This is a genomic window from Paenisporosarcina sp. (assembly GCF_057785155.1).
The window spans coordinates 57,672-100,433 of record NZ_JBYNRN010000013.1; the positions used below are offsets into that span (position 1 = coordinate 57,672).

Genomic DNA, 42,762 nt, shown 5'->3' on the forward strand with positions numbered 1-42,762 from the left:
TGTTCCAAATGGGGGAAATATTTTAAGACTATATGGTGCAGGTAAAGGCTTTCCGTCAGCCGCAAAAAGTAACGAAGTTGTAGGAATATGATCCTTAAAAACGATAAAGTAAAAAATACTAACAAGGAATAAGCCATTAATTATGACAAAGCCGGTTAGAAATAATTTATTTAATAGAAGTTTTTTCATTAAATTCATCTAACTCACCACTCCAATCTTTTGCCGGTCTGTTTTTCTATTAAGTTCGTGATTATGGCATATAATACGAAAACAGGCACAAAGAACATGATTAATGTAAAGGCAATCACATTTGGATTGGGATAAGTAATGACGAATGTAAAGATTCCATAAATGTTGAAAAGTTTTTCGAAAATCACCATTGAAGATAATAAATACAAAACAATCATTTTACTATGACTAAATAGGCTAGGTGTTATATTTCTCAATACATGATTGAAGAAAATAAACGTTTTGTTGTGTCCTTTACTTCTAGCTAATTCCACATAAGATTTTTCCAATTCTTCATTTACTAAATGGAGATTGATGCGATAAATCATAAATGCAGGAATTAATGATAAAGCAATTATGGGTAAGAAATAAGTTTTCGTTTGAGAAGAACCGGCAACTGGGAAAAGCAAATCCCCTGTTACATTCAAATAATAAATAACAGTAAATTGGATAATCATGATTATGAATAAATCAGGTAATGATTCTAATAATGAAACAATTTTGGATATATGATTAATAAGTTTTTTGGGCAATAGAATTGTGAAATAGGTAATGAATAAACCAATAACAAAGGAAATGAAGAGTGCTGACAGAAAAATCGTAAGAGAGTATAAATAATACTCCCAAAAGTTCAGAAAAATGGAATACTCAAATTGAGTAGGACCTAAAATGATCAATCTTTCGGGGAAGATTAAAGACATCACGATATCCATTATATTTTGAATAAATACGTTCCACTCCAAATGAATACCATTAATGGTGAACATCCCTACAAATGCGCTTAATAAGATAATACCTATCACCACAAATAAAAAACGACTCAATACAGATAAAGTTGTCCTCATAAAAACCCCCATTTTCCATCGTTCAAAGAAATATGACTCATCATCCAACATTACCATATAATAACAAAAAGAAAAAACACATTTTTTTAAATGCGTTTTTACTATTTCTATAAAGTTACTGGAACCGAAAGTCATTATGGAACATTACTTGATATTGGGGATAAGCTATTAATAATTTTTCATGAGAGAATAGTTTTTTCGTGTAATTCCCCACAAATAAGGATTGTGTATAAATATACTCACTACCTTTTCAGAAATACAGCATTTCAATCAGTTGAATTAAATCTTAGATGAGGAGAGAATTTAGCAATTTAGATATGAGGTATTTGAGGGGTTAAGAAGTTTTTGACATCGAAAATAAACTGAGTTGAGATTTACAACACTCAATCAGCAGGGTTGAAAGTTTTCTTCTATTATTAAAGTTTTTGGATGGTTCCATAATTCTTGAAATACTTGAGTAATGACCTGCTCACAGATGCCTGGTTCCGTATTTGTTTTAGATACAATATTCCATAGTAGTTTCTCATAGCGGTTATAGATATCTTCTAAAGACTGACGGTCTTGATTACAAAGACGGATGATTAATTGTTCATCTGTGGTCACACGATCACACTCCTTCTAATAATTTGTACCCATATATCTCGAAGGCAAACTGTTCGATGTGCTAAATGATTTTTTCGGTATTAAAAAGCACTTGGATTTCTCCAAGTGCTTCACTATTACTCAACTAGTTCATATGTGAGAGATTTTCTCTTCAACAATGCAAAAACTCCAGCTCCTATGGAGATGAATGCTGATAGATAGAAAGTAACTTCAATGCCTTGGTATTCGGCTAACCAACCAAAAAGAAATGTAGCAATACCGAAAGCACCTGTAGTTAATACGGTTTGAACAGAAAAAACATGACCGAGTTCATCAATTTCCGTTTGAGTCTGCAACACCATCAACTGGGCAAGCATTTGTAACTGTCCAACCACTCCCAGAAGTAAGGATAAAATCAATGCGACCACCGCAAATACGGGATAGATAAACCATATCGTTAGTACTCCTGTTACAAGACATCCAATTAGAATGAGCCAATGAGCGGACACTCGAGAGAGCTTAGCGAAAAAATAACCACCAATGATAAAACCCCCTGAGTAAAACGCATTAATATATCCCCACCAGGCTTCACTTTTGCCTAAAACGCTGTCGACATAAACATATAAAATAGAAGAAATCCACACCGCTCCCGCAAAAGCGACTACCGTATCAAGAATGAGAATATGGCGAATGGATTTGTTTGAGAAACTATATGTCCATCCTCCAGACAATTGTTCCCGAGTGGAATGAACAGCTTTCTTTACCTGTTGAATTGGTTTTATTCCAAAAGTTAAGATCCACCCGATTAAATAGAGAAGAATTGTTATGACAATAAGCGGACCTCCGCCATAATAAGTGACAAAAAACGCTCCAAGTGGCCAACTCACCAAATTAACCGTGTTATCTGAAATTGCCACTAGGCTATTGGCGTTAGGTAACTCGACTTTCCCAACAAATTCAGGAAGCATAGCTTGACGAACAGGAGCTGCCCATCCATCAAGAAAGGCGATGATACTAACTAAGAGTAAAATCCATAACAAAGCTTCGTCTTTCAATAAAAAGACAGCACTTAACACCACGATTTTCCCCATCATTGAAGCATGCAATATACGATGTAAAGCAAATCGATGCAATAATAGAGGTGTTAAAAAACTACCGATTAACCGAGAGAAGGTAATCGTTAACGGAATATACGTTAAAGCTAAAATAGAGCCAGTTGATGCATATACAACTTGAATTAACCCCACGATATATAAGACATCACCCGAGTTAGCGAGTATTTGACTCGCCCATAAAAATAAAAAAGAACGACGATCATTCATGTAGATCACTCCCTAAATCTATTCAATTTTCATTTAGAAAGAAAAAATTCTACACTCGTCGCAACCTTTCCCCAGTAATAGGCATAATGTTTTCATTATAAGCCACATCAAATTCACCTTCAATAAATGATTTGACCGCCGTTTCCAAATCTTCTTATCTCGCATTTATTAAGAGAGATAGATTGGAGGTGAAATCTTTATGTATCGACCTATGAATCAGTCACACCATTGCAGACAACATGGAGTTCAACCGATTGTTTGCCCACCTTTGTGTCGCTATACAGATTCTTTTGTACAACGGGAGGTTCCTTATATCCAACCTCTGATTAATGTAAATCGTCAACATATTGTTGATGTTCCTAGAACTTACTACGAACAAATCAATCAAACTGTTATCGTTCCTCCAAACCAAATGCGTCCAAGTCGTTTCCGTCGTTATTAAAAACCCCCTATATTAGAAAGAAAGACATCCTCTTCCACATTTGTTGTGAAAGAGGATGTCTTTATCTTAACAATGGATAATTTGGCGATTCTCTTGAATAATATGGCTTTTCAAATGAATAATATGGCGTTACAGTTTGATAATTTAGCGCAACAGTCCAGCAATATGGCGTTACTCATTGATTTATTGGCGTTAGACGAAATTTTGTGATTTTTAAGTGGCAGAAGATGCGGAATCTATAAATTTTTTTTAAAAAAGCTGGGACATAAGTAGAAATTTCTTTAAATGAGGCAAAAATCTATATTAAGAAATTGAAACTTTATGAATTGATTGAAGTGGAGGGGCGACTCCTGGGGGAACAGCACGAGGGAGAGACTACAGGCTAGAGCCGTGCCCCCGGAAAGCGTCCCCGCAATGGAAATCAATTTAGCATATGCAAAAAAACATCAAAATTTCTCAGTGAGAAATTTTGATGTTTTTTGTTTTGTCCAAGCCGCTTTTTCAGTCTACCAATTGAATAAATTGTTTCGTACGATCATGACTTGGATTCTCAAAGAATGTCGCCGGATCAGCTGATTCAATGATACGTCCTTCGTCTAACATGATGACACGGTCCGCTACTTCTTTTGCGAACTTCATTTCATGTGTCACAACAACCATTGTCATACCTTCTTGTGCTAATTGTTGCATAACAGCTAGAACTTCCCCAACCAATTCAGGATCGAGTGCAGAAGTTGGTTCATCAAACAATAACACTTTAGGTTCCATTGCTAGGGAACGAGCAATCGCAACACGTTGCTTTTGTCCACCTGACAATTTACTTGGATAGACATCCGCTTTATCAGAAAGACCTACTTTTTCAAGTAGTTGTTTTCCTAATACAATCGCATCCGCCTTCTTCATTTTTTTCACAATAATCGGTGCTTCAATGACATTTTCCAATACCGTCATATGCGGAAACAAGTTAAAGTGTTGGAACACCATGCCTACTTCAGCACGAATTTCTGAAAGCTTATGTTTCTTAGGATCGATTACTTGACCATCAATTTCAATCGTCCCCTTATTGATATGCTCCAAGAAATTGAAACATCTTAAAAGTGTACTTTTACCTGAACCACTGACACCGACAAGAACAACCACTTCAGAAGGAGCGACTTCGAGATCAATGCCTTTTAATACTTCTAAATCGCCGAACGATTTATGAATATTTGATCCTTTTAACATGAGCGTCCCTCCCTATTTGTCAACATTCAATTTATTTTCATACAGTTTCAATAGATACGTGAAGATCATAACAAGCACTAAATAATATGCCCCAACCACTAAATACGTTTCGAGTGACTGCCAATTTTGTGCTGCTTCTCTATTAGCCATCGCAAACAATTCAGGAACACTTATAATATAGACAAGTGAAGAGTCTTTTAGCGTGATAATGAATTGATTGCCAAGTGGTGGAATTGACCGTTTTAAAGCTTGCGGGAATACAATTCGACGCATACTTTGCGAACGAGTCATCCCAAGTGAACTACTCGCTTCACGTTGACCTTTATCAATACCTTGAATGGCACCACGGAAAATTTCCGCAATATAGGCACCATTATGAATACCTAAAGCAATCGCACCTGCCCAAAATCCAGACAGAACGACTAAAGAAGTAATACCGAAATATAAAAACATAATTTGAACAATTAACGGCGTTCCTCGAATAATCGTAATATAGAAATTAGCAATTCCTTGTAATATTTTAGAGCGTGAAATTTTCATTAAAGCGAAAACCAAGCCCAGAACGGTTCCTAAAACCAGTGCCACTGCAGTAATCTGCAAAGTGATCAAAGTTGCTTTTAGGAAACCTGGATAAGTCTGTAAAAATACCTCAAAAACCGTTTTCAATAATTCCATAGCGTACTCCTTTCCTGAATGTGATTAGTTCAGAATTTCGATTCCTTCTAAATCAACATCAAGAAGATTACGTTCAAACCATTTGTTTGAAATTTCATCGTATGTGCCATCTTCAACAATTTCTTGAATCGCTTTATTAATCTCTTCTAGTAATTTTTCGTCTTCTTTACGCACAGCTACAGCCGCTTGCTCAATCCAAAGTGGATCTCCGACTTCTTTGATTTTCATTCCGTTTGCAATGGCTTCAAAACCAACAACGTCAGCCGTAATAACTGCATCTAAGCGTCCTTCAACTGTTAAATCTTTTAATGCCACAACATCTGAATTGTAGTATTTAATATCATCTGTATATTCTTGAGCAGCTGTGTCATACGTACTTTGTGCCACTACCCCAATTGTTTTGCCTTCTAAATCATCAGCTGATGCAATATCGCTACCTTCTGGAGCAAAAATCATTCCACCTGAATAGTAGTAAGGATCTGAGAAGTTTACGCGTTCAGAACGTTCCGCTGTAATCGCCATCGATCCAATAATGACATCGAATTTATTACCAAGTAGTGATTGTGTAATCGTTTCCCATGGAGTTGTTACTGGGTTTGGCTCTAATCCCATTTTTTCTGCAATAGCAGCTCCAATTTCTACATCAAAACCAGTTAATTCACCAGCTTCTGTAAAGTTAAACGGCTTGTAAAGACCACTTGAAGCATACGTCAATTTACCGTCTTCTAATAAGTTCATGTCAGATCCTGAACCTGATGATGTACCTTTCGTTTCTTCGTCACTACCACACCCTGTAATTAGCATAGCTGTTGCTGCAATTGCTGTTAAAAATGATAATTTTTTCTTCAAAATAATCTCCCCTTTTGTGTGTTTAGTCATCAATTGGTTTATTGGATTCGGCTGAATAAAAAATACCTTTTCTGTCGTACATACTATCTATACGTGCAAGATTCACTTTCACTTTTTCATGCTCTTTCACATAAATGAAGCGCATTATGGAGGTTAATAAAGCATGAACCGCAGTATAGGAGTCTATGCTTAAATTGGTAGAGACCGGAACAAACAGAACTTCATCTGCAAAATGTGTTACAGGTGAATCTGATGATTCGGTAATGACAATAATCGTTGTGCCTTGTTCTTTGGCTGTTCGCAAGGTGTTCATAACGTTTTTCGTATATCGCGGAAATGCAAAAGCAATGAGTACATCCTCAGAAGTCATTTTAGACAGCTGGTGATAATACTGAACATCTCCTTGCATTAATAATTCCGTGCTATCGAGTACCATGTTCATCCAATGCGTAAAGGAATGTGCGAGACCGTAATCGAAAAAATTGCTTGTCACATATATCTTCTTAGCTGAGCCTATTAAATCTACAACTTGAAGAAGTTGCTCTTCTTGGAGTGATTCTTTTAAATTTGTAATGCTCTTTATATCTGCATCAAGCAAATTTTTCAAAATTGAAGGAGAAGAGTAAATCGTGGTTTCCTCATTTTCGACTTGTTCAATTCGTTGTTCAGCAAGTTTTTGTTGTACAACATGCTGAAACTCCGCATAACCCTTAAAGCCAAGTTTTTGTGCCCAACGTATTACTGTAGATTCACTAACCTCTACTTTTTTACCGACTTCTAAAGCTGAAGAAAAAGCGAGCACAATTTGATTGTCTTTGAACAAATCGGCTATTCTCTTTTGCCCTGCTGAAAATTCCTTATAGGAACTTTCTATTTTATGCAGTAAATCCTTCATGACTATTCCCCCGAAAACAATAATTTAAACCTACCAATGTAATAATTGTATCATTATGCAGGTTTTCCTGCAATTAAGATGTCACACGTTTGTAATATATGGATATTTGGTGACTAACGGTCTCACATTTGTTGCTTTATCCTGGTTTTGCTTAATATGGCGCAACCCCTGAATAATATGGCGTTGGGTGCGATGAATATGGCGTTTCAAACCGATAATATGGCGCAACTATCTAGTAATATGGCGGTAGCCAGTGATTTTTTGGCGTTAGACCTAATTTTGATGCTTCTGCAGGGGCAGAAGCTTCCTTCTTGAATCGCCATGGATCTTACTTAATTTGGCGATACCCATGAATAATATGGCGTCGGGTACTTAGAATTTGGCGTTTCAAACAGATAATATGGCGCAACTACTCAATAATTTGGCGTTAGCCAGTGATTTTTTGGCGTTAAATCTTATTTGATGCTGTTGCCGACGCAGAAGCTTCCTGCTTTTTTTTCACACAAATATGGCAGAACAACGATTTCTAGCCAACAAAAAAGCCTGCCCGCCTTATCGGCAAGCAAGCTTTAATCATGATTTTATTTGAATACTTTAATTTTCACAGTTTTGCGTCCCCATTTAAGTGCAGCTGACTTAGTTGGGATGAAGACGTCGATTTTGTTTCCTTTGATAGCTCCGCCAGTATCACCAGCAATTGCATATCCGTAACCTTCAACATATACTTTTGAACCTAACGGAATGACACGTGGATCGACCGCGATTACTTTTAAGCCTGGATTTTTCTTCAAATTAATTCCTGTTGAAGTAATTCCTGAACAACCATTGCAACCAGCTGTATAAGCAGATGCTGAAACTGTAATTTCTTTTAAGACTGTATCGTTATCAGAACGTGATGGTGCTTTTTTAGCAGCCTTGGCCTTTGGTTTTGCTTTTGCCTTAGCTACCGCTTTTTTTGTAACTTTTAGTTTTTGGTTCGGTTTGATTAAATTCGATTTTAAATTGTTAGCTGACTTAATTGAAGCCACTGAGATATTGTATTGTCTTGCAATTTTATAAAGGGTATCCCCTTTTTTCACGGTGTGTACAGAAGACGCTGCTTCTGAATCATTGGCAAATGCGACGAGGAACATTAGTACAAAACTTAGTACGAAACTGAATTTTTTCAAGTTGTGTCTCCTTTTATTTCTCGTTGATAGAAATAAAATAACACTTAAACATTACAGTTTCATGACAGTATGACTGAAATTTGGTTACATTTTAGGTAAGTTTATATTACTAGTTGTAAATAATGGAAGAATTTTTACCAATATTCTACCTGTCATAATACCTAATTCCATCTAAATTTTTATTAAAATTAGTCGTTTTCTTTACACTTTCTCTATTGGTTTACTACCTAATATTCCATCATGAGTTAATTCCACATTAACTGCCATTGCAGCTTGAACACCACTCGCAGCCGCTATTATCAATTGGGACGGATATATTTTAGATGCTTCTCCTGCTACAAACAAATGAGGAATGTCAGTATGTCCGACTTCATCCGATTTATAGCCTCCCATATCATCTATCACAAGTCCAATCTGTTGACCAAGGTCGGATGCTTGAATCAATTCTGGGGTTATAAATCCGCCGACTCTTTCAATATGCTGTCCAGATTCTAGTTCTACGCTCGTTAATTGCCCAGCTTCGCCGTGTAATCGTTTGATTGTTTCTGTTTCAACTTGGATATTTAACGTTTGAATTTCCTTCTTTTGGGAGCGAGTTAATTCTTCTCCATTTGTAAAAATGATTAAATCTTGAGACCAGTTTTTCAAGATTCCCGCCATATGTATCGTGTAATCTACTTTACCAAACACCGCTAAAGGCTGGTCATTATATTCCCATCCATCACAATATGGGCAATTAAAAATACTCGTTCCGTAAAAGTCTTGTAGTGTTGGAATATTGGGGAACTTCTCCTTTACGCCTGTTGCTAATATGACTTTCCGGCACTCCCATTCATATCCTCTATCAGTTGTTACCTTAAATCCGTCTTTTACTGTTTCCAATTTCACTACTTGCTCAGAAACAATTTCAACAGATGGATAAGCTTTTAATTCTTGATGTGCAATTTCGCGAAATTCGGACGGTTTGATTCCTTCTCTTGTAATAAAACCGTGTGCTGCTTGCGTGACTTTATTTCGAGCATTGTTATGATCGACAACTAAAATATCTCGCCTTGCTCTGCCAAGTACTAAAGCAGCGTTCAATCCTGCTGGTCCCCCACCGATAATGATGCAATCCTTCATCCATTCTCCTCCTTAGTTAACCTTTTCCTTATAAACGACAAACCATTCGTCTTGTATACACTGTATTCCCACCCCTCGCCATCCTAAATCCAAAACGGCTTGTTGTTTTTCGATATTTTCCATGGGAATAAGCTGTTCTCTTTTAGCAAAGTCAGAATTTAGCTTCAAATCTTTAACAAATATATAACGAAGCATTCCTCCATATTTGAACTTTAAAGCAGCTATTTCTAAGCCATGTGAGAATTTATCTTTAAGGCTGGGAATATTAAATGGAGCAACAGTTGCCAAAACATATCGATAATTCTTTTCTTTGACTTCTTGCATTAATATTTGACCCATCAGTTGTTGAAGTCCCATTCCTCGAAAATGTGGATGTACGATAGAGATCTCTTGATAAATAGATTCACTTAATTGTTTATTCTTTAAACCGATGTCTAAACCTAAATGTTCATCATCCAATGGTGGTTCCAGTAAGACTCTAAACGCAATCAGCGTTTCATTTGAATAAACACCTACCACTAGACCTTTCCCCGATAAAATTACGTCTACTTCACCCTCTGATAAAGGTTGAAGAGAATCGGGCATATCGATCGAAGCTATCGTATCAACTTGTAAAGAAAATATTTCAGATTTATTTGCAAAGGACAAAGTCTTTAGTTGATAGACTTCCCCATTGTCCATCTTTCCTTCAAAAAGGATAGTCATTTTGACTCCCTCCTATTCGTTTAGCTTATTTAATCATGAGGTTGGGTAAATGTCTTCTAACATGTATTTTAAAAAGGAGTTGATGTCGATGAGTACTCTTGTGTTAAATTTCACAGATGACGGATTCATTCCCAATAACCCGACCTTGCCTGTCCTTATAATTCAAGGAGCTTTTCAAGGTAGAACCACAGACATTGAGGATACTTTTAACAAACATAATTGGAAGAACAGCTGGGTGAATGGTGTATTTCCGTACCATCATTATCACAGTAACGCTCATGAAGTTTTAGGCGTGAAAGCTGGAACTGCTCGGTTAATCATAGGTGGCGAAAATGGTGAGGAACTAACCGTTCAAACTGGAGACGTGCTTCTATTACCTGCTGGCACAGGACACAAAAAATTGGAATGCAGTGATGATTTCAAAATCGTAGGTGCTTACCCTGAAGGAACGTCTTACAATGTCAAGACCGGCGAAGAAAGCGACCGACCTCAAGTTTTGCGTGATATTGAGCAAGTCCCGCTCCCAATGACCGATCCGATTTTTGGCAATAAAGGCCCCATATTCGACTATTGGCATACAAACGAAAACCCGCGAATCAGTGAAGACTGATCGCGGGTTTATCTTTATACTTTGAATTTATTAATCATCACTTGCAAATCTTCTGCCATTTGAGAAAGAGCAGATGAAGAAGAAGCGATTTCTTCCATACTTGCTAATTGCTCTTCTGAAGCTGCGGATACATTTTGAGTACCTGCTGATACCGTTTCAGATACTTCAGCAATCACATCTACATTAGAAACGATTTGATCCGTACTCTTAGAAATTTGTTCAATCGCTACAGACACTTCTTGTATTTCATTTGCCACTTGTGAAACAGATTGCTGAATTTGTTGGAAGGACTCGCCGGCTTTATTCACTACAGTAATTCCAGTATCAACTTCCTCTGTTGCTTGGTCCATTGACTGAACTGCTTCATGTGTCTGACCTTGAATAGACGATATTAAACTAGCAATTTGTTGAGCAGATTTAGCCGATTCTTCAGCCAACTTACGAACTTCATCAGCTACTACGGCAAACCCTCTGCCTTGCTCTCCAGCACGTGCAGCTTCAATCGCTGCATTTAATGCCAATAAATTTGTTTGTGAAGCTATATTCGTAATGGATTCAATGATTTGGCCAATTTCGTTTGACTTCTCACCTAAACCTCTTACAACACCTGACAACCCATTCACTGTATTGTTAATCGATTTCATTTGTGAAATGGCTTGACCAATTGCTTCATTTCCGAGAACTGCTTTTTCAGAAGCTTCATTTGCTGTAATTTCAACTTGTCTAGCATTTGAGGCAATTTGGGTTACACCTGTAGAAACTTCTTTAACAATGACAACCGTTTCTTCAACACTTTGAATCTGTTGTGTTGAACCATTCGCCATTTCTTCCATCGTATGTGCAATCATTTCAGTTGCTTTCGTTGTTTCTTCTGAGTTCGCTGTTAACTCTTCAGAAGAAGCAGCAACTAGTTCAGAAGTGTTTGTAACTTGTTGTAAGATCGTTCTTAATGTTGATGTCATGTCATTAAATGATACGTTTAACTGTCCTACTTCGTCTTTCGAACGATAATCCCCTTGAACGGTTAAATCACCATCTCCAGCTTGCTTCATTAAAGCTTGTAATTTCTTGATTGGACTGACAATCATTCGAGAAATATACCATCCCAATATCCCAAACAACACGAGGGCTAAAAGAATGACTAAGTTTGAAATCAGGGAAGCTTGTGCCACAAATGATTTATTACTCTCACTTAATTTTTCTGAAGAGGCAATAATATTCGCCCCAATTTGGTCACCAATTTCATTCAATGCTCGACGAGTTTCCTTAATCTCTGTTGTATAAACTTCATATGCGTCTTCTTTATCGAGACTGACACCTCTGCTTTGAAGAGAGTATACTTTTACGATGTATGTATCAAATAATTCTTCAAACTGAGTGATTAGATCTTGATTGGCTTGCGTATTGGAAGCCGCTCGAAAAGATGCGATTAACTCTCTAGTATGTGCTTCTTTTTCTTGAGTACTAGTTAATAATTCTTTCGTTACACTCGAATCTTCGTTAAGTATGTATTCTAATGTGTAGGAATCTAATGATCGGTTGTTCGTTTTAATCTGATCCACATATTGCAAAGGTAACAATCGATGATCATACATATCTTCCGAATTTTGCGCCATTTGATTCATATAAAGAAAGCCAGTTGCACCTACCGCTAAAATACTAACAACTGCAATCGCCAGTAGTAACAAGATTTTTTTACCTATTTTTAAATTCTTCAAGAGTTTTATTCCATCCTTTTGATTAAATTTTCTGTAAAATTATTACTGATTTATCTAACTATTTTATTATACAGGAAATCCATTCAAATGTAATAGACATTATGTATCTAAAGTGCCAATTCATATAGTATTAATTGAATTTTTATAGGTCTTAATACTTATCAAATCGCTTGCATTACAGTAAAAAACCTTCTACACATATATGCAGAAGGTTTCGTAATTGGTTTATTGTGTCATGCCATTAGGTTGGATATGAGAAGGTGCGAATGCATTTGTAATTTGTTGCATATCTTGCTGAGCTAATTGCGGCATTTGATAGTAATGATGTTTATTTTGATAAATAGACATCTCATAGGCCATCTCGATACAGTTTGGAACGGAATCCGCTAGGACGCGACGAACCACTGGGTTTGTTGTTTCAAGGGCAGACATTGCTTTTAATGAAGCACCAGACTTATGAACACCTAGTAAATAACCCGAAATCACTTCATCGTTAATTTCATTAGCCGTTTGCATCGGTTTCTTTGGCGGAGATGGTTTCATTCCGAAGATAAAATCGTTGTTCTCTTTCATCATATATCTTTGAGTACGCTTCGAAGGATCTTGTCCTGTTCGGAAACACTCCGTTGTGATGTTGTATTCTTCTTGCATGAAATGGAATTGTCTGTCCAAAATAGTAAGAAGTTCTTGATCCTGTACATGTGGACGTAAAATCGTGAACAAGTTTAAACCAGCAATAGCAGCTCCCAAAACTTCATGTACATCGAACATTTCATGGCCGCCGTGATTCATTTCTGGTGTAACTGGACCGGTATGCATATTTTCATGCATTTGACCTTGTGGGTTTTGCGTCATTTACTAATTCCTCCTATTTTCAATGTAATGTGCATCGAAAATAGTTTGTGTTAAAGCATCCATGTTATGCATTTCATTTTACTAAAGCTTGCTACCACTTATTTAGACTGATGACAGCTGTCAATAAATCGTTGTTTTACAGGATTAGCACCATTTTTACTAAATTAACGTTCAAATTTACGGGATTATCACATAAAATTACGGGATTTGATGAATCATTTACGGGATTATCTTTAAATCAATCTCTATAAAAAACGTGCAGAAGGATACTTTCCACCCTCTACACGCTTCGATTTTACTCTATATCTTTAGAAAACTTTTTCTTGCGGAATTTACTTAAGAATTCATAAACCACTGGAACAATGATGAGCGTTAACAAAGTTGAACTTGTTAGACCACCAATAACCGTTACACCTAGCCCTTTTGAAATCAATCCACTACCTTCAGCTCCGATAGCCAATGGAATTAAAGCACCAATGGTAGCAATTGCCGTCATCAGAATCGGACGAAGTCTTGTAACACCCGCTTCTAGAATGGCTTCACGAGTCGTTGTTCCTTCTTTTTCTTTATGAATCACTCGGTCAATCAAAACAATCGCATTTGTTACAACGATTCCAATCAACATCAGTGCTCCAATCATTGTTGAAATACTGATTGTTTCACCAGCAATTAATAATGCAAGGAGTGCACCACTAATTGTAAATGGTAATGAGAATAGAATTGCAAGTGGAGCTATTGCACCACCAAACGTTATAACTAAAATGAGATAAACGATGGCGATTGCTGCTAACATTGCTAAGCCCAACTGAGTAAAGGACTCTTGCATATCAGCTGTTACACCAGCAGTTTCAATATCCACATTTTGTGGAAGGTCAATTTCATCTACTTTTTCTTGAATCGCAGTAGAATCTTTCGATATATCTTCAGCAGTTAATGTTCCCGTAACACTCGCATAAATTTGACCATCTCTTCTTAATACCGTATCTGAAGTTTCTCCTTCAACTACCGTTACGACGTCTTCTACCGAAACTTCCATACCTATTGGTGAAGCAATGGTTTTCTTCAATAACTCATCTAGTGTTTCAGGCTTTTCTGTATTCGATTCAATATACACATCAAAAGTATCGCCATCTTGTTCAACGGTCGTTAACATTTCACGCTGTCCATTTGGATTTAATGCCATTCCAACTTGGGCAGTCGTTAAGCCATATTGAATAAGTTTTGATTGATCCACCACTAATGTATGTTCTTGATATGAATCTGAAATACTTGAACTTACATTCTTGATATTTTTTGTTTCATTAAAAATCGAATCAATCTCTTTAATAATTGGTTCAATTGTCTCCAGGTCTTTACCATATACATAATAATTCAAGTCATTACTTCCACCACTTGTACTGAAATCTTGAGATTTCCATTCACCAGTAGCCTCGAATTTTTGAACATCACTCATCACGTTTTCTTTTTCAGCAGCAAATTCTGGTGTTTCATCTTCATAAATAACGTACAATAACGCGCCGTTATTCTGTCCCGGCATCATTGGATTTTCTCCACCAATGGAAACTTGAACACTATCAACATTTTCTCTTTCCATAAAGAAGGTTTCAATATCTGAAACGGTTTCTTCCACGTCTTCTCTCGTCTCGCCCGCTTCAGGCGTATACGTGATGTACATCATTTTTTCTTCTTCTTCAGGTAAGAAGCTCGTTCCTACAAACGGAACTAATGCTAAACTTCCGACGAAAAGTGCAATAGCAAGAATTGTTGTAACTAACTTATGATTCAAAGTCCATTTTAGGATTTTCAAATAAGCTCCAGCTAGTTTCCCAGGTTTCTCATGATCATGCGTATGTTTTGCACTTAATCCTTTTTTAAATAAAGAATGAGATAACATTGGCACTAGCGTAATGGCTACTAACAATGAAGCTAATAATGCAAACACAATCGTTAAGGCAAACGGTAAGAATAATTCACCCACCATGCCTCCTACTAAACCGATAGGTAAGAATACGGCAATGGTTACTAAAGTAGAAGAAAGAATCGGTACAAACATTTCTTTCGTTGCTTCTCGAATTAACGCTCTTCCTTTTAACTTTTCAGTTGGAGATGCCATTCGTCGGTAAATATTTTCAACAACTACGATTGAGTCATCAATAACCCGGCCAATCGCGACTGTCATCGCACCGAGTGTCATCATATTTAACGTGATGTCTAACTGTTTAATAAGCAATACAGCGATTAACAATGACAATGGAATCGAAATGATGGCAATCAATGTAGATCGAATATTTCGTAAGAATAATAAAATAATCAATACCGCAAATCCTGCACCAAACAAGGCTTTGCTCATCATCGTCTCGACTGATTTCTCAATTGGTTCGCCTTGATCTAATGTAAAAATGATTTCGAAGTCTGTATGATTATCTCCAAACTCCTTCATTTCTTCTTTAACCAGATTCACGACGTCAACCGTATTAGCCCCTTGAGACTTCACGACTTGAACAGCAATCGCTTCCTTACCATTTGTACGTGAAATGGATTCCGCTTTTCCAACGAGTTTAATGTCTGCAACCTCGCCAAGTGCAACGGTTGTAGGCTGAGTAGGAACTCCGTTCGTAGCTGGAGGAACGACTGGAAGTTCTAAAGTTTTCAAATCGTCGATTGATGCTAGTTTCCCATCTAGAACCACAGATTGTTCTTCTCCCTCAAATGGGAATAAACCTAATGGGAAAATAATATCTGAACCTTTAATAATACCTTTAACTGTTTCTTCAGTTAGCCCGAATTCAGCGAGTTTGTCTTGATTAAACCTAAAACTCACTTCATTTAATTGTTGTCCTGAAACAGCAACAGATGAAACACCTTCTAATCCTTCAAGTGTTGGCACCAAGTTTGTTTCTACTGTTTCCGTTAATTCAGCAAGAGTTTCTTTGTCACTCGAGACACTTAATGCGACGACAGGAAATGCATTAATGCTAATTCTAGCAACCGATGGCTCTTGTGCACCTTCTGGTAATGGAAGACTATTAAGTGCAGCCGCTACTTCAGTCTCAGCTTCTTTCATGTCGGTCCCAAATTCAAATTCAATTTGGAGTGATGATGCATTTTGATAGGAAGATGAAGTGACTAATTTAACTCCCTCTAAATTACGCACCGCTTTTTCATGTGGTTCCGAAAGATCTTTGACTACCTGGTCAGGTGTTGCACCCGGATACACCGTAGTAGCTGTTATAACAGGAATTGTGATATCGGGAATCGTCTCTAATTTCATTTGCGTACCGGCAGCTATACCAGCAACAGTTATAACAATCGTTAATAACCATACGGCAAATTTATTCTTCAAAACAAAATTAATAATGGAATTCATTCTAATTATTCACTTCCAAGCTACATTATTTGACCAACGGGTCATATTAATTCATAATATAACTGACCGGTCATTCATAGGTCAATCTTAAACTATCTATTTAATTCGCATTTTATAAATAAGGGGTATGAATATGTCTAAAAAGAAAACTTTAATCATTGAGAAGGCGATGCATTTATTTGCCACCAAAGGTTTTGAATCAACCTCTATTCAAGAAATCACAGACGCATGCGGGATTTCCAAAGGTTCCTTTTATTTATCTTTTAAATCAAAAGAAGAATTGCATATCTCCATTTTTGAATATTTTTTCGAAAAGCTTTCTCACCGATTAAACAATCTAGACCAATTAAAACACGACACGCCACGAGAAAAATTCCTTTCATTATTGATGATTCAATTTGAGGAAATCGACAGTCACGCAGATTTCATATTGATGCAAATTCGAGAACAGACGAATCCATTGAATTCAAATATGATTGAGCTTCTTGGCAAGGTGCAGGAGCAGCATCACACACTTTTACACCACATGTTCATAGATGTATACGGAGAAAAGGTTCAACCTTATGTAACCGATTTAATCGTGATGACCAAAGGGCTTCTTCATGGATATATTGAAGTGATCCTCTTACATCGCAAACAACTCGATTATCAATTAATGGCAACATTTATCTTGGACCGATTGGATGACATTGTAGATGGTCTTATATCCAAACAACCTACACCCTTTTTAAACAAACAGATGCTCAACAATCATTTATTACAACCAGCGAACTTAAGTTCTCCAAAGCAATCTTTACTACAATATGTAAACCTATGTATTTCCGAAACGGATGATGAAGATTTACTGGTTACGTTAGAAGTTATTGCAGATGAGTTGAAAAGAGAGCAACCGAGAGTTCCGGTATTAAAAGGAATGATCGCTAATTTAGAAACCATCGATTCGATGATTGAACTGCACTCAAAAGTATCGAACTATCTCAACACTTACAAATAGGCAAAGAAAAAAGACTTGTCATTGGACAAGTCTTTTCAAATTACATCAAACCATGAAGAGATCCTAAAAGTGTGAAAATGACTAAATGATCACCGATTGCAATTAGGAAAGATCGATGAGTCATTAATCCAAACAAACGATTTTTTAAATAAACAAGCGTGATAATAACACCAATCATCAATCCGACAAGTAATCCCTCAGTGATACTCTCTGCACCAGTCGCTTGAACCAAAACTGCAACTACAAACGAACTAATGAACGCCACTATAACTGAAACGATATATTTCATTGGCCCTGCCATTTCCAACTGTTTCTTTTCAGGATATTTATCTCCGCCAAGTCTTACTGAATAATAAATCCCACCGTACACCATGTACAACAACGTTCCAAGAATAATAGCTATACCATTTAACTCGTCCCATTCTACGAACACACGAACACCCCATTGCTATTCAGTACCTATTGTTGCCAAGTAAAACCTAGCTTCTCATAAAGCTTTAAAGCGCTAGTGTTGGCCTTGGTTACATATAGGTCAATTTCATCATAGCCCATACGATACAAGCAATCCATACTTGCTTTTAAGAATTTTTTGCTACTTCGTCATCTATAAAGTTTTAATCGATAGGTTTGGTGTTGAAGGATTGAAAAAAAGGATTTGAGGATTTGTTAGAGAATAAGGTTAAAAAAAGATGGAGGATTGTAGATGCTTAATTTTGAGAAGATAAAGGTTGTAAGTTTAGTTGTTATTGTAATTTGTTTAGTACTCATCTTTTGGAGATTAGGTGAAATTTCAAATTATTTATCACAAATTTACCAGCGCGGTTGAAGTCAAAAAAAAAGAGAAAGAATCCATTTTGTTCGTTTTTAAAAATGGATTCTTTTTGTTTTACAGATTGTATTATCACTCTTGATTCTATTTACAAACAAGTATCTCTCTCGAAAATATTCCTTTTTTTGCGACACATCGATCGATAATATCAAATCCAGCGTCTTTGATCATATGGTCAATATTTTCTATCGTGACGACTACTAGTTTTTTAGAAAAAGGACGTGCGCTTTTTAAAATGGACAGTTGTTCTTCTGGAGTCGCATGCGTGTACAGATTGTAGGGCATATCAATAATGGTGACATCATATGTCTCTTTTACTTCTGCGATAGGTCCTAAATCGACATCTCCTGTTAAACCAAAATGAGCAATATTTTCCCTAGATCCAAGAACCACAAGCGGATTAATATCTCGACCCACAATATTAATTCCCATCGATAAGGCTTCAACTAATACTGTCCCGATCCCACAACAAGGATCAATTGCTTTAACGCCATGAGGATTCGGGACGGCAATATTAGCTACAGCTCTAGCCACTCGTGTGCTCAAAGCAGTTGAATATTCCCTAGGTTTCTTCTGATGATGCAGCCAAACAGCTTCGTTCTTTTCGTACAAACCAAAGTACCATTTCCCTTTAAACGGCACCAAACCGAATGTAACGTTCGGATGGTGAACATCCGCTTCACCCTCAATAATTAGGCCGATTTCCCGTTCGATTTCGCGTTTTTGTTTGTACTCAACTTTTTCAGTGGAAGCTAAATCATTTATTTTCACAAAAAGGACTTTGAATGTTAACTCTCCCATATCTACTACTTCAACTTGCTTAAGGATGTCGGAGAGTTCATTTCCTTCAAATAAAACCTCGATTCGTTCTTTAATAAAAGGACTTCGACTCGGATTTATGTCATATGTACTTTTGATAACTTTCGTTTGTGTGTCTTCTCCAAATAACGAACGCATTTCTAAATAACACAGTGATTCTTCGTCCGGTTTATACGCGTATGTATAAATATAGTCACCGGTTCTAGGGTATTGGTTCAATTCATTCTCATCCTTTAGTCTAACGTGATTCCACTAAGTATATCACTGAGTTGAAAATCGGATACAGGTTTGGAACCCTTTGCAGTAATGAAACAGCCATCCTGGCACTTGGCGAAGGGTGGCTGATTTATAAGTGTATGAGGTTTTATTCCACGGAAATCAACCAAGGGCTTTTTGGACAGATTTGATATGAGAAATGTTCAAATACAGTCTTTTACCATTCCCAATAGTGAGTTCTGCTAAGTCATTTTCTACATGTGTAAGGATACCCATTTTGTATGCATTTTTCCCTCCATCAAACTGAACCATTTCTCCTTGAAATTGTTTGACTTGCTTCGTAAAACTATCTGCGAGCAATTGATTTACCGGAAAAATCATGGACGTTAATGGAAGGTCATACGGGGTTTTATTCAAATAAGGGGTGATTGATTTTAGATGATGGATAGGAATGAATAGTTGGTTCAGTGCAGGGGAATAAAAAACGAAATAGTCGCTCATAACGTTCGTGACGTAGCCAAAAACCGCTCCAATCCCACTAATGTCTACTTCAACGAATATCCCTTTCGCGTTGTTTAGGACGGCCATTAAAGTTAATCCATCACTCGTTTGCTTAATGGGCGACGGCTCAGATTGAATAATGTCATATTCATTTTCTTCACATCTTTTGATGACATGAATATGTTTTTGCGGCAAATAGGCATAATATTGACCAGTAAGAACAACGAGAATATCCGAACCACATTCAATTAATTTTCCAGAGATCTGTTTTTTTGAAGAAAGTTCGACTTCAATCATTTTCCCTTCATATTGATCGAAAATCCTCATAGTAAGCGTCTCCTTTCATCATAATATCAACCAGAGCCATATATTTAATGCAATAAGCGTGACTACAAGAGTAATAGGAATGACCATCAATGCCACTCTAAAATAAGCACTCCAGGTGATCGCAACGCCGTTTTTTTTCAAGACAAACATCCACAGCAAAGTGGCAAGTGTCCCAAGAGGCGTTAACAATGCACCAATATCACTTCCGATGATCATTGAGATATAGGCAACTTGTAACGTTTGCGTGTCGAGTCCGATTTCAGTAATTAATAAAGTACCAAGCATAACAGAAGGTAAGTTGTTCATGAGATTGGAAAGAACACTAATTAGTATGCCTGATGCAAAGCTTGCTGACATAAGACTTTGTGTCATAACTCCATCTAATATGGACATCATATAACTGGTTACACCTGTATTTTTCAGTGCGTAAACGGTCACATACATCCCGAAAGCAAAGACCAAAATATGCCAAGGGGCTTTCCATAAAACATCAACGGGACTTATTTTTAAACTTATCCAGCGAATTCCGATGAGTAATAAAGCACCGGTAATAGCGATCCATTCGATTGAAAAACCGTATGCCGGCAAGATAAAGTAGCTCCCTCGAATGAGTACAACTAGAAAAATACACGTTCGGAATAGGGGCCAGTTCATCGATTCAACTGATTTTTTCACACCTGATAGAGGATGAGTTTTAAAAGTAGGATCTGAAATCGAATCTTGGATGTCTGGTATTTTACGAGGAATTTCATTTCTAAATAACAAATACAGAAGCAAACTTAACGTTGCAATACCAATCATCGAAGGAACAAAAGCTAAATTCGTATAGGACACTAAATTCAAACCAACCATCTGCAAGCCGATTAAGTTAGCGATGTTACTGACACCTATCGGCAAACTTGCAGACGTTGCAATAAACACACCTGCAAATAAGTAAGGTAGTTTTTGCTGTGGTTTAATACGAATGATTTGAACAATGTGTAAAATGATTGGCGTGGTGATGAGGATACTCCCGTCATTGTTAAAAAAAACGGTCATTAAAAAACACAACAGCATAATCGACCAAAACAGACGAATACCCGATCCTTTAGCTCTCTTCACGACATTTATAGCTGCCCAGCGAAATACTCCGATGCTTTCTAGGACAATACACATGACAATTGTTGATATGATCGTGATGGATGGTCCGCTCACGATCTTAAAGATATAGACAATATCATGTAAAGGGACAATACCTGCTATAAACAAAAGAATCGCTCCGCTTATGGCAGGTATTGCTTCATTGATACCTTGAGGTCTCCATAAGATACATAATGTGGTTAAGGCAAAAATCGAAAATGTATATACGATGAGACTATCATGCATTGGACTGAACCCCATTAATTCGGAATTTCCTTTTCGCTTTCGTCACCATGTTTGTTGGAGCCACAGCCTTTTCGGTGGGAGGAGTTAATAGATGATAGAAGATTAAACCTGATCCCATCAATATCGAAAATATGATCATGTCCACCCTCCTTTCCACAAGTTTAGGTAGAACGAATTTATCTTTTCTTATTTTGTAGGGCATTTATTCGAATACGTCGATTGCGTTTTTTTGCAGCTACTTTTAAGCGTTCTTCAAATAACTTTTGAGCTTCACTTACGTCTTCCGTATTTTGTTCTTTTGACTCATTTTTGTCTGAATCTTTTTGTTTGGACTCTTTTTGTTCGCTAGATTTATCTTTAGACTCTTCTTTTGAATTTTTCGAGTCTTCTTTTGAATCGTTCGTTTCTTCAGGTTCTTCTTTTGACGTTTTGGTATTTACACTGAAATTTTTGATGTGATAAGTTGAAATACGAAGAATCTCATTATCCACCGCTAATACTAAATGTTGATCATTCGAATCAACTAATAGTCCTTCAACGCTTTCTGGCCCTTTTCGATTCACTTTAATCCATGAATATTTTAAATTTGATAACAAATCATTCATACTAGCTGCTGCTGAAAGCTTAAGAAGATTTTCAAGTTCCGTGTTCACCTTAGGAACTTCTCCTTCTTCTAATAATTCTTCTGTATTTTGCTCTGTTTCTTTTTCTCCAGAATCATTCGTTGACTCCAATTTTTCTAAAGGCGTACTCAAGCTTTTAATATGCTGATCTTTATAAAAAATCAAGCCGTCATCTTCTGTATAAATGATGACATAATCATCTCTTACATCGACTAATTTCCCTACCCTGGACTCCGGACCTTTCCCATTTATTCGAACGTTTTGTTCTTTTAATTGAGAAGCCATTTCCTGAAATTTGCTCGCTTTAATAAATAAAGTTTCGTCCGTATTTAAAAGTGAGTTAAATTTAATCATGGCATTCTCACGAATACTTTTAATATGTGAGGTTTTAAAGTAAATGATTTCTCCATCGTCTTTTTGCAACGCAACGTAATCTTCTGTCACATCAAGTAATTTCCCAGTGTTAGAATCAGGTCCTCCTCTATGGATTTGGACACCCTTTCCAACCAACGATTGCAAATAATTATCTTCCACTCTGTTTCTTCCCCTTTCTTTTACACCTATCAAATTTCATATATAAAAACATGACAGGACTGCGTATTGTTATATATATGCCTACTACATCATTCATGCATAGGTATATACCGTGAACTCAAATTGAAGGGATTTGTTTGTAGGTGTGGAATATATAAGAATCAGTACATTGGAGGTTTGTTCATGGAGAAATTACAATTCTTATATCAACTTAAATTGAATCCCTCTTTATTAAGCGAAGAAAATTGGACTGAAAGAGAAAATGACATTGTGGCTCGACATTTCGAAGCGTTAAAGAAAGCAGAACAAGAAGGAACGGTAATATTAGCAGGAAGAACATTAAATATGGATTCCGATGGTTTTGGAATTGTGATTTTTGAAGTGGATTCCAAGGAAGAAGCTCAATTATTTATGGAGTCTGACCCTGCTGTGAAAGAAGGAATTATGACTGCCACATTATTTCCTTACAGAGTTGCACTCATGCGTTCTTAAATTGGTGTAAATTACTAATTTCATCTTACATAGACCTACACATTTTGAGCCATACTTTTTATGAATACAATTCTTAGAAAGTAGGCGAAACAAATGGGACAAAACAACAATAATTCAACAAACAACAATAATACCTCTTCACCTAAAACACAGAAAACTACACCAAAAACCACAACGTCAACTACTCGAAAAGAAGAATTCTCTAGAGAGTTCACGGAAATTATCAACAAAACACTAAAACAAAATGGTAAAGGTACAAATGAGCGTAACAACAATAAGCGATAATAGCTTAGGTTAATGGAGTGGATTAGTTTGAATCCAAATCGTGCAAAAGAATATTCCTCAGAAGCAAATCAGTTGCTTTTCACATTAAATGGCGTTCAAGTTTGGCTTGATAACAAGTTTGAAGAAGAAGCGATTGCTGATCAAATTTCGGATTCTACTGAAAATGATCGACAAGAAGCGATCGCCAATTACGAAAAGAGACCTTCACATTAAACAAAAATCACCCACTCACTTTTTTAAAATGAGGGGGTGATTTTTCGTTCCAATTGAATATCTAGAGGTTCTTTAGATAAAATGTCTTTTTCAATATGGCAGGCCATAGTGCAACCCATTTTCTTATAAAACAGCTGAGATTCAATCGAGGGATGGGCTGCAATATAGAGTTTTTGAGCTCCTAATTTACTTCCCATTTCAAAACACGCCTCAAATAACTTCTTACCAATTCCGTTTCCTCTAAATTCTTGCGAAACATGAATATAAGATAACTCTACATATTCAAGTTGAGGTCCGAACCGAGTAGGTTCAATATTGGCAAATCCTATAAGAGACTGATTTTCATATGCTCCAAGGACTATTCCACCTGCGGTCAAACTGGTACGCAATTCTTGAACAATTACTACTTTTTTTACTGTATCCCAATCGTCAATAAATGAGTCATTCTTTTCGAATAAACGATTATCTATTTCAACCATAACTCTTTCCGTTTTTTGATATCGCTGGAATGTAAATAAAAAATCATCCGTTAAATCGTGCATAGTTATGAGTTTAATATCCACTTTAATTCACCTTTTTATTTTTAGTGTAACAAAAAAAGAGATTGGCAATAAAAGATGACACGTTAGGATCACCTTTTTATCTAAAACAAGCTGATTTTCATTACTGCGGACGCTTTCCGGGGGGCACGGCTTTAGCCGCTTCCCTCGCGCGCTCGGTCCAGGGTCTGCAGCTCGTGCTGTTCCCCCTCGGAGTCGCCGCCTCCATTTCAATCAGCTAAACATGTTAATTAATCAGTTTTTCTATTAAAGTAAAAATTTCTAGAAGCTCACTTGTTGACTGCATCTTGGAGATATTTTCAGAAAAACAGATAAAAACTCAAAAACAAGTAGAGAAAAATTAATCATTTCCCCTACTTGTTTTAATTTGATACTTATTGGAAAGCTTATCTTAATTCTCATTGATTTAAGGTCTACTAATTAAAGAAACATACCAGCGATTGCTGCGCTTAATAAAGATGCAAGCATACCAGCTGCTACTGCACGGATGCCTAGTCTAGCAATGTCACTTCGGCGATTGGGAGCAAGTGCTCCTAAACCACCTAATAAGATAGCCATTGAACTTAAGTTAGCGAATCCACATAATGCAAAGCTGACCACGATTACTGTTTTAGGTGAGAGGTTGGCAATTTCAGGTGCAAAAGAAGAATAAGCTACAAATTCATTTAACACTAACTTTTGACCAATATAACCACCTGCTTGTACAGCTTCTTCCCAAGGGACACCGATTGCAAAAGCAAGAGGTGCAAAAACAAACCCAAGAATCCCTTCAAGCGAAAGTGATTCATAATTAAACAAACCAGCGCCGATAAAACCTAGAATCCCGTTCAGAAGTGCAATCAGAGCAATAAAGGCTAGAAGCATCGCACCCACATTCAATGCTAATTGCAAACCATCACTTGCCCCTCTAGCTGCAGCGTCAATGACATTCGTAGAAGCATCATCTTTTTCTAGCTCGAATGCCGAATCATCTACTTCTTCTGTTTCTGGAATCATAATTTTAGCTAAAATTAATCCTGCAGGTGCTGCCATAAAGCTCGCTGCAAGTAAGTATTCAAGAGGTACACCTAACAGTGAATATCCGACTAATACCGATCCTGCAACTGATGCAAGACCACCTGTCATGACCGCGAATAATTCTGATTTTGTCATTTTCGCGATAAACGGACGAATGATTAAAGGTGCTTCTGTTTGACCAACAAAGATGTTGGCTGCAGCTGAAATCGATTCAGCTTTACTTGTCCCAAGCAACCACGAGAGTGCTCCACCAATAACGCGGATTAGTCGTTGCATAATTCCTAAGTAGTACAACACAGATATTAAAGATGAGAAGAAAATAATAACCGTCAACACTTGGAAAGCGAAGACAAATCCGAACCCTTCTACATCTGCCGCTGGACCGAACAAAAAGCTAATTCCTTCATTCGCATAACTGATCATACTTTGAACAGCTTCAGCAAATTGTTCTAATTTTTCACGTCCATAACTCCACTTTAGCACGATAAATGCAAAGAGGATTTGAATGGTCAATCCACCTATGACTGTTCGTAAATTAATGGATTTCTTAGCACTTGATAATAAAAACGCAATTCCTAAAACAACGAAAATCCCGCCTATTCCCCAAATGATATTCATGTATGACACCTCTTTTATTGGTATTTGATTTAACAAAAGAAAGTAAACGCTTTCTTTCGCAAAAAAGTTGAAGTTAAGGTTGTCGGTCGTCAGACAACTTATCGGAATGGTAACAAATCTATTGAAATAAGTAAATGGATAATATGTGTAAAGAACGCATAAATGTTGATATGTGAGGATTTTAAGTCGATTAAAAGAGTATTGCTAAAATTAGAAAGAATGATACATTATTTTGTTTTATATAAATTTCTCCTACTCCTAACCGAGTAAAAACACTCTTACTTGACCATACTTTTGTTAGCCATTTAAAAGTAGGAGGATTCTATTTTGACATCAACTGAAAATTCACTCGCTATTTTCGCCTTAGGTGGCGTAAATGAAATCGGTAAAAATATGTATGTACTTGAAGTTGAAAATGAGATTGTCATCATCGACTGCGGAGGAAAGTTTCCCGATGAAAGTTTACTTGGCATTGATTTAATCATTCAAGATATTTCTTATTTACAAGAGAATACAGAAAAGGTTCGAGCACTGATCGTCACCCATGGCCATGAAGATCATATTGGAGGGATTCCATACTTTTTAAAACAAATGAATGTTCCAATTTACGCAACTAGGCTGACTCTCGGTTTAATCGAGATTAAGCTAAAGGAGCATGGATTATTACGCGATACAGAACTTCACTTGATTGACTCGAATTCCAATTTATCTTTTGATACGATTTCTTGTACATTTTTCAAAACGAACCACAGCATACCGGATTGTTTAGGAATCGCTTTTGAAACCCCTTTTGGCACGGTTGTCCACACTGGTGATTTCAAGTTCGATCTAACACCGGTCAATGGAGAATATGCGGATATTCATGAAATGGCGGCAATCGGACAAAGAGGCGTACTGGTTTTATTATCCGAAAGTACGAACGCCGAACGTCCAGGCTTCACACCTTCAGAAAGTTTAGTTGGCGGACATTTAGAAGAAGCATTTCGTAAAGCTACTGGTAAGATTTTCGTCACTACCTTTGCCTCCAACGTCCACCGTCTACAACAAGCTGTGGATGCGGCCATACTAACCAATCGAAAAATCGCTTTACTTGGTCGCAGCATGGTCAATGTGGTTTCCGTCGCACTTGAACGAGGGTATTTGAATATGCCTGAAGATATGCTCATCGACGCACAAGAAATTGGTCGCATGGATCCTGAACGTGTTGCGATTCTTTGTACCGGAAGCCAAGGTGAACCAATGGCGGCATTATCGCGTCTTGCCAGTGGAAATTATCGACAAGCTGAGGTCTTACCCGGAGATACAGTCATTTTTGCAGCTACCCCTATTCCAGGAAATGAACGCGGCGTCTCTAAGATTATTGACCAATTGTATCAACGGAGAGCACATGTCATCTATGGGTCAGGTAACGAAACCGGAATGCATGTTTCAGGACATGCTTGTCAGGAAGAACTCAAACTCATGCTGACACTTATGAAGCCAAAGTACTTCATTCCTATTCACGGAGAGTATCGCATGTTACACCTTCACAGCCAATTAGCTCAGGCAGTTGGTGTGGAAGGTGAAAATATCTTTATTCTTAAAAATGGCGACGTCGTGGACGTTACAAGTGATACTGTTCGTCACACAAGAAGTGTCTCTGCAGGAGACGTATATGTAGATGGCTTAGGAATTGGCGACATTGGAAATATGGTGTTGCGTGATCGTAAGCTATTATCTGAAGACGGCATGTTAGTCATCGTGGTCACCATTTCGAAAGTTGATGGACAAATCATTTCAGGTCCAGATACAATTTCACGTGGGTTTGTCTATGTTCGTGAATCAGAAGAGTTGATGAAAGAAGTCGATCGATTGGTTTTATCGACCATGCAAAGCATTCAAATTGCTGATCGAAATCAAAGAAGCGTCTTAAAACAAAGCATCAAAGCAACGATTGGCAAAATGCTATATGCGAAAACAAAGCGTAGACCCATGATATTGCCGATTGTTATTGAGGTTTAACGAGGAATTCAAAAGCGCAATCCTATTTTACCGGGATTGCGCTTTTTGTATTGAGGAATATGTCGTTAGGGAATGATAATCTGTCGTTCCGTGATGGTTATAGGGCGATAGCCCTCCATAATATGGCGATACGAACGAATAATATGGCGCAACCAGTTGATTTATTGGCGTTCGACTTCAAAACGACGATTTTAGGAACGATCGTAATAAATGTTTTTAATAGAATCCTGAAGCTTTCCGTTTTCGGCAGCTTGTTTAAATGTCTTGATAAATGCCGGTCGCACAAGGGAGAGCAATGGCTGTTCCACCTGGTCAAAATAATGACTCGCCTCTACAACCTGGCAATCCCATTCTTCATGATAATAAAGCAGATCATCTGGATACACGATTTTCCGCTTCGTCCCCTGTTCTGGAATACAAGCAAAAGGTTCCTCTATATTCAATGTTCCATAGTCATCCGTAAGTTCTTCCCCCGGGTATATATCCCGTATCGCAACTTCAAAATCATAGGCTGTCCCCATACAATTCGCGTGAAAACTATGATTCACGTATCTCCCCAAATCCCAGCAAAGAATGTGTAACCCATCTTGATTTCGATAGGCATATTTTTTTAAGACTTCCTGACAAAACGATGAAGTTGAATCCACGAATTCGGGTTCTAATTTTTGATCCAACTCATCTAATGCCCAAGTAATCGTTCCTTTGGGAATCAATTTTGTAGCAAATACACCGAAACCAATTTCTTTATTAATAAAACGTAATTCCGTATGTGGATGAATCATGATGTTGAGTATTCCCCTTTACATAGTTGGTTTTAATTCATAACGTATGCATCTAGGGAAACGAATGTTGAGTAAAGAACCTTTCAAAAAACATAACGTCTTATTAATAACCGCAATTGCCGTATTAAAAATTACAAAGGTAGGTGATTTACACTCATGAAAAATCTTCTACAATTCACTTATTTACAAGCTCTATCTTGCGTATTTCCCGTAATCATTTTTGCTGCTTTGGCCTTATCCAAATTTATAGACATTCCCTTTTTGCCCCGCTATGATTTCATCCTAATTATTTGTGTTATGGCGCAAATCGGGATGCTCGCATCAAAATTAGAAACGTTTGATGAGTTTAAAGTCATTTGTTTATTTCATATCATCGGTCTTGCCCTGGAGTTATATAAAGTTCATATGGGTTCGTGGTCATACCCAGAGGAAGCTTATAGCAAAATAATGGGGGTTCCTTTGTACAGCGGCTTTATGTACGCAAGTGTTGCAAGCTATATTTGCCAAAGTTGGCGAAGAATGAAGTTGCAAATAATCAATTGGCCAAAATCTATCTATGCGATCTTAATAAGTTCTCTCATTTATCTCAATTTCTTTACTCATCATTACCTCTATGATTTAAGATGGGTACTAACTGTACTTCTATTAGTCATCTTCTTTAGAACCGCCGTTACCTATCAAATCTTTGAGCAACGATATACAATGTCATTAACCTTGTCCTTTCTTCTGATTGGCTTTTTTATATGGATCGCCGAAAATATCACAACATTTTTAGGCGCATGGCAATATCCAAATCAAGAAGAGGTATGGTCGCTCGTTCATATCGGGAAAATTAGCTCTTGGTTTTTATTAGTCGTAATCAGCGTGATCATTGTCGCTCAATTAAAACGAGTCAAACACGAATCCCCTCAGACTGAAATAGAGAAAACCGGTTGGCTTGCACGCATTTATTAGTTTGTTTTGGTCAGGAATTTACTTTATCAATCAGTTTCGTACATTTATCAATCAAATTGGAGATTTATCAATCAATCTGAGGATTTATCAATCAAAATCACACTTTTATCAATCAAACCCGTCTCAAATTCAAGTCTACTTCTTGAGATTTCCACTACAAAAAACACCTTCCACAAAGTTAATTTCGTGGAAGGTGTTTTGTATTAGTTCTTCACAATTTGTTTAAGAGCTTGATCTAAAGTGGCATAAGTAAACACATAACCTTCTTGCTCTAGTCTCTCGGGAAGTACCCAGCGACTTTTAAGGATAAGTTCTGTTTCGGTTCTCATAAATACAGCACCGATTTCTAACATCCATTTCGGAGAAGGTAATGCTACACGTTGATTTTTCGCTTTTCGCAAATGATTCATAAAGTCTCTATTACTGACCGGTTGTGGAGCTGACGCATTGAAGACCCCACTCAATTCTTTATTAGCCTGAATGAATTGAACGATTTGGTACACATCTTCAATATGAATCCAACTGAACATTTGCGTACCCGTACCTTGAACTCCTCCGAGTCCAAATCGTACTAAATTCAAATAAGGTTCCATTACCCCTCCATCCTCACCTAACACGATGGCAATACGTAAGGCCACTTTTCGTGTTTGGGGCAAATGAAAGGCGAATAAAGATTGTTCCCACGCTTTTGCCACGTCCACTGAAAATCCTTCACCGATTTCTCCATTCGTTTCAGTCATAGGGCGATCTTCTGCATGACGATAAATTGTTGCTGTGCTCGAGTTAACCCAAAGTTCTGGCGGATGTTCACAAGCTAAAATCGCTAAGCCAATCGTATCCGTCGTCTCCGTTCGAGAATGTATAATTTCTTTTTTGTTCTTTTCATTGTACCGACAATTCACTGATTTTCCTGCTAGATTAATGACAAGTTCTGCCCTATTGAGTGCGGAAATAATCTTGTCTTGGTCATTCCAAGAGATATGTTGGGGCTGCCTTGAAATAATGAAAACTTCATACCCCTGTTCTTTATATTTCTTTTCGAAGTATTGGCCAATAAATCCGGTTCCACCGGCTAAAACAACTTTCTTCTTCACGGTTGTTCCTCCTCTTAAAAGCATTTCTACTTATTGAGACGAAAACAATCGGATAAAGATGCTTTAGTACCTGAGAAAAACATTCTTCATTTGGTGGGAGGGATTCAAGGATTCGATTGGTGTATTCAAGAATTCATCGGATCTATTCAAGCATTGACGTGACCTATTCAAGGATTCGACTACCACTTTCTAAAATTCATCTTTTTCATACAATTTCTAATCCGCTATTGTAATAAATAATTAAAAAAGGAGTGTCACAAAAGTCACTTTATATGACTTTTGGGACACTCACCTTCTAATCTATCAATTTAAAAATGAACAAACAGATCGGCTTTGGCTGCTTCATTTAATACCCATTTAATCGACACTTGGTCTGCGTCAAATCTAAATGATGTATCTGTATGAATATCCAAATCAACTACGTATAATTGGACGCCCAAATCCACTGCGATTTCGAGTAATTCGTGTACAGAGGATACTTCGAAATTCTTCAGTGCATTTGATAAATACTCAAGTCCTTTTGATGGAAGAGGTACATAATTATCAGCTAGTATGTCTATTCCATTTCTAGAAAAGACTAAGCTAACCTCAGCACCTGAAGCAGCGGCTCCAACGGCAATATTCAATGGAGGGTATGCTGATTCCAATTCGTTGTGCATGGCGAGTACTAACACTTTTTTTGTTTCCATAGAAGTGATTCCTCCTTTAATAACTCAAGACAGCGTCTGCTTCATAAGCTATCTCTAGGAAAGAAGCAACACCTGATAGTTCAGCACCGTCTATAAGTTCTAGGCCATCTGCTATTAAGACATTCATTTGGCAACCAAATAATTTAATGCCACTTTGGATAGCTGTTTTTAAAAGCATTTCTAGGTCCGTACCATGAGTTCGATTTAGTTTTCTCAAGTAGCGCATGTCTAAAACATGGGCTCCATCTAAATCGAAGAATATTGAAATGGAGTGATTCGCACTTTTTTCGATTGCTTCTGTTAGTACTGCTGGTGCATTTGAACTTAAGGAAACAAAGTATACGAGTGTTTGATTCGCCACGCTCTTCACTTCTTTCTATTCAAGCTAGTGCTTATAGAATGTCAATCCAGATTTTAATTGCTGTAACCGCAATCAGGATTGCTAAAATGACTTGCAAGATTTTCGTGTTAATCTTCTTACCAGCCATTGCGCCAAGTGGTGCAGCGATTAAACTAGCGACAATCATAATAGCCGCTGGGTAGTAATCAACTTGACCCGTTGTTAATTTCCCGATGGTCGCACCAATGGATGAAATAAACGTAATCGCTAGTGATGAAGCGATGGTCATACGCGTAGGAATTTTAAGGACAACTAACATGATTGGTACCAGTAAGAAAGCACCTGCCGCTCCAACAATCCCTGACCCGATCCCTACGATGAATGCCAATGACGCAGCAATCCATTTATTAAACGTAACTTGGTCAAATGGAATGTCATCAATATTCTTTTTCGGAATAAACATCATAACTGCAGCAATCACAGCTAGTATTCCGTACACCAAGTTAATTCCAGACTCACTCATTAAACGTGATCCAAAACTACCGATAAAGCTACCTAGTAGAATCGCTCCACCCATATAGATGATTAATGATTTATTTAAATAACCACCCTTACGATAAGCCCAAACACCACCAATGGTCGCAAAGAATACTTGTACTGCACTAATCCCAGAAACTTCATGAGCACTGAATGCAGCCAATCCAAACAATGATGGAATATATAAAAGCATTGGGTATTTGATAATGGAGCCACCTATACCTAACATACCTGATATATAGGATCCTACAAATCCGATTAGAAAAATAACAACTACAAATGTTAAATCCATAGAAAATCCTCCTTTAGAAAAAGGGAACACAAAGGTTCCCTTTTTTACATTATCTTACTGCACAACGATTTGGACCAATTTCCATTTCGCGTTGGTAATCTTCATTAGGCGTCATAATCCCCATATTGGTTTGACGAATTTCCTGATAAGCATTTGGTTGAGGTGGCAAATCTTTTGTAACCATATCACGGAACACTTGCTCATCCTCAATGTTTAAACCATGATTTTCTGCATATAACGTACCTAGTTTTTTAGCAACTGTTCCATTATCATTCAATTCTTCAATCACCATGAAATGGGCTGGAAGAACAATAAGTTCAGATGACAATTCTTTGTAACGACTATACAGACTCTCTCTTAAGTCACCAACCCAGTCTTCTGCCAGACCAGCAAGGTCTGGACGTCCAATCGAATCGATGAATAAAATATCACCTGAAAGTAAATACGTTCCGTCGATTACAAATGAAGTCGATCCAATTGTGTGACCTGGAGAATATAGTGCATCAATCGAAATGGTCGTTTGACCTATTTGAACATTTTCTCCATCCTCAAGAGGCTTATACTCAAATACAACTTCAGTTGCATCTTTTGGAGGCAACCAGTATGTTGCATTTGTCGTCTCAGCAATCGTGCGTCCACCTGAAATATGATCAGCATGTAAATGCGTATCAAATACATGTGTAATTTTCGCATCCAACTTGTTTGCGAAGTCAACATAAACATCAGTCATGCGTGTAGAATCAATAATTGCAGCTTCACCATTTGAAACCACCATATAAGAAAGACAACCTTTACCGATGCGTACAAATTGATACAATTCGCCGCCACCTTGTAAGTCTCCCACTTTTACCGGTTCCAAATATTCACTCCAAGATTTCATTCCACCTAGAAGATACGAAACATCCATACCTTCATCTGAAAGCATTTCAGCGATCATAATCGAAGATCCTTCTTTCGCACAAACCACTAAGACTTCTTTATCCGAAGGGATTTGTGGAAGAATTTCCTCTACGCCATCTAAGAGGTCAAAGTATGGCACGTTTAAATAATCAAATTTTTCGCCTTCTATTTTCCAATCTTGAAAAGCGTCTTGATTACGCACATCCAAAATGAACAATGATTCTTTGTTGAAAACTTTTTTTGCTACTTCTTGTGAAGTCTTTGCATGTACAGCCAATTTTATATCCTCCTACCTAAACATAAGTTTATTAATTAAAACGTTAAAGTAACGTCGGCTTCGTTAGCGAATGCAAGGAATGTTACTGCTCCGCCTACTTCAATACCATCTATAAAGTTTTCTTTTTCAAGACCCATAACATCCATTGTCATTTGGCAACCAATGAATTTCACGCCTAAATCTTGTGCCATTTCAACTAATTCAGGAATAGCTGGTACATTTGCTTTTGCGAATCCTTCTGCAAAATGCTCTTTTCCTTCAGGCATTTGTAATTGTTGGTATGCTTGATTGTGAATTAAGTTTAATCCTTCAAACGTGAAGAAAATTTGTACTTCTTGATCGGTAGCAGCTGCTGCCGTTGCGATATTGAAAACCTTATATGCGTCGAATAATCCACCATTACTTGCGATAATTGCTACTTTTTTAGTCATTTAAAATTCCCCCTGATAATTTGTTTGTTTGCTTTGCATTAAAGACTTGTTGTGTTTCCTGACCATTCACTCATGCCAGGAACCACATTGGTTACTTTTGTAAATCCTTGTTTTGTTAATTGTTGAGCAGCGAAATCACTACGATTTCCTGTTCTACACACCACATAAATATCTTGTTCACTATTTAGTTCACCGATGCGCGTCTCTAATTCGCCTAAAGGAATAGAGATTGCGTTTGGAATGTGATTAAAGGCATATTCTGCGGCTTCACGAACATCCAAAACAACGGCATTCGGTCGACTTGATAAAATAGCTTCAAGCTCGGCATTACTCATAACTTGTGTATGCTGACGAGGAGCTGCCTCCTCACCAGTCGATTTTCGAATATAATGTTTTAACACTTTATCAACTTCGACAGTGCCTAAATATTGGTGACCCATACTGTCAGCCCATGCTTTTAAATCAGCTCGTGATCCTTGATCAGTAGCTAATATTTCTAATACTTGACCACCTTCAAGGTTGGTCATTGCTTTTTTTGTTTTAACAATCGGCATTGGACATGCTAATCCTTTTGCGTCGACTGAAACATCAGATTTAATTGTCTCCATATTTACCCCCAGTAAATATACCCGTTTGGGTAATAAATTTGGTTCAGTGTTTTACTCAGTTTCGCCTTCCCAAGAAAGCATTCCACCGTCCATGTTAATTACTTTATACCCTTGGCTAGCAAGGAAATGTGTCGCTTGACCGCTTCTTCCGCCTGAACGACAAACCATGATATATTCTTGTGACTTATCTAATTCACTCATACGGAATTCAATTAAACCTAAAGGAATATTGACTGCTCCAGGGATTTTCCCTTCTGCTACTTCCCCAACTTCACGAACGTCGATAATTGAAGGGTTTTTTCCTTCTTTTAATAAATTTTCTACTTCCATTGGTGATATTGATTTCATTTTAAGTTCCTCCTTAAATTGTCTGATTCGATTTAGAATCGTTTAGATTTTATGTTTGTTGCGAATGTATTATACCCTGTTAGGTATTATTTAAGACAAAAAAATTATCCTTTTTGTATCCAAAATTTTAAAACGTCATTTTCTTCTTCGTGTTTCAATAACTCATGACCGCCAGATTTTGCCCAAGCTGTTAAATCATTTAATGCACCTTTATCTGTCGTATGAATTTCCAACACTTGGCCCGATGACATATCGGTCAAACTTTTCTTTGTTTTTACAATCGGCATTGGACAAGCTAGTCCTTTTGCGTCTAAAACTTTATCTGCCAACATGAAAGACCCTCCAATAGTTTACCCACTCGGGTTTGATAAAGAGTAGCAACGGCATTTTTTCAAGCCTTCGTACTCTTTTGTACTTGTGTACCTAACATATAATATACCCCCTTAGGTATAATGTCAAACATTTTATTCACATTAATAAAGGGTTTGATCTTAAAAATAACGAATTACTTATAACACAACGAATACAGGAGGATTTTTGAAAAAATTATCTACTCAGTTTGCAGCTCTACTGTTTATATCTGGTGTCCTGTTATTTGGGCTCATGCATGTGGCCATTGCCATTGCTTCATCACAAGGTATTTTTATTCATGGCTTTATGAATACAGTTTCAGGTATTAGTGGGTGGATTCCTTATCTTTTGAGCATTGTTTTTATGGCTTCTGGGGGATTCATCTTGAGCAACGAAATATTAAATGAACGGGATCGTGAAGAAAGCCAAGGAAAAGTTTATCACTATGTGGAAGAAAAAGAATAATTCATTTGACTCTGTGGTGCACCCTAGCCTTTAAACTTTAGGAGAGGAGGAATCCTGTGTATAAAATAAGTGAATTTAGCGAACTTACTGGACTTAGTAAAGAGACATTACGTTATTATGAACAAGAAAAACTACTTGAACCCGCATACGTAGATCCTAACAATCATTATCGCTATTACGATGATGGCTCTTTTTTTCTTGCAGCATTGCTTCAAACACTGAGGAATTTCGAGTGCACCATTCAAGAAATGAAGGTTGTTATGGATAATGAGTCCTTTAAAGATTTAGAGAGTTTATTGGAACGAAAGAAGACGCGCCTTGAAGAAGAAGTACAGCAAAAACAACAAAAAATCCGTGAAATTGAAGCATTCATACGCTCGGGACAGGAGGAATCAGATAGATGAAATGGCAAGAAGAACGAATCATTGATGCACCAATTGAAGTGGTATGGACGTTGTTTGAAGAAGAAAATGCGCAACGAATTATGCCAAAAGTGGTTGAAAACCGCTGGCTTGAAAAGAAACCAGGTACTTTGGGGTCGACTTACGAGCAAACGTACCAAGAAGGAAAACGAAAAGAAACGTACGTGGTGGAAATCATCGAATTTGAGAATACGGACGATCGAAAACACAAACGTATTCAATTCCGTCTCGCTGGTGCTTTTGAAATGAACTTATTATTTACATTAGAACGATTGAATGAGAAACAAACGAAATTCATATATGCCGGTTCAAACACGGGCATTAACTTTGTAGGACGTGCGATGTTAAAACTAGGTAATAAAAAAGCAGGAGATAAGGTCGTAACTGACTTTTTAGATCGTGTAGAACAAGAAGCCATGGCTGACTACACTGTTTCGTCTAATTAAGAAATGCCAGCAACCTTTGCGCGTTGCTGGCATTTTTGACAGATATTCATGAAATTATTCGATTTCAGAGGATTTCGGTTCATGTTTTACTTGTTCTGCTTTTGCCGCTCGAGCTTTGCCGGTAAGCATTTGCGTAAAAGTTGTATATCCTGCATCAATTTTCTCCGCTAGATAATTGGTTCTCTCAAAAAGAACCGAACGAAAATAATCGATTTGTCGCATGATTTTTTCCATAAACGCTTCCTGGTTTTCTAATCGGTTCCCCATCTCCACTTGGATTTCTTCTTGCTTTGCTAGTTGCTGAACCAATTGGTTTTGCAAGTGAACTTGTTCATCCATCTTCAACTGAAGCTGTACATTCGCTTCTTCAGCTTGCTTCAATTTGAGAAGAACCTCTTGATTTGCTTGTGTCATCATGTTCATAAGATCTTTCGCAAGCGGTTCTTGATTTTCGAACGAAGATTGCAGCTTCCCTTGTCTATCCTCAACATTTTTTAATTTCTCCAACACTTGATGGTCTAAGTTTTTCTGTTGTGTATTCATTTGTCTTTGATGATTCATTTTCGATTGGACATATTTCCACCGTGATGTCTGCATGGAGGCGTGCTTTTCAACCGAATCTTTTAAATCTATATAGGACTGTTGAAGTAAATCATTTGTTTTTTGTTGCGCTTCTAACATATCCGCTAAGGTATCTTGCTTAAAATAAGATTGATTCACTTCAACAACCGTTGCCGGATTCTTTAGTATGTCCGGGTGTTTTCCCGAATTGATATAAAGGCCCATATTCCGTTACACCCCTTTTTGTTCATCTTATGCAGACACTTAAAAAGTGGGGATAGTTCTTGATTGTCAATCGTTTATTTCCAAAACAATCGGGCAGTGATCGCTCCCTAAAACATGGGGATGAATTGTAGCGCTCTTTAATTGTGGCACCAACTGATTTGAGGCGATAAAATAGTCGATTCTCCAACCAATATTTCGCTCACGAACCTTACTCATGTAGGACCACCACGTATACGCATCTTCTTGAGTTGGATGAAAATGTCTGTAGGTATCAACGAATCCCGATTCGAGTAATGCCGTCATTTTCCCACGCTCTTCCATCGTAAACCCAGAGTTCCCTCTATTCGACTTCGCATTTTTTAAATCAATTTCTTCATGGGCTACATTTAAGTCCCCACATAGAATGACAGGTTTTTTTGCATCCAATTGGTTTAAATAAACCCTCATGTCGTCTTCCCACTCTAAACGGTATGTCAAACGAGACAAATCCCGCTTTGAATTTGGCGTGTACACATTCACTAAGTAAAAATGTTCGAATTCAAGCGTCAATATACGTCCTTCCGCCTCTTCAGGCATATCTCCCACACCGTATGTAACAGACAGCGGTTCAATTTTAGTGAAAACTGCTGTACCGGAATAGCCTTTCTTCAATGCGTAATTCCAGTATTGGTGATAGCCCTCTAATGGCAAATCGATTTGACCCGCTTGCAATTTCACTTCTTGCATACAAAATATATCTGCATCAATCTCGGTGAAATAATCTAGAAATCCTTTATTCACACACGCTCTTAAGCCGTTTACATTCCAAGAAACAAACTTCATCTATTAAAAACTCCTTTTTCATAGGTTGAATCTATCTACTGTACTATAATTACATACAATGAGTTTGAAATGAACAGAGGTGACATGTTGAATAAAACAATTGGCATATTAGCACATGTGGATGCTGGGAAAACAACGTTTTCTGAGCAACTGCTTTATCATACAAAAACAATTAAACAAAGAGGACGTGTCGACCATAAAGATGCGTTTCTCGATAGTCATGAAATAGAGAAAAACCGCGGAATCACCGTTTTCGCCGACCAAGCTGTTTTTCAATTGAATGCGTCCACTTACTATTTAATCGATACCCCAGGACACGTCGACTTCTCCCCAGAAATGGAACGCGCCATTCAAGTAATGGATGTTGCAATCTTAATTATTAGCGCAGTCGATGGCGTTCAAGGACATACCGAAACCATTTGGCAATTACTAAGGAAACACCAAGTACCGACTTTTATCTTTTTGAATAAAACCGATCAAGAAGGAGCACATATTGAACGAGTACTTGAAGATATACGTACTTCATTAACCAAAAACGTCTTTGATTGTACATCGTCTATCGAAAATGGTGTTATGACCGAGCCGTTAATCGAATTTCTAGCTGAACAGGATGAGACATTGTTTGAAACATTCATGGAGTCAGGGTATGACGAGGAATTATGGATGACGACAATGAAGGAATTGGTGAAACAAAACAGGTTTTTCCCACTCATGTCGGGTTCAGCTTTAAAGGATTTGGGCGTAATCGAGTGCATGGAACTCGTAGATGTTTTGACTCAGACAAATTACGTAAGCGAAGGACCGTTTGCTGGTCAAGTGTATAAAATCCGCTATGACGAAAGTGAAACAAGACTAACATTCATGAAGTGTTTGAGTGGCACATTGCGTGTACGAGATGAAGTAAGTTACGGAGCGGATGATAAACGAGTAACCGAGAAGGTCACACAAATTCGCAAAGTGAACGGTCAAACATTTGAATCTGTTCAACAAGTGAGTGCTGGTGAACTATTCGCAATTACAGGTTTGACACAAGCTTCTGTCGGAGACGGCATTGGGGAAAATAAAGAAACCGCTCAATATGATATGGTTCCTACCTTAACTTCTAAAGTGATGTTCGATTCTTCCATTCATGTAAAAGACATGGTGGGCTGTTTTCATCTACTTGACGCGGAAGACCCTTCCTTGCGCGTCATTTGGAATGAACAATTCCAGGAAATCCACGTTCATGTCATGGGCGTCATTCAACTAGAAGTTCTCGAACACATGATTCAAGACCGTTTCAATTATCAGGTGTCATTTGGCGATCCTCAAATTTTATATAAAGAAACGATTGAAGCACCTGTTACAGGTTATGGACATTTTGAACCGTTAAAACATTATGCAGAAGTTCATCTTCTTATTGAGCCCGCTGAACGGAATAGCGGGATTACATTTGAAAATGTCTGCCACGCAAATGACATGTCGATTGGCCATCAAAACTTAGTCCACCATCATTTATTTGAACGAAACCATCATGGGCTACTAACTGGCTCCACTCTGACAGACGTGAAAATCACTTTGCTCACGGGAAGAGGTCATAACGAACATACTTCGGGAGGCGATTTCAGAGAAGCATCCTATCGAGCATTGCGACAAGGCTTAGAGAAAGCACAGAACGTGCTGCTCGAACCGTATTATGATTTCACAATTCGAGTAGAGCTTGATCAAATTGGAAAAGTCTTTTCCGATATTCAGCAAGCACATGGCACGTTCGAACCGCCTGAAACGATTGGCAGTAAAACGATCGTTAAAGGTAGAGTTCCTGTTGCAACGTTTATGAACTACAGCATCGAGTTTGCTTCCTTTACACATGGCAAAGGCAGTCTACAAATGATTTTCAGCGGATATGACCGCTGTCATAATCCTAAAGAAGTCATTGAGAAAATGGGCTATAACAAAGATGCTGATCCTGAGTACAGTTCTACTTCTATTTTTTGTGCCAAAGGAAAAGGCTATCCTGTTCCTTGGGATGAAGCAGAATCCATGATGCATTGTCTATGAGAAAACCGTCATCCACGAATTGGGTGACGGTTTTTTGGAGAGTTTTCTCATTCAAGTGACGATCTTTCTTGTGACTGATTTTCATTGCGATGGACGCTTTCCGCGGGGGCACGAGCTTTAGCCGCTTCCCTCGCGATACTCAGTCCAGGGTCTAAAGTTCGTGCTGTTCCCCCAGGAAAGATTAGAACCAAAGTTGGTTCTAATCTTTGCGACGAAGCTAGCAGAGCGATGCAACGCACTTTCATGTTTCGAAGCTAGCGAAGCGATGCAGAAACAGGAGCAGTTGTTTTACGCCACCTCCATTTCAATCAGTAAAATATAAGGTTTACTTATAGTAGTAAAATCCTCTAGATTACCAAATCCACATGGCTTTTTTTCTAATAGATGAATTGCCCCTATATAGACTTAATCACTCTTTACCTGATCTGCCCTCTAATTCAATAAGAAAAAGGCTTTACTCCTTCTTGAAGTAAAGCACCCGTTAGCCATCCATGTAGCTAAAAATAATAGCAACACCACAGATCATGAAAGAATATTACGTTCTTTCATGGGAGTTCAATAAGAGATTACTTAATTTTGATTGTTTCTAAAATTTCTTTTGTGAGTTTAATTGTCTGGTTTCGGCCAATATTATTGTCTGCTATAATAATACACATTGAAGTTAATTTTGATCAGAGGTGAATCAATATGTATTGGACTCCATTATTCGAAAACGATGTACCAGTAGCACTCTTCCTTTAATGGAGTGAAGGTTACTACATCTCTCCGTTAGGGGCATTTTCGGCCTAAACAAAAGACGGAGGGTACAAAAAATGAAAAATAACACCTTATTAGGTTCCTTGTATTTAGTTTTAGCATCAAGTATTTGGGGCGGTATGTACGTCGTTGTAAAAGTAGTGGTATCAGTCATACCTCCACTCGAACTTGTGTGGTTGCGTTATGTAGTGGCTCTTTTTGCACTTCTCATTATCGGCTTAGTTACAAGACAAAAATGGAGAATTGAAAAACGTTATTTCCTAATAATAATTGCCATTGGGATTATCGGTAACGCCATCTCAATAGTTGCTCAAGAAACTGGAACAATGTTATCTACAGCACAAATGGGAGCCATTATAACTTCCTCAACACCAGCATTTATGGTTATTTTTGCTCGCTTAATTCTTAAAGAACGTTTGACTTTAAGGAAGGGAATTTCCGTTAGCTTAGCAACAATTGGAGTACTACTCATTGTTGGAATTGGTAATATGAGTATGTCCAGTAAAATTGGTGGTATTTGGCTTCTTATTGCGGCTTTAACATGGGCGCTCATGTCTGTACTTGTAAAAAAGTTACCGAGTGATTATTCACAAATTGTGGTAACGACCTATTCAATATTGGTTGCCCTAATTGTATTGACCCCATTTGTTTTGCCACGGTTACATGAAATTAATATCTCTGAACTGACTCACCCGACTATTTGGGGTGGACTTTTATATTTGGGCGTTATTTCAACAGCAGTTGGATTTTTACTTTGGAATCGTGGATTGCAAATGCTTAACGCCTCAAATGGGGGGTTATTTTTCTTCTTTCAACCAGTGGTTGGAACATTACTTGGATGGCTTATTCTAGGCGAGAACATAGGTGTAACGTTTTGGATAGGATCAATCCTAATTCTCACTGGTGTTTTATTCGTTATTAAAGAGAAAAACTAGTATTGCAAAACCCCTTCAACTTTATTTGAAGGGGTTTTGTCTGTTTAAAATTATTCTTTCTTACTCAACTAACCTGCTGCGTTAGCCACCCATGCATCGCAATACCTGCGCTGCACCACAGAGGATGAAAATGTTTTAAGAACGGGTATAGATTACCAAGGCTAGGTGATGAAGGTCGATGAACTATGGTGCCTAGAGCCCGAGCGTTAGTCTGACTCCAACAACCACGGTGTATCACAGAATGTCGCACCCTCAATGGGGTAGCACTCATGGGAGATTAATCCTACTCAGGTTGTTGCACTAGCCAATTACTCTATACTTTTTACTAGGGGGAGGATTTTTGATCAGAACCACTATCAATTTAATAATAAATTTTACAAGGCTCAGCCTTTTTTAAAAAAGTATTTTACTGGGTCTGCTTTAATTTGGTCTTTTATGGTTTTAATTTTCATGGGAGTTCAATAAGAAAAAAGGCTTTACTCCTT

The 42,762-nt window shown here is 37.6% G+C and carries 48 protein-coding genes (1 of these 48 cut by a window edge); 14 read left to right on the forward strand and 34 right to left on the reverse strand.

Annotated features, from left to right (window positions below):
- The 4 genes from AC3EA5_RS06540 to AC3EA5_RS06555 all read right to left on the reverse strand — a co-directional run.
- Positions 1-198, reverse strand: the beginning of a protein-coding gene (locus AC3EA5_RS06540; RefSeq protein ID WP_488607594.1) for an ABC transporter permease subunit. 852 nt of this gene lie to the left of the window's left edge; only the first 198 of its 1,050 coding nucleotides appear in the window; its start codon is at positions 196-198; the stop codon falls past the left edge of the window.
- A gap of 5 nt (positions 199-203) precedes the next feature.
- The gene (locus AC3EA5_RS06545) at positions 204-1,073 is read right to left on the reverse strand and encodes an ABC transporter permease subunit (RefSeq protein ID WP_488607595.1); all 870 of its coding nucleotides are present in this window, start codon (positions 1,071-1,073) and stop codon (positions 204-206) included.
- A 387-nt stretch (positions 1,074-1,460) separates the two neighbouring features.
- Positions 1,461-1,676 (reverse strand): RNA polymerase sigma factor, encoded by a 216-nt coding sequence (locus AC3EA5_RS06550; protein ID WP_488607596.1) that lies wholly within the window; start codon positions 1,674-1,676, stop codon positions 1,461-1,463.
- A 116-nt stretch (positions 1,677-1,792) separates the two neighbouring features.
- Positions 1,793-2,977, reverse strand: a complete 1,185-nt coding sequence (locus tag AC3EA5_RS06555; protein WP_488607597.1) for an MFS transporter — start codon at positions 2,975-2,977, stop codon at positions 1,793-1,795.
- Positions 2,978-3,176: 199 nt separating this feature from the next.
- Between AC3EA5_RS06555 and AC3EA5_RS06560 the strand changes: the two genes are divergently transcribed.
- Positions 3,177-3,419 carry a hypothetical protein gene (locus AC3EA5_RS06560; protein ID WP_488607598.1) on the forward strand — a complete coding sequence of 81 codons (243 nt, stop codon included), beginning with the start codon at positions 3,177-3,179 and terminating at the stop codon, positions 3,417-3,419.
- Positions 3,420-3,920: 501 nt separating this feature from the next.
- On the opposite strand, the gene AC3EA5_RS06565 is transcribed toward AC3EA5_RS06560, so the two are convergent.
- From AC3EA5_RS06565 to AC3EA5_RS06595, 7 genes are all read right to left on the reverse strand, one after another.
- Positions 3,921-4,643, reverse strand: a complete 723-nt coding sequence (locus tag AC3EA5_RS06565; RefSeq protein WP_488607599.1) for an amino acid ABC transporter ATP-binding protein — start codon at positions 4,641-4,643, stop codon at positions 3,921-3,923.
- 12 nt (positions 4,644-4,655) lie between these two features.
- Positions 4,656-5,318, reverse strand: coding sequence for an amino acid ABC transporter permease (locus tag AC3EA5_RS06570; RefSeq protein WP_488607600.1), 663 nt, complete (start codon positions 5,316-5,318; stop codon positions 4,656-4,658).
- A 24-nt stretch (positions 5,319-5,342) separates the two neighbouring features.
- A complete protein-coding gene (locus tag AC3EA5_RS06575) occupies positions 5,343-6,167 on the reverse strand; it encodes a transporter substrate-binding domain-containing protein (protein ID WP_488607601.1) in 825 nt (274 codons plus the stop codon).
- A 22-nt stretch (positions 6,168-6,189) separates the two neighbouring features.
- Positions 6,190-7,062, reverse strand: coding sequence for a MurR/RpiR family transcriptional regulator (locus AC3EA5_RS06580; protein ID WP_488607602.1), 873 nt, complete (start codon positions 7,060-7,062; stop codon positions 6,190-6,192).
- Positions 7,063-7,643: 581 nt separating this feature from the next.
- Complete coding sequence (locus AC3EA5_RS06585) at positions 7,644-8,231, reverse strand: 3D domain-containing protein (RefSeq protein ID WP_488607603.1); 588 nt, start codon at positions 8,229-8,231, stop codon at positions 7,644-7,646.
- A 201-nt stretch (positions 8,232-8,432) separates the two neighbouring features.
- Positions 8,433-9,353 carry an NAD(P)/FAD-dependent oxidoreductase gene (locus tag AC3EA5_RS06590; protein ID WP_488607604.1) on the reverse strand — a complete coding sequence of 307 codons (921 nt, stop codon included), beginning with the start codon at positions 9,351-9,353 and terminating at the stop codon, positions 8,433-8,435.
- 12 nt (positions 9,354-9,365) lie between these two features.
- Positions 9,366-10,058 carry a GNAT family N-acetyltransferase gene (locus AC3EA5_RS06595; RefSeq protein WP_488607605.1) on the reverse strand — a complete coding sequence of 231 codons (693 nt, stop codon included), beginning with the start codon at positions 10,056-10,058 and terminating at the stop codon, positions 9,366-9,368.
- A 49-nt stretch (positions 10,059-10,107) separates the two neighbouring features.
- Here AC3EA5_RS06595 and AC3EA5_RS06600 point away from each other — a divergent pair, with 49 nt between their 5' ends.
- Positions 10,108-10,668 carry a cupin domain-containing protein gene (locus AC3EA5_RS06600; RefSeq protein ID WP_488607606.1) on the forward strand — a complete coding sequence of 187 codons (561 nt, stop codon included), beginning with the start codon at positions 10,108-10,110 and terminating at the stop codon, positions 10,666-10,668.
- A 14-nt stretch (positions 10,669-10,682) separates the two neighbouring features.
- Here AC3EA5_RS06600 and AC3EA5_RS06605 read toward each other — a convergent pair whose 3' ends face one another.
- From AC3EA5_RS06605 to AC3EA5_RS06615, 3 genes are all read right to left on the reverse strand, one after another.
- Positions 10,683-12,386, reverse strand: coding sequence for a methyl-accepting chemotaxis protein (locus tag AC3EA5_RS06605; protein WP_488607607.1), 1,704 nt, complete (start codon positions 12,384-12,386; stop codon positions 10,683-10,685).
- Between the two features lie 225 nt (positions 12,387-12,611).
- The gene (locus AC3EA5_RS06610) at positions 12,612-13,241 is read right to left on the reverse strand and encodes a spore coat protein (protein ID WP_488607608.1); all 630 of its coding nucleotides are present in this window, start codon (positions 13,239-13,241) and stop codon (positions 12,612-12,614) included.
- Positions 13,242-13,536: 295 nt separating this feature from the next.
- Positions 13,537-16,608, reverse strand: coding sequence for an efflux RND transporter permease subunit (locus AC3EA5_RS06615; protein ID WP_488607609.1), 3,072 nt, complete (start codon positions 16,606-16,608; stop codon positions 13,537-13,539).
- 133 nt (positions 16,609-16,741) lie between these two features.
- Between AC3EA5_RS06615 and AC3EA5_RS06620 the strand changes: the two genes are divergently transcribed.
- Positions 16,742-17,602, forward strand: coding sequence for a TetR/AcrR family transcriptional regulator (locus AC3EA5_RS06620; RefSeq protein WP_488607610.1), 861 nt, complete (start codon positions 16,742-16,744; stop codon positions 17,600-17,602).
- Positions 17,603-17,642: 40 nt separating this feature from the next.
- On the opposite strand, the gene AC3EA5_RS06625 is transcribed toward AC3EA5_RS06620, so the two are convergent.
- The 6 genes from AC3EA5_RS06625 to AC3EA5_RS06650 form a co-directional block, all read right to left on the reverse strand.
- Complete coding sequence (locus AC3EA5_RS06625) at positions 17,643-18,035, reverse strand: DUF1761 domain-containing protein (RefSeq protein ID WP_488607611.1); 393 nt, start codon at positions 18,033-18,035, stop codon at positions 17,643-17,645.
- 480 nt (positions 18,036-18,515) lie between these two features.
- Positions 18,516-19,469: a TRM11 family SAM-dependent methyltransferase gene (locus AC3EA5_RS06630; protein WP_488607612.1), complete on the reverse strand. Its 954-nt coding sequence runs from the start codon at positions 19,467-19,469 to the stop codon at positions 18,516-18,518.
- Between the two features lie 159 nt (positions 19,470-19,628).
- Positions 19,629-20,294, reverse strand: a complete 666-nt coding sequence (locus AC3EA5_RS06635; RefSeq protein ID WP_488607613.1) for a hypothetical protein — start codon at positions 20,292-20,294, stop codon at positions 19,629-19,631.
- Positions 20,295-20,312: 18 nt separating this feature from the next.
- Positions 20,313-21,659, reverse strand: a complete 1,347-nt coding sequence (locus tag AC3EA5_RS06640) for an arsenic transporter (RefSeq protein WP_488607614.1) — start codon at positions 21,657-21,659, stop codon at positions 20,313-20,315.
- Positions 21,652-21,798 (reverse strand): hypothetical protein, encoded by a 147-nt coding sequence (locus AC3EA5_RS06645; RefSeq protein WP_488607615.1) that lies wholly within the window; start codon positions 21,796-21,798, stop codon positions 21,652-21,654. Before AC3EA5_RS06645 ends, AC3EA5_RS06640 begins: the two co-directional genes overlap by 8 nt.
- A 37-nt stretch (positions 21,799-21,835) precedes the next feature.
- Complete coding sequence (locus AC3EA5_RS06650; RefSeq protein ID WP_488607616.1) at positions 21,836-22,816, reverse strand: hypothetical protein; 981 nt, start codon at positions 22,814-22,816, stop codon at positions 21,836-21,838.
- A gap of 183 nt (positions 22,817-22,999) precedes the next feature.
- Here AC3EA5_RS06650 and AC3EA5_RS06655 point away from each other — a divergent pair, with 183 nt between their 5' ends.
- The 3 genes from AC3EA5_RS06655 (at position 23,000) to AC3EA5_RS06665 (ending at position 23,806) form a co-directional block, all read left to right on the forward strand.
- The gene (locus AC3EA5_RS06655; RefSeq protein ID WP_488607617.1) at positions 23,000-23,308 is read left to right on the forward strand and encodes a YciI family protein; all 309 of its coding nucleotides are present in this window, start codon (positions 23,000-23,002) and stop codon (positions 23,306-23,308) included.
- 93 nt (positions 23,309-23,401) lie between these two features.
- Positions 23,402-23,593 (forward strand): YfhD family protein, encoded by a 192-nt coding sequence (locus AC3EA5_RS06660; protein WP_488607618.1) that lies wholly within the window; start codon positions 23,402-23,404, stop codon positions 23,591-23,593.
- 27 nt (positions 23,594-23,620) lie between these two features.
- Positions 23,621-23,806, forward strand: a complete 186-nt coding sequence (locus tag AC3EA5_RS06665) for a hypothetical protein (protein ID WP_488607619.1) — start codon at positions 23,621-23,623, stop codon at positions 23,804-23,806.
- A gap of 23 nt (positions 23,807-23,829) precedes the next feature.
- Here AC3EA5_RS06665 and AC3EA5_RS06670 read toward each other — a convergent pair whose 3' ends face one another.
- A complete protein-coding gene (locus AC3EA5_RS06670) occupies positions 23,830-24,369 on the reverse strand; it encodes a GNAT family N-acetyltransferase (RefSeq protein WP_488607620.1) in 540 nt (179 codons plus the stop codon).
- A gap of 417 nt (positions 24,370-24,786) precedes the next feature.
- Positions 24,787-26,001 carry a NupC/NupG family nucleoside CNT transporter gene (locus AC3EA5_RS06675; protein ID WP_488607621.1) on the reverse strand — a complete coding sequence of 405 codons (1,215 nt, stop codon included), beginning with the start codon at positions 25,999-26,001 and terminating at the stop codon, positions 24,787-24,789.
- Between the two features lie 327 nt (positions 26,002-26,328).
- Here AC3EA5_RS06675 and AC3EA5_RS06680 point away from each other — a divergent pair, with 327 nt between their 5' ends.
- Positions 26,329-28,002 (forward strand): ribonuclease J, encoded by a 1,674-nt coding sequence (locus tag AC3EA5_RS06680; protein ID WP_488607622.1) that lies wholly within the window; start codon positions 26,329-26,331, stop codon positions 28,000-28,002.
- A gap of 191 nt (positions 28,003-28,193) precedes the next feature.
- On the opposite strand, the gene AC3EA5_RS06685 is transcribed toward AC3EA5_RS06680, so the two are convergent.
- Complete coding sequence (locus tag AC3EA5_RS06685; RefSeq protein ID WP_488607623.1) at positions 28,194-28,784, reverse strand: SET domain-containing protein; 591 nt, start codon at positions 28,782-28,784, stop codon at positions 28,194-28,196.
- Positions 28,785-28,940: 156 nt separating this feature from the next.
- Between AC3EA5_RS06685 and AC3EA5_RS06690 the strand changes: the two genes are divergently transcribed.
- Positions 28,941-29,738 carry a DUF817 domain-containing protein gene (locus tag AC3EA5_RS06690; RefSeq protein WP_488607624.1) on the forward strand — a complete coding sequence of 266 codons (798 nt, stop codon included), beginning with the start codon at positions 28,941-28,943 and terminating at the stop codon, positions 29,736-29,738.
- 203 nt (positions 29,739-29,941) lie between these two features.
- Here AC3EA5_RS06690 and AC3EA5_RS06695 read toward each other — a convergent pair whose 3' ends face one another.
- On the reverse strand, positions 29,942-30,832 hold the full coding sequence (locus AC3EA5_RS06695) for a TIGR01777 family oxidoreductase (protein WP_488607625.1): 891 nt from the start codon (positions 30,830-30,832) through the stop codon (positions 29,942-29,944).
- A 33-nt stretch (positions 30,833-30,865) separates the two neighbouring features.
- On the opposite strand from AC3EA5_RS06695, the gene AC3EA5_RS06700 reads away from it, so the two are divergent.
- On the forward strand, positions 30,866-30,994 hold the full coding sequence (locus tag AC3EA5_RS06700) for a hypothetical protein (RefSeq protein ID WP_488607626.1): 129 nt from the start codon (positions 30,866-30,868) through the stop codon (positions 30,992-30,994).
- Positions 30,995-31,140: 146 nt separating this feature from the next.
- Here AC3EA5_RS06700 and AC3EA5_RS06705 read toward each other — a convergent pair whose 3' ends face one another.
- The 8 genes from AC3EA5_RS06705 to AC3EA5_RS06740 form a co-directional block, all read right to left on the reverse strand.
- Entirely contained in the window at positions 31,141-31,521 is a 381-nt protein-coding gene (locus AC3EA5_RS06705; RefSeq protein ID WP_488607627.1) for a peroxiredoxin family protein, read from the reverse strand.
- A 16-nt stretch (positions 31,522-31,537) separates the two neighbouring features.
- A complete protein-coding gene (locus AC3EA5_RS06710) occupies positions 31,538-31,882 on the reverse strand; it encodes a DsrE/DsrF/DrsH-like family protein (protein ID WP_488607628.1) in 345 nt (114 codons plus the stop codon).
- A 31-nt stretch (positions 31,883-31,913) separates the two neighbouring features.
- The gene (locus tag AC3EA5_RS06715) at positions 31,914-32,690 is read right to left on the reverse strand and encodes a sulfite exporter TauE/SafE family protein (RefSeq protein WP_394190597.1); all 777 of its coding nucleotides are present in this window, start codon (positions 32,688-32,690) and stop codon (positions 31,914-31,916) included.
- A 49-nt stretch (positions 32,691-32,739) separates the two neighbouring features.
- Entirely contained in the window at positions 32,740-33,867 is a 1,128-nt protein-coding gene (locus tag AC3EA5_RS06720) for an MBL fold metallo-hydrolase (protein ID WP_488607629.1), read from the reverse strand.
- A 35-nt stretch (positions 33,868-33,902) separates the two neighbouring features.
- Positions 33,903-34,298 (reverse strand): DsrE/DsrF/DrsH-like family protein, encoded by a 396-nt coding sequence (locus AC3EA5_RS06725; protein ID WP_488607630.1) that lies wholly within the window; start codon positions 34,296-34,298, stop codon positions 33,903-33,905.
- A 38-nt stretch (positions 34,299-34,336) separates the two neighbouring features.
- Positions 34,337-34,906: a sulfurtransferase TusA family protein gene (locus tag AC3EA5_RS06730; protein ID WP_488607631.1), complete on the reverse strand. Its 570-nt coding sequence runs from the start codon at positions 34,904-34,906 to the stop codon at positions 34,337-34,339.
- Between the two features lie 51 nt (positions 34,907-34,957).
- Positions 34,958-35,254, reverse strand: a complete 297-nt coding sequence (locus AC3EA5_RS06735) for a rhodanese-like domain-containing protein (protein WP_488607632.1) — start codon at positions 35,252-35,254, stop codon at positions 34,958-34,960.
- 104 nt (positions 35,255-35,358) lie between these two features.
- Positions 35,359-35,586, reverse strand: a complete 228-nt coding sequence (locus AC3EA5_RS06740; RefSeq protein ID WP_488607633.1) for a sulfurtransferase TusA family protein — start codon at positions 35,584-35,586, stop codon at positions 35,359-35,361.
- A gap of 205 nt (positions 35,587-35,791) precedes the next feature.
- Here AC3EA5_RS06740 and AC3EA5_RS06745 point away from each other — a divergent pair, with 205 nt between their 5' ends.
- The 3 genes from AC3EA5_RS06745 to AC3EA5_RS06755 are packed head-to-tail and all read left to right on the forward strand — an operon-like array spanning position 35,792 to position 36,938.
- Complete coding sequence (locus tag AC3EA5_RS06745; protein ID WP_488607634.1) at positions 35,792-36,070, forward strand: hypothetical protein; 279 nt, start codon at positions 35,792-35,794, stop codon at positions 36,068-36,070.
- A gap of 56 nt (positions 36,071-36,126) precedes the next feature.
- The gene (locus tag AC3EA5_RS06750) at positions 36,127-36,474 is read left to right on the forward strand and encodes a MerR family transcriptional regulator (protein ID WP_488607635.1); all 348 of its coding nucleotides are present in this window, start codon (positions 36,127-36,129) and stop codon (positions 36,472-36,474) included.
- A complete protein-coding gene (locus AC3EA5_RS06755) occupies positions 36,471-36,938 on the forward strand; it encodes an SRPBCC family protein (RefSeq protein ID WP_488607636.1) in 468 nt (155 codons plus the stop codon). The genes AC3EA5_RS06750 and AC3EA5_RS06755 overlap by 4 nt, the downstream gene beginning before the upstream one ends.
- A 54-nt stretch (positions 36,939-36,992) precedes the next feature.
- Here the strand turns inward: AC3EA5_RS06755 and AC3EA5_RS06760 are convergent, their stop codons facing one another.
- Both AC3EA5_RS06760 and AC3EA5_RS06765 read right to left on the reverse strand, forming a co-directional pair.
- Positions 36,993-37,724 (reverse strand): hypothetical protein, encoded by a 732-nt coding sequence (locus tag AC3EA5_RS06760; RefSeq protein WP_488607637.1) that lies wholly within the window; start codon positions 37,722-37,724, stop codon positions 36,993-36,995.
- 66 nt (positions 37,725-37,790) lie between these two features.
- The gene (locus AC3EA5_RS06765) at positions 37,791-38,546 is read right to left on the reverse strand and encodes an exodeoxyribonuclease III (protein ID WP_488607638.1); all 756 of its coding nucleotides are present in this window, start codon (positions 38,544-38,546) and stop codon (positions 37,791-37,793) included.
- 84 nt (positions 38,547-38,630) lie between these two features.
- Here AC3EA5_RS06765 and AC3EA5_RS06770 point away from each other — a divergent pair, with 84 nt between their 5' ends.
- Positions 38,631-40,586, forward strand: coding sequence for a GTP-binding protein (locus AC3EA5_RS06770; protein ID WP_488607641.1), 1,956 nt, complete (start codon positions 38,631-38,633; stop codon positions 40,584-40,586).
- 812 nt (positions 40,587-41,398) lie between these two features.
- A complete protein-coding gene (locus AC3EA5_RS06775; RefSeq protein WP_488607639.1) occupies positions 41,399-42,277 on the forward strand; it encodes a DMT family transporter in 879 nt (292 codons plus the stop codon).
- The last annotated feature ends 485 nt before the right edge of the window (positions 42,278-42,762 follow it).

Excerpts from the sequence above, each read along its gene's own strand:
- AC3EA5_RS06715 (WP_394190597.1), bottom strand. The coding sequence starts at position 32,690 with ATGGATTTAACATTTGTAGTTGTTATTTTTCTAATCGGATTTGTAGGA.
- AC3EA5_RS06755 (WP_488607636.1), top strand. The coding sequence starts at position 36,471 with ATGAAATGGCAAGAAGAACGAATCATTGATGCACCAATTGAAGTGGTA.
- AC3EA5_RS06765 (WP_488607638.1), bottom strand. The coding sequence starts at position 38,546 with ATGAAGTTTGTTTCTTGGAATGTAAACGGCTTAAGAGCGTGTGTGAAT.
- AC3EA5_RS06770 (WP_488607641.1), top strand. The coding sequence starts at position 38,631 with ATGTTGAATAAAACAATTGGCATATTAGCACATGTGGATGCTGGGAAA.
- AC3EA5_RS06595 (WP_488607605.1), bottom strand. The coding sequence starts at position 10,058 with ATGACTATCCTTTTTGAAGGAAAGATGGACAATGGGGAAGTCTATCAA.
- AC3EA5_RS06645 (WP_488607615.1), bottom strand. The coding sequence starts at position 21,798 with ATGATCATATTTTCGATATTGATGGGATCAGGTTTAATCTTCTATCAT.
- AC3EA5_RS06565 (WP_488607599.1), bottom strand. The coding sequence starts at position 4,643 with ATGTTAAAAGGATCAAATATTCATAAATCGTTCGGCGATTTAGAAGTA.
- AC3EA5_RS06545 (WP_488607595.1), bottom strand. The coding sequence starts at position 1,073 with ATGAGGACAACTTTATCTGTATTGAGTCGTTTTTTATTTGTGGTGATA.
- AC3EA5_RS06580 (WP_488607602.1), bottom strand. The coding sequence starts at position 7,062 with ATGAAGGATTTACTGCATAAAATAGAAAGTTCCTATAAGGAATTTTCA.
- AC3EA5_RS06600 (WP_488607606.1), top strand. The coding sequence starts at position 10,108 with ATGTCTTCTAACATGTATTTTAAAAAGGAGTTGATGTCGATGAGTACT.
- AC3EA5_RS06730 (WP_488607631.1), bottom strand. The coding sequence starts at position 34,906 with ATGGAGACAATTAAATCTGATGTTTCAGTCGACGCAAAAGGATTAGCA.
- AC3EA5_RS06735 (WP_488607632.1), bottom strand. The coding sequence starts at position 35,254 with ATGAAATCAATATCACCAATGGAAGTAGAAAATTTATTAAAAGAAGGA.
- AC3EA5_RS06705 (WP_488607627.1), bottom strand. The coding sequence starts at position 31,521 with ATGGAAACAAAAAAAGTGTTAGTACTCGCCATGCACAACGAATTGGAA.
- AC3EA5_RS06760 (WP_488607637.1), bottom strand. The coding sequence starts at position 37,724 with ATGGGCCTTTATATCAATTCGGGAAAACACCCGGACATACTAAAGAAT.
- AC3EA5_RS06640 (WP_488607614.1), bottom strand. The coding sequence starts at position 21,659 with ATGCATGATAGTCTCATCGTATATACATTTTCGATTTTTGCCTTAACC.
- AC3EA5_RS06775 (WP_488607639.1), top strand. The coding sequence starts at position 41,399 with ATGAAAAATAACACCTTATTAGGTTCCTTGTATTTAGTTTTAGCATCA.
- AC3EA5_RS06725 (WP_488607630.1), bottom strand. The coding sequence starts at position 34,298 with ATGACTAAAAAAGTAGCAATTATCGCAAGTAATGGTGGATTATTCGAC.
- AC3EA5_RS06560 (WP_488607598.1), top strand. The coding sequence starts at position 3,177 with ATGTATCGACCTATGAATCAGTCACACCATTGCAGACAACATGGAGTT.
- AC3EA5_RS06635 (WP_488607613.1), bottom strand. The coding sequence starts at position 20,294 with ATGAGGATTTTCGATCAATATGAAGGGAAAATGATTGAAGTCGAACTT.
- AC3EA5_RS06685 (WP_488607623.1), bottom strand. The coding sequence starts at position 28,784 with ATGATTCATCCACATACGGAATTACGTTTTATTAATAAAGAAATTGGT.
- AC3EA5_RS06615 (WP_488607609.1), bottom strand. The coding sequence starts at position 16,608 with ATGAATTCCATTATTAATTTTGTTTTGAAGAATAAATTTGCCGTATGG.
- AC3EA5_RS06620 (WP_488607610.1), top strand. The coding sequence starts at position 16,742 with ATGTCTAAAAAGAAAACTTTAATCATTGAGAAGGCGATGCATTTATTT.
- AC3EA5_RS06555 (WP_488607597.1), bottom strand. The coding sequence starts at position 2,977 with ATGAATGATCGTCGTTCTTTTTTATTTTTATGGGCGAGTCAAATACTC.
- AC3EA5_RS06690 (WP_488607624.1), top strand. The coding sequence starts at position 28,941 with ATGAAAAATCTTCTACAATTCACTTATTTACAAGCTCTATCTTGCGTA.
- AC3EA5_RS06610 (WP_488607608.1), bottom strand. The coding sequence starts at position 13,241 with ATGACGCAAAACCCACAAGGTCAAATGCATGAAAATATGCATACCGGT.
- AC3EA5_RS06660 (WP_488607618.1), top strand. The coding sequence starts at position 23,402 with ATGGGACAAAACAACAATAATTCAACAAACAACAATAATACCTCTTCA.
- AC3EA5_RS06675 (WP_488607621.1), bottom strand. The coding sequence starts at position 26,001 with ATGAATATCATTTGGGGAATAGGCGGGATTTTCGTTGTTTTAGGAATT.
- AC3EA5_RS06655 (WP_488607617.1), top strand. The coding sequence starts at position 23,000 with ATGGAGAAATTACAATTCTTATATCAACTTAAATTGAATCCCTCTTTA.
- AC3EA5_RS06570 (WP_488607600.1), bottom strand. The coding sequence starts at position 5,318 with ATGGAATTATTGAAAACGGTTTTTGAGGTATTTTTACAGACTTATCCA.
- AC3EA5_RS06740 (WP_488607633.1), bottom strand. The coding sequence starts at position 35,586 with ATGTTGGCAGATAAAGTTTTAGACGCAAAAGGACTAGCTTGTCCAATG.
- AC3EA5_RS06590 (WP_488607604.1), bottom strand. The coding sequence starts at position 9,353 with ATGAAGGATTGCATCATTATCGGTGGGGGACCAGCAGGATTGAACGCT.